Here is a 55,880-nt window from a genome sequence, read left to right as displayed (position 1 = left end):
GATTTCGAGGAGGGTCGGGAGGTCGATCACGCGGATCCTTCGCTCCCCGTCCTCCAGGACGACCGTCGCCTCCATCACCTCGCTCAAGCCCCGACCGTCGTGAAGCTCACCCAGCACGTCGAGGGGGCCGAGCCGGGTGGAGAGGAGCAGCTGACGCACGGTCTCGAAGAGGGCGCGGGTCGGGCGAAGCCGGCGCTCGGTGGCGTCGCGGATGGTCGCCTCGAGCTCCTCCGCGACCCTCGCCAGGCGCTCGGCGTTCTCCTTCGATCGCTCGACCAGGATGTCGAGATCCAGGGTGGAGGTCGGGGCGCCGTGGAGGATGGCCGCGGCTCCGCCGACCACCGCGAAGCGCACCTCGGCGTCGAGGAGAGCCTCGATCAGGGCGCCGAGGTCTGCCTCAGTCGGGTCGGACACGGCGGAACCTCGCGAGCGCCCGGCGGTATCTCGTGGCCGCGCGCAACCGCTCCAGGGGGGAGCGCGCGAGGGAGTCGCGCAGGAGCGTGCGATCGACCTCCGACGCTGCCTCCAGCAGCTCGGGATCCTCCCGGGCGAGCCGGGCGAGGAGCTGCTCGCGCAGATCGTGGGTGGTCTGGGTGCTCCGGGCCATCGCTTCCATGATCGTACCGTGGTCTCGTCAGCACAAGGCTGCTATCGGAGGCCTACGATGGAAGGCCTGGAGTGCCAGAGCTGCGGGGCTCGCCTGGAGCTGGAGGCCGATCAGCGCACCGGCCGGTGCCTCTACTGCGGCTCCCCGCAGGTGATCGAGCGGCCCCCCCAGGAGGGGAGGCCCAACCCCACCTTCGTGCTGCCCTTCGAGGTGCTGCCGGCGAAGGCGCTGGAGGAGGCGCGGGCCTTCGTGAAGGGATCCTTCTGGTCGCCCGGCGCCTTCCGGCGCGCGCCGGTGGAGGACGTGCGCGGGGTCTACCTGCCCGCCTACCTCTACACGGCCGCCTTCGACGCCGAGTACCGCGTCGACATCGGGGAGCGCTACACGGTGCAGACCCGCGGCCGCGACGGGAAGACGAAGACCGAGGTGAAGACCGAGTGGTGCTCCCTGCGAGGCCGCTACACCGCCTGGTCCACCGACGAGGTGGTGACCGCCTCCCGGGGCGTGCCCAACGAGCTGCTCGAGAGCGTCGAGCCCTTCCTCCTGGGCAAGCTCCAGCGCTACCGCCCCGACCTGGTCTCGGGCTGGGCCAGCGAGGAGCCCTCCCTGACGCCGGAGGCCTGCCGGGAGCTGGCGCGGCAGGAGGTGAGCGACCAGGCCGAGCGGCGCATCGCCGCCTTCCTCCCCGGCGACGAGCAGCGGGGCCTCGAGGCCTGCACCTCGGTGAGCGACGAGCACCTCGAGCCGCTGCTGGTGCCGGTCTGGACCCTGCCGGTGCGCTACCCCCGGGAGGCGCCGGAGGCGCAGCAGAAGCTGGTGCGCCTCCTGGTCAACGGGCAGACCGGCAAGGTGAGCGCGAAGCGGCCGATCTCCTGGCTGAAGGTGAGCCTCGCGGTGCTGCTGGGCCTGGCCGTCGTGGGCGGGATCGTGGCCGCGGTCGTGATCGGCTCGGGGGGGATGTAGATGGACACCCACCCCTGCCCCCGCTGCGAGAGCCCGCTCTACGACTCGGACCTGCGCTGCCCGGTCTGCGCGCTGCCCTGCCCGCCGCCCGCCGAGGCCCGGGAGGGCGTGAAGGCGACCATCGTGCGCTGCGGCAGCTGCCACGCGGCGGTGGCCTACGACGTCGAGGTGCAGGCCCCGCGCTGCGCCTTCTGCGGCTCGGTGACGGCCCTCGAGGAGCGCGAGGATCCCCCCGAGCAGCCCGACGGCTGGCTCCCCTTCCGGGTGGACGACGTGCGCGCACGGGCGGCGCTCACCCGCTGGCTCTCGAAGAACGGCTTCTTCCGTCCGAACGATCTCTCCCGCGTCGCCACCTTCGACTCCCTCAAGCCCCTGTGGTGGGTGGGCTGGGCCTTCGACGCCGAGGCCCTGGTGAGCTGGTCCGCCGACTCCGACGCCGGCCACGGCAGGGCCGACTGGGCCCCCCACGCCGGGCAGCGGTCCCTGCAGCTCGACGACATCGTCGTCAGCGCCTCGCGCGGCCTCGACGAGCGCGAGGTCGCCGCCCTGGCGCGGGCCTACGACCTCTCGAGCGCCGAGGCCGAGGCCCACCCGATGCCGGGGGTGGTGAAGGAGACCTTCGACCTCTCGCGCTCGGGCGCGCGGGCCGTCGTCGCCCGGGCCATCGACTCGGTGGCGGCCGATCACGCCTCCTCCTGGGTGCCGGGCAGCCGGCAGCGCAACCTGCACGTCGTCGCCAAGATCAGCCGACTGCTCACCCGCCGCTTCGCCTTCCCGGCCCACGTGCTGGCCTACCGCTACAAGGACGAGCTCTACCGGGTGATCGTCCACGGGCAGGACGACGCGGTGGTCATCGGCAAGAAGCCCGTCTCCTGGGTGAAGATCGTCCTGGTCGGCCTGGCCGTCCTCGGCGCCGCCTTCCTCGCCTTCCACCTGCTCTCCGGCTAGCCTGCCCGGGCCCGAACAACCCCCAGCGAAGGGACCCCCCATGCACCTCGCCTCCCGCCTCGCCGCCCTCGGCCTCGCCTCTGCGCTCCTCCTCGCCACCGGCTGTCCGAACAAGGACCAGGAGCGCTGCGAGAAGATGACCGACAAGGCCTTCGAGATCGCCCAGGAGATGACCAAGGCGCTCTCGAAGATGATGCCGGCCGAGAAGGTCGCCGAGATGAACGCGACGATGGAGGCGGAGATGAAGAAGAACCGCCCCCAGATGGTGCAGAACTGCCTGGAGACGGTGAAGGAGAACCCCGAGATCGTCGAGGTGATGGACTGCGCCATCGCGGCCCCCGACCTCCAGGCGGCCTCCAAGTGCGATCCCGAGGGCAAGCTGCGCAAGCTCGCCGCGCCGCCGCCGCCGGCCAAGTAGCCCCCGACGATGCGCTGGCGCCTCCTCCTCCTGCCGCTGCTGCTGGCGGCCGCCTGTGGCCCCTCGGAGCCCTCGGCGACCGACGGCGGGACCACCGACGCCGGGACCGACGGCGGGGCCGACGCGGGCAGCGAGGACGGTGGGAGTGACGGAGGCCTCGATGGGGGCGGCACCGACGGCGGCAGCCTGGTCGAGGACCGGCCCTACGGCCTGACCGTGCCGGACGCCTACGACGGCAGCGCGGCCCTGCCCCTGGTCTTCCTCCTCCACGGCTTCACCGCCGACGCGGTGACCCAGGATCTCTACTTCGGGATGTCGGCGCTGGCCCGCCAGCGGGGCTTCTTCGTGGCCCTGCCGGACGGCACCTTCAACGCGACCCTCCAGCGCTTCTGGAACGCCACCGACGCCTGCTGCGGCTTCGGCTCGGACGTCGACGACGTGGCCTACCTCGAGGCGGTCCTCGACGACATCGAGAGCCAGTACCTCATCGATCCGAAGCGGGTCTTCTTCGTCGGGCACTCCAACGGCGGCTTCATGTCGCACCGGATGGCCTGCGAGCGCCCGGGGCGCGTCGCAGCCATCGCCTCCCTGGCCGGCGCGGTCTGGAAGGACGAGAGCCTCTGCGATCCCGCCGAGCCGGTCTCGGTGCTGCAGATCCACGGCACCCTCGACGCGGTGATCCTCTACGGCGGCGGCTGGAACATGGGCTTCGAGTACCCGGGCGCGGTGGAGACCGTCGATACCTGGGCCACCCTCAACGGCTGCGACGCCACCACGACGGCGCTGACCCCCGACCTCGACCTCGTCAACGACCTGCTGGGCGCCGAGACCACCCGGATCGTCCACGAGGGCTGCCCGGCCACCGGCGCCGCCGAGCTCTGGCGGATCGAGGCGGGCAGCCACCTGCCCACCTTCCGCAGCGACTGGGCCGGCGTGATCTACGACTGGCTGATGGCGCACCCCAGGCCCTGATCCGTCACAGGTCCGGCGTAGGCTCGTCCCATGCTTCCTCTCGGGTCCCGGCTTCGTGGTGGTGTCCTGGGCCTGCTCCTCGCCGACGCGGTGGGCGTGCCCTACGAGTTCAACGCGCCGGAGCGGCTGCCGCCCCGCGACCGGATCGAGCTCGTCCCACCCGAGGGCTTCTCCTTCCGGCGGGCTCACGCCAGGGTGCCGCCGGGCACCTGGAGCGACGACGGCGCCCAGGCCCTCTGCCTCCTCGACTCGCTGCTCGCCTGCGGGCGCCTCGACCTCCCGGACCTCGGCGGCCGCATCGTCCGCTGGCTGGACGAGGGCTACCTGGCGGTCGACGCCGACATCTTCGACGTGGGGATCCAGACCCGGGAGGCCATCGACGCCCTGCGCGCCGGCCGGCCGGCCCACACCACCGGCCCCGCCGGTGAGCGCAAGAACGGCAACGGCAGCCTGATGCGGGCGCTGCCCCTGGCGCTCTGGCACCGGGGCTCCGACGCCGAGCTGGTGCACGACGCGATGGCCCAGGGCCTGCCCACCCACGGCCACCTGCGCTCGCAGCTCTGCTGCGCCCTCTACTGCGTGTGGGCCCGTCTCCTGCTCCTAACCGAGGAGCCCGACCTCGAGGACGCGTGGTCCCGGGCCGTCGCGATCGTCCGGGCCGAGACGCTGGAGGTGGAGGGCGCGCCCGCCGAGCTGATGGGGCCCCTCGGGGCCGACCGGCCGCCGGGCGGGCAGGGCAGCGGCTACGTCGTCGACGCCCTCCACTCCGCGCGCCTCGCCCTCGAGGAGGGCGGCGGCTACCGCGGCGTCGTGCAGGCGGCGATCGCCCTGGGGAACGACACCGACACCACCGCCTGCATCGCCGGCGGGATCGCCGGGATCGTCCACGGCTTCGAGGCCCTCCCCGGGGACTGGCTCGCGCAGCTGCGGGGCCGCGAGTTCTGCGATCCCCTGATCGAGAAGCTCGTGGCGGTGAGGGGCCGGGCCTAGGCCTCGGCGTCGGGGGGCTCGGAGTCGTCGGGGTCTCGCAACCCGTACTTGTCGAGCTTGTAGTAGAGGGCGCTGGTCTTCACGCCGAGGAGGCGGGCGGTCTCGGTCTTCACGCCGCCGGCCTTCTCGTAGGCCTGCAGGATCAGCTGCCGTTCCAGATCGTCGAGGATCTGGGGCAGGGGCACGCTCCGGGAGGGCAGGGCGAAGAGCTCGGTGCGGCTCTTCTGGGAGAGGTAGGCCGGGAGGTTGTCGGCCTCGATGGTGTCGCCCTCGGCGAAGACCAGGGCCTGCTCGACGGCGTTCTCGAGCTCGCGGACGTTGCCGGGCCAGGGGTAGCGGCGCAGGAGGCCTTCCGCCTCCGCGGTGAAGCCGCGCGCCTCGCGGCCCATCCGCTTGCCGATGGCCTCGCAGAAGGTGCGGGCCAGCAAGAGCACGTCGTCGCCGCGCTCGCGCAGGGCCGGCAGGGTCATCGGCACCACGTGGAGGCGGTAGAAGAGGTCCTCGCGAAAGGCGCCGCGCTCGACCTCGTCCTGGAGCTTCTTGTTGGTCGCCGAGACGACCCGGACGTCGACCTGGATGGTCTTCTCGCCGCCCACCCGCTCGAACTCGTGCTCCTGCAGCACGCGCAGGAGCTTGAGCTGGAGGGAGGGGGTGATGTCGCCGATCTCGTCGAGGAAAATCGTGCCGCCGTGCGCGAGCTCGAAGCGGCCGAGCTTGCGCTTCACGGCGCCGGTGAAGGAGCCCTTCTCGTGGCCGAAGAGCTCCGACTCGAGGAGGGTCTCGGTCAGCGCACCGCAGTTGACCTTGATGAAGGGTCCGTCGGCGCGGGTGGAGAGGGCGTGGATGGCCTTGGCCACCAGCTCCTTGCCGGTGCCCGACTCGCCGTGCACGTGCACCGAGGCGTCGGTCGGCGCGACCTTGCGGATTGCCTTGAAGACCTCCTCCATCACCGGGGACTCCCCGACGATGGCCTCGATGCTGGAGAGGTCCTCGCCGGCGTGCTGGCGCAGGGCGTGGTTCTCGTCCTGCAGCCGGCCGCACTCCTCGCGCATCGAGGCGACCTCGAGGGCCTTCTTCACCTTCTCGCGCAGCACCTCGGGGGTGAAGGGCTTGGTGAGGAAGTCGAAGGCGCCGAGCTTCATCGCCTCGACGGCGGTCTCGATGGTGCCGAAGGCGGTGACCACCATGACCATGCCGGCCGGATCGAGCTCCTTCACCCGGCGAAGGACCTCGACCCCGTCGACCGGCTCCATCTTCAGGTCGGTGACGACGAAGTCGGCGCGCTTCTTCTCGTAGGCGGCGATCCCCGCCTCCCCCCCGGGGGCGGTGACGATCTCGTGGCCGAGCTTGGCGAGCGTGAGGGCCATGCCCTCCCGCATCGTCTCGTTGTCGTCGATGATCAGGATGCGCGCCATGAGCGGACCGGTACCTACTCGGCGGCCTTCTCGGCCGCGGCCGCGCCGGCCTTCAGGGAGTCGAGGAGGGCCTCGAAGCCCGCGCGGGCGCCCTCGACGGTCTCCTGGGGACCGGTGAACTTGAAGAACCAGGGGGCGTCCGGGCCCATGGCCACGGCGCCCAGCAGCATCTGGTTGGCCTCGGGGGCGCCGCCCATCATGGTGTTGGCGTAGGTGCCGGTGACCTCGACGGTGGTGATCTCGATCTCGCCGGCCTTGCGGGAGCCGGTCTTCATCACCTCGGAGGAGGGCTTGCCGTCGGGCTGCTGGAACTGGTCGGCCCAGCGGCGGGCGTTGGAGAGGGGGTCACCGCCCTGGCCGGGGCCGAAGTAGAAGACCACGCACTCGGCCTTGCCGCCCTTGCCCTCGACCTCGAACTGGGCGCGGCGCATGGCGTTGGCGGGGGGCGTCTCCTTCCAGCCCTCGGGGAGGGTCCAGGTCAGGGCCATCGCGCCCTGCCCGGCGGCGGCGGAGGGGGCGGCGATGCCGCCGACCATCTGCGGGTTGCCGGCGGCCGCGCCGCCCATGGCGCCGCCCATCGGGGGGTGGCCGGCCGGCAGCGCTCCGGGGTCCATGCCGGCGTGGGGGTTGGCCGCGCCGGCCTCACCGGCGGGGGCGGTCGGGGCGGGCTCGAAGACCGACTTGGAGTTGTCGGTGCTGGGCTTGTCCGGGCAACCCGAGACCAGGAGGACGAGGGCGGCGGCGAGGAGGGAGATACGCATGATGTGGCTCCGGTGGCGGTTTGGGCCGGGCGCCTCTTGGCTGCCCTGGCCGGGAGGGGGTGTCCGTTTCGGCCGGGCAGTATGCGTGCGCGGCAGGAGTCGGACAAGGGCCGATGATCCACGTCCGGAAACGGGGCCGTGGCCCCGGGACCGGCCTTGGTGTAGGGATCGATCCCCAAAGGAGGTCCTAGACCATGGCGACCGAATCGATCCGAGTCTCCGCCTTCCTCCCGGCCGACCCCGACCGGGTCTTCGATGCCTTCCTCAACGCGAGGGAGCATCGGGACTTCACCGGTCACGCGGCCACGATCGTCCCCAACGTGGGCACGGCCTTCCAGCTCTGGGACGGCGCGATCTCCGGCCGCGTCGGCACCCTGGAGCCGGCCCGGCGGATCCTCCTCTCCTGGAGGCTCTCGACCTTCCCCCCCAAGACCCTCGAGTCGCGGGTGGAGATCGTCCTCGAGCCGGCCGGCCTGGGCACCCGGGTGGTGGTGCTCCACAGCAGCATCCCCGAGGGCTTCGGCCGCGCCCTGGAGCGCGGCTGGATGCGCAACTACCTCGAGCCCCTCTACCACTACCTGAAGGAGGGCCGGCGGGCCGCGATCGGCCAGGGTGGCTGGGACGTGCCCGATCCCGAGCTCACCCGCCAGTACCCGGTGCTGCGCCCGGACACCCCGCCGCCGCCTCCGCCGCCTCCGGTGGCCGAGACCCCGGCCCCGGCCGCGCCGACCCCGAAGAAGGAGGCGGCCAAGAAGGCGCCGGCGAAGAAGAAGCCGGCGAAGAAGGCGGCCAAGAAGGCGCCGGCGAAGAAGAAGCCGGTGAAGAAGGCGGCCAAGAAGGCGCCGGCGAAGAAGAAGCCGGTGAAGAAGGCGGCCAAGAAGGCGCCGGCGAAGAAGAAGCCGGCGAAGAAGGCGGCCAAGAAGGCGCCGGCGAAGAAGAAGCCGGTGAAGAAGGCGGCCAAGAAGGTCGCAAAGAAGGTCGCGAAGAAGAAGGCGGCCAAGAAGGTCGCGAAGAAGCGTCCCCGGAAGAAGTAGCTCCCACCGGCAAAGCGAAAGGCTCCCACCATGCGACGGCTCCTGCTCCTGGGCCTGGCCCTCCTCACCCTCGGCGGCTGCTTCCACTCCGCCATCGGCATGACCCCCTCGACCAAGCCGCTGGCGCCCGGCGGCTACGAGGAGCTCGGCCCGGCGAAGGGGGTCGACTGCCTCTGGCTGCTCTTCGGAGTGCTTCCGGTCTCCACCGGCAACACCCTCCAGGGGGCCACCAAGCAGGCCATCCGGGACCGCAAGGGCGCCGACGCCCTGATCCAGGTCACCGCCGACAGCTTCTTCCAGCACTACATCCTGGTGGCGCGCTCCTGCACCCAGGTCGAGGGCATCGCCGTCCGCTCGCAGTGAGCGCTCGTCGATAGCGTGCTATGACCGGCGGCCTCATGGCCGCAGGACTCGAAGCCGCGCTCGATCGCATCCTCGCCGCCGAGGCTCCCGCCGACGCCGACACCCTCCTCGAGCTCTTCGTCGAGGACGTCGAGGCGCGAGGCCTCACCCTCTACGAGGCGCAGGAGGAGGCCGTCCTCGAGCTCCTCGCCGGCAACCACGTGGTCCTCTCCACGCCCACCGGCTCGGGGAAGTCGCTGGTCGCCCGGGCGCTGCACCTCGACGCCCTCGCGAAGGGGGAGCGCAGCGTCTACACCTCGCCGATCAAGGCGCTGGTGAACGAGAAGTTCTTCGAGCTCTGCACGGTCTTCGGGCCCGCGCGGGTCGGGCTGATGACCGGCGACGCGAGTGTGAACCCCGGGGCCGAGGTGATCTGCTGCACCCAGGAGGTGCTGGCCCTCCTCGCGGTCCGGGGGGAGGCCCGCTTCGCCCAGGCGGTGATCGACGAGTTCCACTACTACGCCGATCCCGAGCGGGGCATGGCCTGGCACCTGCCCCTGATCACCCTGCCCGAGACGCGCTTCCTGTTGATGAGCGCCACCCTCGGCGACCTCTCGCCCACCCTCGAGGCCCTCGAGGCCTTCTCCGGGCGTCCGGTGGTGCAGGTGCACCGCGACGTGCGGCCGGTGCCCCTCTCCTGGCGCTACGCCGACGCGCCCCTGCACGAGACCATCGAGGGGCTGCTCGGAGCGGGCGAGGCGCCGATCTACCTGGTCAGCTTCACCCAGCGCGCCGCCCTCGACGAGGCCCAGGCCCTCACCAGCCTCAAGCTCATCGACAAGGAGAAGAAGCGCGAGATCGCCGAGGCCCTCGCCGGGGAGAAGTTCGACACCCCCTTCGGCAAGACCTTCGCCCGCCTGCTCAAGGCCGGCGTCGGCCTGCACCACGGCGGCCTCATCCCCCGCTACCGCCGCCTCACCGAGCGCCTGGCGCAAGCCGGGCTGCTGCGGGTCATCAGCGGCACCGACACCCTCGGGGTCGGGGTGAACATCCCGCTGCGCACGGTGCTGCTCACCGGCCTGTGCAAGTACGACGGCACGAAGATGCGCCTGCTCACCAGCCGGGAGCTGCACCAGATCGCCGGCCGGGCCGGACGCAAGGGCTTCGACGACCACGGCAACGTCGTGGTGCAGGCCCCCGCCCACGTGATCGAGAACAAGCGCGTCGACGAGAAGATCGCCCGCCGGCCGGACCTCGCCCGCAAGCTCTCGAAGAGCGCCGCGCCCAAGGGCTTCGTGCCCTGGGACGAGCCGGCGACGGTGAAGATCAAGAACCGCCCGCCCGAGCCCCTGGTCCCGGTCTTCGAGCTCGACTTCGGCCTGCTGCTCTCGGTCCTGCAGGTGGGCAGCGAGGACCGCGACGGCGGCTACCGCCGCCTGCTGGCCATCATCGAGCACGCCCACCTCACCGAGGGCCAGAAGGCCTTCCAGCGCCGCCGCCTGGCCTCCCGCCTGCGGGCCCTGCGCAAGGCCGAGGTGGTCCGGCTCGAGCGCCGGCAGCCGGGCGGTCACGCCCGCCTTCAGCTGGACGACACCCTGGACGAGAGCTTCAGTCTCGACGACGCCCTCGGCCTCTACCTGCTGGCCGCCGTCGAGAGCCTCCTCACGACGGGGGAGGGCGAGCACGACCCCGGCTCGATCGACGCCGCCCTCACCGCCCTCTCGGTCATCGAGGCCATCCTCGAGGATCCGCGGGCGATCCTCGCGCGGCAGCTCTCGACCCTGAAGGGCGAGCTGGTGGCGAAGCTGAAGTCCGAGGGCGTCCCCTACGACGAGCGGATGGAGCTGCTCGACGAGCTCGAGCCGCCCCGCCCCGATCTCGAGTTCCTCGAGGCCACCTTCGAGGCCTTCGCCCGGCACCGCCCCTGGGTGCGGGAGCGGGGGCTGGCGCCCAAGACCATCGCCCGGGAGATGATCGAGCGGGCGCACAGCTTCGAGACCTACGTCACCCACCACGGCCTGGAGCGGATGGAGGGGGTGCTCCTGCGCCACCTGAACGACGTCTACCGGGTGCTGCGTCGGGGCCTGCCCGAGGCGCTGATCACCGAGCCGCTGGCCGACATCAGCGCGACCCTCGAGGGCATCATCCGCGGGGTCGACTCCAGCCTCCTGGACGAGTGGGAGGCCATGCAGGGGGTCCTCGAGGTCGCCCCGGGCGAGCGCCTGGCGCTCATCGAGGCCCTCTCGAGGGAGGGCGCCGCCGCGGTCGTCCACGAGGTGCGCGCCTCCAGCCTCGCCGAGACCCTGGCGGCCGACGAGAAGCAGCTCACCGCGCGGGTGCGCGCCGAGGTCCACCAGCTCCTGGGCCTCCTGGCCCGCGGCCAGCTCGAGGCCGCGGCCGCCCGCCTGCCCGAGGGGGCCGAGCCCTGGACCCCCGAGCGCCTGCAGGCCGAGCTCGACGCCTTCGCCGAGGTCAACGGCGAGCTCGACGTCTCACCCCGGGGCCGGGCGCCCTGGTTCACCCACCTGAACCCCGACGGGGATCGGCAGTGGAAGGTGCAGCAGATCCTCTGCGGCCTGGCGGTGCAGGACGACGCGGCCGAGACCAGCGAGACCGACTGGGCCCTGCTCGGCCGGGTCGATCTGCGAACGCCCGCCGAGGGCCGCCCCCTCCTCGAGCTGCTCGCTTTCGAGCGCTGATCAGCGACCGAGGACCGTCACCCGCTCGCGGTGGGGGGCGCTCACCGGCCCAATCTACTGCAGATCAGCGCGGGGTCACCGGTCGCGCTTCCAGGAGGCCGCGACGGTGCGCAGCCCGGGCGCATCGAAGAGGCCGCCGGGGGTGACGATCTTCCCCTTCGGCCGCTCCTCGGCGCCGAGGCGCTCGCGGATGAGGCGGCCGACGATGGGGTGGGAGAGGTCCAGGTCGGCGTAGCGCTGGGGCTCCCCCAGCCGGACCTTCGCCTGGCGGGCGTAGAGCTTCCAGACCAGCTCCGAGCAGTAGAGGCGGCGATCGCTCCACTCGAAGCGGCCGTCGTAGTGGGTGCCCAGCAGCGCGCGCCCGGCGCGGATCAGCTCCCGCTCGAGGTCGGGGGTGAAGATCGTCTCGGCCTGCTCGTGTCTCCGCACGGCCCAGCGCCCGCCCCGGGCGGCGGCGAGCCAGGGCTCCAGGGGGGTGAGCTTCACCGGCTCGACGGCCTCGAGCACGATGGGCTCTCCGTCGATCAGCAGCACGATCCCGGTGTGCCCCCAGGGGGAGTGGGTGACCAGCTCGATCGCCTGCGCCTGGCGGGAGCGGGACTGGCGGAAGACGAGGTCGCCGGTCCGGGGGCTCCAGCCCGCCCGGGCCGCCGCGGCGTGGCCCGGCGGCACCGCGCCTGTGTCACCGCCTCCACGGATCGCGGAGGATCCCAGCCCCAGGGTGGCGCAGGAGCCCATCCCGAGGAGGAAGAGGAAGGCCAGGAAGGCCCTCCAGGAAGGAAGAATTCGGGTCATGGCTGCTCCTCTCCCGGGCCGGCTGGCACGACTGGCATCCGGCCCGTCCCGCAGGGGGTTGCGAGGGGGATGCCAGGGCGGTTGCGCCTCGCTCCCGCCGGGTCGAAGCTGCCGGCCATGGACCCGAACACCCCCGTCGTCTTCCTCCACGCCTTCCCCCTCCACGCCGGCATGTGGGCCGATCAGCGCGAGGCCCTCGGCGGCCGCGAGGTGCTGACCCCCGACTTCCCGGGCTTCGGCGGCCGCGCCCCCGGCGAGCCCACCCTCGAGGCCTTCGCCCGGGCGGTGCTCGCCGACCTCGACGCGGCCGGGATCGACCGGGCGATCTTCGTCGGCCTCTCGATGGGGGGCTACGTGGCCTTCCGCCTCCACGCGCTGGCGCCGGAGCGCTTCGCCGGGCTGGTGCTGGCCGACACCCGCAGCGGCGCCGACGACGAGGCGGGGCGACAGAAGCGCAGCGAACAGGCCGCCCGGGTGCGCGCGGAGGGCACCGGTTGGATGGCCGCGGCCCTGCTGCCGGCGCTCCTGGGAGAGACCACCCGCCGGGAGCGCCCGGACGCCGTGGCGAGGGCCGAGGCGCTCATCACCGGCGCCGACGCCGAGGGCGTGGCCCGGGCGCTGGAGGCGATGCGGGATCGCCCGGACTCGACTCCCCAGCTCGGCGAGATCACCTGCCCGACCCTGGTGCTGGTCGGCGCCGAGGACACCCTCACCCCGCCGGCGGCCGCGCGGGCGATGGTCGAGGCCCTCCCCGACGCTCGCCTGGTGGAGCTCCCCGGCGCGGGTCACCTCTCGAACCTCGAGCTCCCCGAGGCCTTCGACGCCGCCCTCCTCGACTTCCTGGCCTAGGCTTCTCTAGGGTTCGTAGCCCTGCTGGCCGACATGCCCTACGCCCCCGAGGGGTTCCTCCTGGACGAGATCCTCGAGGTCGACGAGGAGCAGAGCCTGGTGCGGGTGCGGATGCCGACCCACGACGATCTGCCGATCACCAACACCCAGCGGGCCGACCCCGTGCGCCACCCCCGGCATGTCAGCGGCGGCCTGATGGTGCACATGACCGGCATGGCGGCCTTCGTCCACGCCTACGAGCTGCTGGGCCTGCGGCACGCCGAGGGGTGGATCGGCTACGGGGTGCGTATCCACGACGCCCGCTTCTTCACCCTCTCGACGCCGGGCGAGCCGATCGAGATCGAGTGCAAGGCCGTCCGCAACCGGCGCCTGGGCGACAAGATCATGACCCGCTACGCCTTCCGCTTCGAGCAGGCCGGTGAGCTGGTCTACCAGAGCGAGCAGACGGCGATGTGGCTCAAGGGCGCCCACTGATCCTTGAAAAGGTGGGCGGCGGGGCATAGACCGCGCCCCATGCGTTTCAAGAGCCCCGTCCTCCTCGCCCTCGCCCTGACCACTCTCCTCGTCGCCGGCTGCCCCTCGGGCACCGACGACGATGCCGACGGCGGCGCCGACGGGGGCGGCGACGGGGGCTCGGGTCCCTTGTGCGAGGAGCTGGTCCGCCCGCCCTGCGAGGACACGATGTTCCTGGAGATGAACCTCCAGTCCACGATCGCCCCCGGGCAGATCGTGACCCTGGCCGACGGTGAGGGCGGCTTCGACTCCCACGTCGACGCCACCGCCGGCGGCTTCATGGCCAACCCCCCGGACGCCTACGTCTACGCGAAGTTCACTCCGAACGGCCTCCAGAAGGTCGAGCTCTCCGACGAGGACGCGACCCTCTCCCACGACTGGGACATCGCCTTCCACCGCTTCGTCATCCGGATCAACAGCGGGGCCTCCGGCGCCTCCTGCGTGACCGCCGCGGGCCTGCCGACCTCGGTCCTCTACGCGGACGTGACCGAGGTGCCCACCGGCCTGACCTTCGTCGAGGACGACTTCTACGACGAGAGCTGCAACTTCATCGACGACGGCTCGGGGCTGGGCACCTCGCCGCTGACGGCCCTCTCGGGCTTCTACGCCTACACCAGCTGCGTCTCGATGACCGGGCAGATCTTCATCGTGCAGCTGCGCGACGGCTCCCATGTGAAGCTCGAGGTCGAGAGCTACTACGAGCCCACCAAGCAGGAGCAGTGCGACACCCTGCAGACGGCGCCCACGCCGCCGACCGGCTCCGGCAACATCCGGATGCACTGGGCCTTCCTGCCGTGAGGCGCGGCCTCCCGCTCCTCGTCCTCGTCGGTCTGACGGCCTGCGGCCCCGAGGCCCAGGCCCCCCGCGCGCCGGTCTACGACACCGGGGTGGCCTACCTGCGCCCGAACGAGGGCACCGGCGGCCTCTGGCACTACGACCCCACCGACGTGATCGAGCAGCACGACTCGGCGGGCGGGCGCTTCCGGGTGCACTACACCCGGGCGGGCACCCACGCCGTGCCCTCCTTCGACAACGACGCCAGCGGGGTGCCCGACTACGTCGAGCTGGTCGCGGACAGCTACGAGGCGGTGGCGACGCGCTACCAGGACGAGCTGGGCTTCCGGGCGCCGATCTCCGACGAGACCCTCTCCGGGGACAACGGCGGCGACGGCCGCTTTGACGTCTACCTCCTCGACTTCGGCCTCTCCTCCGACGGGCACTTCGGCACGGATGCCTGCCTGGTCGACAACGACACGATCTGCCTGGGGCACATCCTCCAGGAGAACGACTTCCAGGGCTACGGCTACCCCTCGCTGACCTTCGCCGCCCGGCTGCTGGCCAGCCACGAGTACTTCCACGCGGTGCAGGCCGCCTACAGCATCGCCACCGACTCCATCGTCTCGGAGGGGACGGCGGTGTGGGGGAGCGAGATCTTCGATCCGGCCACCTCGGATCTGCGCTGGCAGATCTCGGGCTACCTCGAGAACGCCGACCGCAGCCTCGACGTGCCCCTGCCCGGGCCGGTGGATCGCTTCTCCTACGGCTCCTCCCTATGGTGGCAGTTCCTCCACGAGAAGTACGGCCCCGACTTCCTGCGCACCCTCTGGGAGCACCTGGAGCGGGGGCAGGGCCTCGCCGGCGGCCTCGACAGCCCCGAGCAGCCCCTCTGGATCGAGCAGGTCGATCAGCTCCTGCAGCGCGATCACCAGAGCAGCTTCGCCGAGGCCTTCGAGACCTTCTGCATCTGGAACCTCTACCTCTCGGCCGAGGCCGACCCGGCGCTCTCCTACGCGAAGGGCGCCGACTATCCGCGCACCAAGCGCGAGCCCCTGGCCTTCCCGGCCGAGGACCCCAGCCTCCGGCTCTTCCACGCCTCGGTGAAGACCTTCGAGCTGCAGGCCGCCGGCCGGCAGACCGTCGACTTCGCCCTGGTCGATCTCCCCGAAACGGCCGAGGACGAGACCGCGGGCCTGATCGTGATCGGCGCCAGCCGCGTCGCCGGCGAGTGGGTCTTCTTCGCCGACGGTGAGGACGGCGCCGCCGCCGACGGACGGATCACCCTCGACGCCACCGGCACCAGCGAGCTGCTGGCGATGGTGATCAACGTCGAGCGGACCGGGGCCAGCAAGCGGCCGGGCCTCTGCGCCGGCTCCCCGGAGGAGGTGCTCGCCTGCCTCGAGCGCCTCGATCCCCCCCCGGTCTGCGAGCCGCCCGAGGACTGCGGCGGCGGCGGCGGTGGTGATCCCGACCCGAAGGGCTGCGGCTGCACCGCGCTGCGGGGCCCCGGGGTCGATCCCTCCGGCCCCGCCCTCGGCCTGCTCCTGCTGGGCCTGGCGCTGGGGGCCCGGCGCCGGCGCCGGGTCGGGCTCTTGAAAATCTCCTGATTCCGGGGCATCCCTGGGCCGCGGATGCGCGAGTGGAGCTCAAAGGCACGGGGGGTGCGCGGGGCGATGGTGCTTCTGCCCTGCCTCGTGCTGGCGCTGGCGGCCCGGGCCGAGGAGGCCGCGATCGAGGAGCCCGTGATCGACGAGGCGGCGCTCGAGGAGGCCTTCGACTTCGAGAGCCTCGATGACCTGAACCTCATGGACGAGTTCGCCCTCCTCGAGCAGGAGGACGTCGTCGTCACCGCCTCCCGGCGCGCGCAGCGCCTCGACGACTCGCCCTCGGCGATCACGGTCTTCACCCGCAAGGATCTCCTGGCGATGCCCTTCGACAACATCGCCGACCTCCTGCGGATGGTGCCGGGGGTGGACGTCCTCCACCTGACCATCGCCTACCCCGCGGTGGGGGCGCGCTCGGGCACGACCCTCGCCGGCTCGAACGTGCTGGTGCTGATCGACGGCCGGGACGTCCTCAACCCCCTCTTCCAGCTGCCGGTCTGGATCGGCCTGCCGGTGGACATCGGCTCGATCGAGCGGATCGAGATCATCCGGGGCCCGGCCTCCACTCTCTACGGCGCCGGCGCGCTGCAGGGGGTGGTGAACATCGTCACCCGCCGGGCCGAGGAGAAGAAGCTGCAGGCGGAGGTGAGCCTCGGCGGCTACCGGCCCGAGACCCTGGTCGGTGATCTGCGGATCTTCGGCCGCTCCGGCGCCTTCAGCTGGTGGTCGGCCTGGGGCTACGACCAGCGGGCGCCCTTCTACGAGCCGGATCGGGTGGGGGCCTCCTCCTTCCGGAGCCGCAGCTGGGTCCGCTACGAGGGCGAGAAGGTCGAGGCCACCCTCGAGCTCGGCGGCGGCGTGAACGGCGGCGACATGGTCACCGTGGCCGGCATCGGCGAGGGGCGCTTCGATCAGCTCTATCTGCGCTCCGAGGCCATCGTCCACGAGACCCGGATCCGCTTCTTCGTCGACCGGGTGAACGCGCGCTTCGACCTCGACCTCAACCTGCGCTTCCCCTCCGATCCCGAGATCGTCATGGCGCAGCTGCCCCAGCCGATCCGGCACCCCACGACCGTCTACGAGCTCTCCGCCGAGCGGGCCTGGCGGATCGGCGAGCGCCTGCGGGTCCTCGGTGGCTTCCAGGGCAAGATGATCCACCACCGCGAGGGCACGATGGTGACCTGCGCGCCGAGCCTGCCCACCAACTTCGATCCCTCCACCTGCGAGGCCAACCCCCTGGTCGAGCTGCGCCCCGATCTCTACGGCCAGCTCGAGTGGCAGGTCATGGACGACCTGGATCTGAACCTCGGGGTGCGGGCGGGCCTCAACAACCTGGTGCGCGAGCCGGGCTTCGCCCCGCGCCTCTCGGCGGTCTACCGGGCGAGCGCCCACCACACCTTCCGGGCCTCGGCGGCGCGCGCCTACCGCAAGCCCTCCTTCTTCGAGCTGCAGGGCCACGTCCTCCTCGAGCCGGGCACCATGCAGGACGAGGACCTCCTGCGCCGCCTCCAGCACATCTTCGCCGTGAACCTCGGCAACGCCGATCTCCAGAACGCCAAGGTCGACATCGCCGAGCTCGGCTGGCGCGGCCGCTTCCTCGGGGACGCGCTGCGGGTCGAGGTCGAGCTCTACGCCTCCCGCTACCTCGACGACGTGGTCCTCGACGTCGAGTCGCTCCAGAAGATCGAGTACTTCGCCGGGCTGCCGATCATCGGCGACGAGGTGGCGGCCAACTACCTCAACGACCCCGATCCGACCGGCTCGATCGGCGCCGAGCTCACCGCGACCTGGCGCCCGGCCGAGGACCTGGAGCTCCTCGCCAGCTACCACCTCGACTACGTGAACCGGCGGGTGGTCGGGGCAGACGGCGCCCGGATCTGGCAGGTGGACGATCAGGAGCCGCAGCACCGCATCCTGGGCGGGGCCCGCTACCTGGGGCGGAACCTCAGGCTCTCCCTCGACGCCATGTGGGTGAGCGGCTTCTGGGAGATCGAGAACGCGCCCGAGTCCCTGGTGGCGCCGAGCATCCGGCGGGAGCTGGGGGCGAACACCCTCCTGGCGGGCCGCGTCGGCTGGGCCTTCGAGCTGGGCGGCACCCGCTGGGAGGCCGGCGTCTACGGGCAGCTCCCCGTCCTCGGCCTGGAGATGCGCGAGACCGCCGGCAGCTACCTCCCGGACGGCAGCAACAACTTCGGCCACCCCCTGAAGCCGCGGGCGCAGGGCTACCTCCGCGGCGCCTTCTAGTCCGCCTGCAGGGGCAGGCGGAAGGTGTAGGTCGGGGCGGCGCTCACCCCCTCCTCGGGCCAGTCGCCGGAGTCGCAGAGTACCAGGAGTGCCTCGCCGTCGAAGGCCAGCCCCTCGATCCGCAGCTTGCGGGCGGTGGGGTCACCCCCGAGGTGGAGGGGGAAGCCGGCGGGGGTGAGGAGGGTGGTCGCCTTCGCCTCGTCGGCCTCGGCGAGATCGTGGAGGTAGAGATCGAAGCGCCCCGGGTTGTCCCCGGCGGGGCCGGCCGCGAGGACGAGCCGGCGGCGATCGAGGAAGGACATCCCGCGGATGCCCCGCTGCTTCAGGTCCAGGGTGCGGGCGAGCTGGATCTGCAGGTGGCCGGATCTGCCGCGCGGCGGCTGGAGGGTCAGCAGGAGGGCGCGCTCCTTCGCCAGGGGGTGGCGCACGCCGACGAGGAAGGCGCCGGCGGCCTCGGAGAAGGTCAGGCCCTCGAGGTCGAGCTCCGGCTCCTCGCCGACCGCGGGCTCCAGGGCCTCGAGCAGGGCCTCGCGGGAGCGCCGCTCCGAGGTGCACTGCAGGCCCTCGAGGAGGAGGGCCTCGCCCTCCTTCGCGCGCGAGAGGCCGGCCCGCGGCGCCCAGCAGATCCGCTGGCGCCAGCTGCTGTCGTAGGCGTGGGAGGCGAGGAAGAGCAGGGTCTCGGGGCTGGCGGCGACGGCCTCGAGGTCGTCCCAGGTCTGGCGCGCGCCCAGGTCATCCAGGCGCACCGGGATCGGAGAGAGGCCCCCGTCGGGGGTGGTGGCGAGGAAGAAGATGCCGCGCTGGGGCTCGAGGGTCGACTCGTCGTCGACCACCAGGAAGCCCTCGTGCTCGGGGAGGTAGACCACTCCCGAGGGCTCGGCCGGCCCGGGATCGAGGAGGAGGGGGTGGTCCAGGTCACCCCTGAAGGGGGGCAGGATCGGGTGGGCCCCCGGGGTCGCCGCGGGCCCCCGGGGCGGGAGGTCGACCGCGGCCTCGGCCTCCGGCGGCGGTGGCGGGGGCGGCGCCGCCGCGCGCAGGTGCCGCTTCAGGAGGCGGCCCGCCAGGAGCGCCAGGGCCGCGACCAGCAGGAGAGGAGCGAGGCGGACGAGGAGTGAGCGGCGGCGGGGCACGGTCCCTCGACTTCTACTACAGCTCCACGACCTGCGCGCTGAAGGAGCCGACGACCGGGGCGCCTGCCGTGGTGCCTGCCTGCTCGAGGGTGAGCTGCCCGCCGAGCAACAGCCAGCCGCCCTCGAAGGTGTCGGTCCCCGGATCGTAGAAGCCGGTGATGCCCGCGAGGTCGACGAGGTTGAAGGGGAGGTCACCCACCACGAAGTCGGCCGGGTCGTGGACGATGGCCATCACGACCGCGTAGGTGCCGTCGGCCTGGGGCGCGAAGAGCTGGAGGACGACCTTGCCCTCCTCGTCGAGGCCGGCGGTGGCGTTGAGGGTGCTCGAGCTCACCGGCCGGCCGGTCACGTTGCCGCTCATGGTGCCGTTCCCGGCGGGGAAGGTGCCGAGGGTGCCCCAGGTGGCCTGGAAGGTGCCGGAGAGGTTGCCCAGGAGCGCCAGGCAGGGGGGATCCTGCAGCGGGGTCGGCCAGACCGGCGGCCCGTCGATCAGCTCGGCCTCCAGGAGGTCGCGGCGGGAGGTGGCGAAGTCGCGCACGCCCTGGATCTGGCCGGCGAGATCCGCGACGCCGTTGCCCGTCGTGGAGGGCGTGATCAGCGCCTCCATCCGATCGATCTCGCCCACGATCCGGGCGGGATCCCAGACCGAGGCGAGGAGCTCCTCGAGGCGAGTGACGTAGCGCTCGCGGGTGGGCGGCCGGTCGTAGAGGCGCCAGGGGAGGATCGAGCAGGCGAAGACCGAGGAGGGCCGTCCGGTGCGCTGGCGCCCCTCGAAGGTGCTGTCGACCCCCCAGGGGATGAAGCGGAAGCGATCGCTGACGGGGTCGTGGTAGGCGTAGAAGTTGTTCGGTCCGTTGGTGAAGCCGTCCCAGTGATCGGTGATGACCTCCATCGCCCAGAAGGTGAGGAAGGCGTCGAGGTCGATCACCTCATCGACGCGCCGATCGAAGTCGCCGTCGGGCAGCTGGAAGACGTCCACGATGCGGTCGAGGTCCGAGCAGTCGGGGGCCTCCTTGTCCACCTTGGGCTGGAGGCCCTGCACGATCCCCGGTCGGAAGTCGCCGCCCCCCTCGTAGAGGTTGCCCGAGTCGTCCTCGAAGAAGCGGCCGAGGAAGGGCTTCTTGATGCTCTCGACGTGGGAGTAGACGCCCAGGTCCTCACCGTTGACCGTCACGTGGGCGAAGGCGCAGCGCGAGGCGGGCAGCCCGGCGTCGGCAAAGAGGCCGTAGGTGAGGCACTGCCGCAGGAGCGCCTGATCCTGGTGGTTGTTGTTCAGGGTCAGGCGCTTCAGGCCATGGATCTCCTGGCCGGGGACGTACTCGTTGGTCTTCACCTTCAGCCCCGGCCGCAGGGTGGAGAGGGAGCCGAAGCCTCCCTTCTTGCGCACCGCCACGTCGGGGTAGCGCACGCCGTCGATGCTCACCTCGGCCGGGAAGTAGGTGTACTTGGGGTCGGTCGGCTGCTCGGCGCAGGTCACCTTGGGGTGGCCGATGTCGTCGGGCTCGTGACGCAGCAGCTCCCAGTCGCCCGGGTCGAGGGTGATCTCGATCTCGAGGAGCCGATCGGCCGGGAAGAGCAGGCCGGAGCTGTCGCCCTCCTCCCGGCCGCAGCCCACCGCCAGCAGGAGGAGGAGGAGCGCCAGCGGCCCCCGACCCTGGCTCCGGGGGATCACCAGATCGACTCGTAGACCAGCGCGTCGACGGTGCCGACGACGCCGTCGCCCGCCTCGGTGCCGGCCTCGTGGAGGTAGAGCACGCCGTCGCCCACCAGCCCGAGGATCGACACCTCGGGATCGGCCCCCGGCTGGAAGATCACCTTGAAGATGTGGCCCGAGCTCTCGAGCCAGTCGAGGGGCAGGGACATCCCCGGGGCGAGGTCCGCCGGGTTGGCGACGGTCAGGTTCAGCACCAGGGCGATGTTCGGATCGTGCCAGGTGACGACCTGGATCACGTTCTGCCGGCCCTGCTCGTCGTAGCCGCTCTTGGAGCCGACGCGGGTGATCGGCGGCAGGGTGGGGTCCACCGCCGGGTCCAGGGTGAGGGTGCCCGTGCCCGCCGCGAAGGGATCCTGCTCGGCGAGGTTGCCCCAGGTGGTGGCGAAGGTGGCCTGGACGGTGCCGATCTGGTCCACGCACCAGGGGTCGCGCAGGAGGTCGTCGGTGACCGGCGGCGGCCGGGCCAGGGCGTTCTGGAGGGCGTCCCGCCGGCTGCGGATGAAGTAGCGCACCCGATCGACCTCGCCCTCGAAGGCCTCGCGGTTCGCGTCGACCACGTAGGGCGAGAGCAGGGCGTGGTACTCGTTCGCCCGGGCCAGCAGCGCGTCCTCGTCCCAGAGCGCGTCGAGGAGCAAGGGCAGGCGCTCGAGGTAGAGGGGCCCCATCGTCGGGTGCCGGTAGAGGCGGTGAGCGAGGACGCCCTCCTCCCAGAGGATCTCCGGGGGCGGCCGCTCCTCCCAGGGGGCCGCGCGGTTGCCCACGTGGAAGATCGAGTCGATGCCCCAGGGGATGAAGTTCATCCGCCCGGTGTCGGGGTCGAAGTAGAGATAGAAGTTGTTCGTGTTCCGGGCGTAGCCGTCGGCGTGGGAGATGATCAGCTCGGTGATCCAGAAGTCGAGGAAGGCGTCGACGTCGAGGTGAGGCTCGAGGGCGGCGAGGAGCTGGTCGTCGGGGAGCTGCATCACGGGCACCAGCGCCTCGAGCTGGGAGCGGTCGTCGCTCAACTTGTTGCTCTTGCGCTGGAAGGTGCCGACCCAGTCGGGCCGGAAGTCCGAGAGGGCGCCCTCCCAGTGGCTGCTCTTCCCCCGGGTGACCCTCGTCGGCAGCCGGAGCGTCGAGCGCGTGACCCTGGATCTCGGCCTGACCGTCCAGACCGAGCGCTCGCGGATCGACATCCCCGAGCTCGTCATCGCCGAGCTCAAGCAGCCCCGCTTCGGACCCCGGACGCCGGGGATGAGGGCGATCCGCGCCTGCCGGATCCACCCCGGGGGCTTCTCCAAGTACTGCGCGGCCGTCTCCCTGAGCGGAGAGGAGCCGCGGGCCTACCGCACCCCGACCCGGGTGCGAGAGATCATGAGGTCCCATCATGCTCGATGAGTTGCTCGCCTGGTTCCTGGACGTCTACGGCGCCAACGAGTTCATGGACATCGAGGCCGTCGCGAAGCTGGTCGTCCGGCTGGGCACCGATCTCTTCTTCACGACGCTGATCGTCCGCTTCGTCTACGTCCGGCGCTACCGCTGGAACGACCAGGTCTTCACCTACTTCATCTTCAACCTCATCACCTTCTCGCTCTGCTTCCTGCTGCGGAAGGTGCCCATCGAGCTGGGCTTCGCCCTCGGCCTCTTCGCGGTCTTCGGGATCCTGCGCTACCGCACCGAGCCGATCCGGATCCGCGATCTGACCTACCTCTTCGTGGTCATCGGCCTCGCCATCCTCAACGCGCTGGCCAACAAGAAGATCAGCGTCGCCGAGCTGCTGGTGATGAACATCGCCATCGTCGGCCTCACCTACACCCTCGAGTACGTCCTGCGGCACAAGTACTTCGAGTCGAAGCTCATCACCTACGACGACCTCGAGCTGCTCAAGCCGGGGAGGGAGGCGGAGCTGCGGGCCGATCTGCGCGCCCGCACCGGGCTGGTCATCGCCCGGGCCGAGGTGATGAGCGTGAACCTCCTGCGGGACACCGCCGAGATCACCGTCTACTGCGTGGACGCCGAGTCCGGCGCCGCGACCCTCGAGCCCGCCGAGCGCGGGGAGGTGAACGCATGACCCGCCGACTCCTCCTGCCGCTCCTCGCGCTGGCGCTCCTCTCGCCCCTGCCGGCCCGGGCCGCCCCCGAGGCCCAGCTCTGGCTCGAGGGAGGGGTGCGCTACCGGCCCGTGAAGGAGCTCTGGCTCTCCTTCGATCAGCACCTGCGCTGGGACAACGACCTGACGCGCCTGCGCAAGATCATGCCCGAGCTGGGTCTGCGCTACGGCGTCCACAAGAACTTCCGTGCGGCGCTCGGCTACCGCCTCATCGCCGAGGGAAACAACCAGCGCCAGTTCACCACCGCCCACCGGGTGATGCTGGACCTCCTGCCCCGCTACCGCGTCGGGGAGGTCACCCTGGCCTACCGGGCCCGGCTGCAGCTCACCTCCGGCGCGTCGGGCAGCGGTGATCCGCTCGAGCCGGTGCTGCGCCAGCGGATCGGCCTCGCCTACGGCACCGAGCTCGGGGTCGAGCCCTTCGTCGAAGCCGAGCTCTACCTGCAGCTCGGGGGAGGCACCACCGGAGCCACCAAGTGGCGGCTGACCCTCGGCGCCGCCTACTCGATCGCGGATCACGACTGCGAGCTCTTCTACCGGGTTCAGCGCCCCATCGGCGATCCGAACCCCGACACCTGGCACATCCTGGGTCTGGGTTACCGCTTCTCGATCCGGTAGACCTCCAGTCGAGCGGCTCCCCGGGGAGCCGCCTGCCGGGAGGAGAGCTTGTTCGAGAAGATCAGCCGGTGGCTCACGCCGCCGCAGGCGCAGGATCGTGAGGCCGATCTTCGGGTGACGAAGAACCGCCGGCTGCTGGTCAGCTACCTCCTGGTCATCACCGGGGTGGTCTTCTTCTTCTCCTTCTTCGATCTCGCGACCGGGAAGCTCATCTCGGCCCGGATCAACCTGGCCGCGGCGGTCCCGCTCCTGCTCCTGACCCTCAGCTTCCGTTTCACCGATCGCTTCGTGCTCACCTCGGTCCTGGCGGTGGTCCTCTGTCAGCTGCTCCTGGGGGCCCAGCACCTCTACGCCCCGGACGGCCTCCTCTCGAACCTCTTCTGGCCCCCGCTCCTCACCATCCTGAGCGTCCACCTCCTCGGTCGCCGGGACGGGCTGCGGCTGGGCCTCGCCTCCTCGTTGCTGGTGTTGATCGCCGGCTTCCTGCGGCCGAGGCTCGGGCTCGAGGGGGATCCCTTCTCCGAGCAGGATATCTTCGAGTTCCACCTCGTCTCCCTTGCGCTCATGGTCGTCGTGGGCGGGCACATCGCCGGGCGCCTCGCCACCGAGGTGGACCAGATGGTGGGGCGGATCGAGGGGCAGAGGGAGCGCGTCTTCGATCTCTACGAGACGAACAGCGCCCTCCTCTCGATGATCGGCCACGACCTCAACAACCACCTGATGGTGGTGGACCTCCGCCTCTCCCTGGTCGAGAGAGAGATCTCGGGGGCGCCGCGGGAGAGCTGCCAGATCGCGCGGGAGCAGCTCGACCGGGTCATGAAGATCGTGGAGCAGACCAACGCCTTCAACGCCATGCGCACCGGCAAGCTCTCGATCCGCCCGGTCCCCGTCTGTCTCCCCCAGGCCCTGCTCCAGACCCTGGAGCTCTTCGAGCGGGACCTGGAGCGGCGGCACCTCTCGGTGGAGACCCGGGGCCTCGAGCCCGGGGAGAAGCTGGAGGTGATCGCCGAGCCCTTCTCCCTGGTGAGCAACGTCCTGGCGAACGTCGTCTCCAACGCGATCAAGTTCTCCCCCGACAACGCCTCCCTGGTGGTGGAGATGGAGCGCGGCGCACAGGAGGTCCTGCTGCGGGTCAGCGACCAGGGCGCCGGGATCCCGCCCGATCTCCTGCCCCACGTCTTCGACTTCGGGCGGCCCACCACCCGCCGGGGGGTCCGCCGGGAGAAGGGCACCGGCTTCGGGATGCCGATCCTGAAGATGTTCATGGAGCGCTACGGGGGCTCGGTGGAGGCCCACTCCGAGGCAGGCAAGCCGGGCACCACCCTGGTCCTGCGCTTCAAGCGGCCCACGGCCGAGGCGGCCTGAGCCGGGCGCGGCTGCCGCGCCTCAGCGCTCGGCCTCGGCCCGCAGCGCGGCGGCGGCGTCGCGGACGGCCTCGAGGGCCTCGAGCAGCGACGGGGAGGAGGCGCCGGCCGCGGGCTGCGTCGCGGGCAGCGCCGCGGGCTCGTCGTCGGGATCGCCCAGGCCGCTGCCGGCGGCGTTGCGGCGCAGGTGGGCGAGGACCAGGTCGCGCACCTCGTGGGCGTTCTCGATGCCGGCCATCTGGGCGGCGTGGGCGTGGGTGACCTGCTGACCCTGCTGCGCCGCCGCGCCGCCGCCGCCGGCGGTGTCGAGCTCGAGATTGGCGATGCCGAAGAGGCGCTGGAGGGGACCCTGGCTCACCCGGAGGTTCTGCACGTTGGCGTGGGTGAGGGTCATCTCCTTGATCGTCCAGGCGCCCTCCCGGATCCGGATCGAGCGATCGGTCACGAGGTAGTAGCGCATGTCGTAGTCGATGCGGATCAGGAAGTAGCCCAGGAAGAAGCCGCAGAGGGCGAGGAGGGTGAAGGCCGCCACCGAGCCGATCGTCACCGTCTCGCCCTGGGCGAGGGCCGCGGCCCAGGCGGCGAAGGCGGGCAGCACGATGAGGGAGCCGACGATCATCAGCCCGAGCATCCGGTAGGTGAGGTAGCGGGGGCTCGCCCGGAAGATGCGCAGGGTCTCGTGGTCGCCCGCCGGCGGCTCGGGCGGCTCGAGGGGCGCCTTCACCAGGCGCAGCAGGGGCTCCTTGATGAGGCCGTACATCAGCGCTCCCGCGCCGCGAGCGCCTCGCGGGTGGCCTCGAGCTCGTCCTTGATCTCGCCGAGCAGCGCGATCACCCGCGCCTCGCCGGCCGGGGCCTCGCCCGCGGCCTCGAGCGCCGTCGCCGCGCTCGCGCCCGGGATCGCCGCGTGCCCGCGCATCCGGCGGTAGAGGAAGTCGCGCACCGCCTCGTAGTCGGTCATCCCCTCGAGCTTCATCTCCGCGGTGGAGCTGCCCGAGGCGGTCTGGATGTCGACGGTGCCGATGCCCAGCCAGCGCTCGACGATGTTGCGGCGTACGTGGATGTCCTGGATGCGCCGGTAGGTCAGGTAGACCTCGCGCCGGAAGAAGAGACCCCAGGAGGCGCTCACCCCCTCGTCGTCGAGGGTGTAGCGCAGGGTGTAGTACTTGAAGACCAGGGGCAGGATGACGATGGGGAAGGCGAAGGCCGTCATCAGCGAGGCCAGCACGTAGTAGACGAGCAGGTTCCCGTCCGGCCGGGTGATGGACTTGATCGCCGCGTCGTCGGGCGCGCCGCTGCGGGTGGGTAGCCGGGGCTCCATCAGTGGGCCTCCTCCTCGCTGTGCTCCTCCACGGTGGCGAGCACGTCCTTCACGTCGACGAGGCGCAGGGAGTCGTCCCAGGGGACGGGGACCCCCTTGGTCTTGGGGAAGAGCACCTTCGCCCCGTGGGGGATGCCCGAGACGTTCTCCGAGGGCTCGTCGCCGGTGGCCCGGTCGCGAGCGACCTCGATGACCTCGGCGTAGAAGGCCTCCTCGTGCTTCGCCTTCGCGCCCTCCGGCAGGTAGAGGCCCGTCTCGGTGCGCTCCTCGTCGTGGAGGATCTTCACCAGGACCCGCATGCCCAGAGGGAGGATGAGGCGGTGGCTCTTCTTCGGGGGCGTCGGCGCTTCCATGGCCGGCGATATACCGAGGAAAGCCGTGCACGTACACGTACCCGTCCACGTGCACGGGGTCTCTCCTGTCGAACCAGAAGAAAAGCCCGGGACCCGCAGCGAAGCGGATCCCGGGCGAGAGGCTGACCGGCGGATGGGTGAGTGGGGAGGAAGGACCGACCGGGCAGCGGATCGGGGAGGCCTAGCGAGACAGCTCGGCCAGGAACTCGTCGGAGAGCAGGAGCTTCATCATCTTCTTGCCCTGCCGCTGACCGTGCCGGGCCTGCGGACCACCGGCGCCGGGGCCGAAGCCCGGGCCGCCGGGGCCGCGCCGGCCCTGCCGCATCTGCTGGCAGGCCTCGGGGTTCTTGGCGCAGGGGCCGGGGCCGCCGCCGAAGCCCTGCTCGCCTCCGGGACCGAAGCCGGGGCCGCGCGGGCCGTGGGCGCCGGGGCCGCCGGGGCCGCGGAGCTCGTGCAGCTTCGCCTGCTGCTCGGGGGTCAGCACGTTGCGGGCAGAGACCATCAGCTCCTTCATGGTGGCGCGCTGGGCCTGCCGCTGCGGGGCGCGCTCGGCCTTGTGGGCCTCGAGGGCCGCGCGGGTGTCGGCGCTCATCTCGCCGCCGTTGGCCCGCACCTCGGCGGTGGCCCGCTCGAGCAGCGCCCTGGCCTCGGCCCGGTGGCGCTTGGCGTCGGCGTCGTTGCGACCCTCCTCCCGGACCTCGCGGGCCTGCAGGACGATCTTCTTCAGGGCGGCCTTCTGCTCCTTCGAGAGGTCGAGCTTGGCGACCACCGTGGCGGCCATCAGCTGCTTGCGGGCCGAGGCGAGCTCGGGATCGATCGGTCCCTCGCCTCCGCCGGGGCCTCCGCCGCGGGGTCCGCGGGCGAGGACGGGGAGGGTGAAGCTGGCGGCGGCGATCAGGGCCAGCGCGAGGGATGCGCGAGAGAGATTCCGGCGGGAAGAGGGCTTCATGGGGTTCTCCTTGGGGAAAGGGGTTTCACGGAGAAAGGACGCCCGGGGGGTCCGGGGGTAAACGGAAAAGCACCTCGCAATGATTGCGGGACGCCGAACGCAAGAAATGCAGCCCGCGAAAAACCTGCGAAATGCCTTGATGACCCCGGTACCGCCATGTCTATTAAGGGGCGGGATGTACCTCTTCATGGGGACGTCACCGGACCTTGTTCGAAGAAGCTCCCCGCTCCCCCATCGACTGGAGGTCCCATGGAGATCCGCCTTCATGGTCGAGGCGGCCAGGGCGGCGTCACCGGCGCCAAGATCCTCGCTGCCATCTACTCGCGCCTGGGCAAGAAGGTCCAGGCCTTCGGCGACTACGCCGGTGAGCGCGCTGGCGCCCCGGTCCGCGCCTACACCCGGGTCGACGACAACGAGATCGTCTCCCGCAACAAGGTCTACAACCCGGACCACCTGCTGGTCCTGGATCCGACCCTGCTCGGCCCCGAGGTGCTGGCGGGCCTCAAGCCCGGCGGCATCCTGCTGATCAACACGCCGAAGTCCCCCGACGAGATCGCGGATCTCTTCCCCGGGACCCGGCTGGCCACGGTGGACGCCACCTCGATCGCCCGGGGTCACGGCATCGGCACCCGGACGGTGGTGATCGTGAACACCACCATCTCCGGCGCCTTCGCCCGCCTCATGGGCATCGACTGGGAGACCGTCGAGCAGGCCTACGAGGACCTCGGCCTCGACTCGAACCTGGCCGCCGCCCAGGAGGCCTTCGAGCTGGTGAAGGTCCGCGAGATCGACACGGCCGCGATGGAGGACGGCGCCCCTGCCATGCAGATGCCCGTCCCGCCCCGCGTCCTCGATCTCCTCGATCACGTCGAGGGGGCGCCCACCGGCCTGAAGACCGGGAGCTGGCGCACCCAGCTGCCCCGCTACGTCCGGGCCTTGGCCCCCTGCACGGCCTCCTGCCCGGCCGGCAACGACGTCGAGGCCTTCGTCCAGGCGCTGGCGCGCAAGGACGAGGTGGCCGCCGCCGAGGTGCTCGCCGACTCCACGCCGCTCGCGGCGGTCTGCGGCCGGGTCTGCCCCGGCTTCTGCAAGAGCAGCTGCAACCGGATCGACTACGACGGCGCCGTCGACACCCGCGCCCTCGAGCGCTGGATCGCCGACCACGCCCACATCGCCCGCACCGACCCCGACGCGGTGGTCGGCGAGCGCCGGCGCATCGGCATCGTGGGCGGCGGGCCGGCCGGCCTCTCGGCCGCCTACCAGCTGGCGCGGGACGAGCACCGGGTGGTGATCTTCGACGGTGAGGAGAAGCTCGGCGGCGTGTTGCGCACCGGCATCCCCACCTTCCGCCTGCCCCGCGACGTCCTCGACCGGGAGGTGAGCGCGGTCCTCGAGCTCGGCGTGGTCGCCGAGACCGGGGTCTTCCTCTCCCGGGGCCGGATCAAGGAGCTGGCCTCCGAGTTCGACGCCCTGATCATCGCCACGGGCCTGCAGAAGCTCCGCGGCCTCGACGTGCCGGGCGCCGACTTCCCGCAGGTGGAGCAGGGCATCCGCTACCTCCACCGGGTGAACCTCGAGAGCGAGCAGCGCCTCTCGGGCCACGTGGTGGTCCTCGGCGGTGGCAACACCGCCATGGACTGCGCCCGCTCGGCCCTGCGGCAGGGCGCCGAGAAGGTCACCGTGGCCTACCGGCGGACCGCCAAGGAGATGCCCGCCATCGCCGAGGAGGTCGAGGAGGCCCTGGAGGAGGGCGTCGTCTTCCACTTCCAGCTGGCCCCGACGGCCTTCTACGGAGAGGGCAAGCTCGAGGCCATCGAGCTGGCCGAGGTGGAGATGGGCGAGCCGGACGAGAGCGGCCGGCGCAGCCCCGTCGTCACCGATCGCAAGCAGAAGATCGCCTGCGATCACGTCCTGCTGGCCCTCGGCCAGTCCGCGGATCTCTCCCTCCTCCCCGAGGGCTGGGAGATGAAGGACGGCCGCGTCTTCGACGGCGAGAAGGCGCTCAACGTCTGGGTCGCCGGCGATCTCTCGACCTGGGAGGGCACCGTGGCCCACGCCATCGGTGACGGCCGCCTGGCGGCCACCCGCCTGCTGCGCGAGCTCGGCGAGGACGTCGAGCTCTTCGTGCGGCCCGCGGTCGAGCGCGCCGTCGGACCGAAGCAGGTGAACTTCGCCCACTTCGCGAAGCGCAAGGCCGAGGCGCACGAGCGCATGAGCGTGGAGGAGCGGCTGAAGGCGTTCATGGATGTCGACGCGGGGCTGCCCAGCGGCAGCCTCGAGGCCCAGCGCTGCCTCTCCTGCGGGGACTGCACCGAGTGCGACACCTGCATGGTGTTCTGCCCCGAGGGGATCATCCATCGAAACGGTGCCGGCTACATGGTCGACGCCGACTACTGCAAGGGCTGTGGCATCTGCGTGGCCGAGTGTCCGCGTGGCGCCATGGAGATGGTGAACGAATGAAGAAGCTCATCACGGCGAACCATGCGGCAGGCCTCGCGGCCACCCTGGCCGGCCGGGCCAACCGGAAGGGGCGCGGCTTCGGGGGCGGGGTCTACCCCATCACCCCCCAGACCGAGTCCATCGAGTTCCTCTCCCGGCAGGAGATCGAGAAGGGGAGCGTCGTGCGGGTCGAGTCCGAGCACTCCGCCATGGCGGTCTGCATCGGCATGGCCTCGAACGGCGCGCGCACCTTCACGGCCTCCTCCTCGAACGGGCTCGCGTACATGACCGAGAACGTCATCACGGCGGCGATGTACCGGCTGCCGATCGTGATGCTGGCGGTCAACCGCACCCTGGGCCCGCCCTGGAACATCTGGGTGGACCACAACGACACCCTGCTCCTGCGGGACTCCGGCTGGATCCAGCTCTACTGCGAGGACAACCAGGAGGCCTTCGACTCCCTGCTCTTCGCCTACCGGCTCTCCGAGGACCCGCGGGTGCTGCTGCCGACGATGGTCTGCATCGACGCCTTCGTCCTCTCCCACACGCTGATGGAGACGGACATCCCCGAGCAGGATCAGGTCGACGGCTTCCTGCCCCCGCTGCAGATGCAGCACCGGATCTCGGACAAGCCCCGGACCATGGGAGGCCTGGACTTCCCCCACGAGACCGAGGTGCACCGCGGCCAGATGCAGGACGCCATGAACCGGGTCTTCAAGGTCTACGAGGAGCACCAGAAGGCCTTCGAGAAGTCCTTCGGCCGCTCCATCGACGGACCGGTGGTCCCCTACCGGACCGAGGACGCCGAGGTGGTCATCGTCTCGATGGGCACCCTGGGCGCCACGGCCAAGCAGGCGGTGGACACCGCCCGCGAGAGGGGCATCAAGGCCGGCAGCCTGCGGGTGAAGATGTTCCGCCCCTTCCCCGAGCAGCAGCTCGTCGACGCCCTGAAGGGGGCGAAGAAGATCGCGGTCATCGATCGCGACCTCTCGCCCGGCATGGGCGGCATCCTCTGGAGCGAGCTGCGTGGCGCGGTGCGCACGGCCGACGTGGTGCAGAGCTACCTCATCGGCCTGGGGGGCGGCGACGTGCGGCCCCACCACCTGGTGGAGATCTTCGACGACCTGGCCGAGCGTGATCGGCCCGAGCCCTCGATCCTGAAGGAGGTGGCGTGATGCAAGAGCCTCTGCTCGACGGAATCACCCAGACGGGTGTCGATCGCCCCGAGCCCATCCTCCGGGCCGGCAACACCAACTGCGGCGGCTGCGGCATGTCCATCGGCCTCCAGATGCTCTCGCGGGCCGTGGCCGACCGGACCGTGCAGATGGTGATCCCGGCCTGCTGCGGGATCGTCACCGCGGGCCCCTTCCCCCACTCCGCCTACGGTGCCCCGGTGGTGGCCTCGACCTTCGCCTCGGCGGCGGCGGTGGCCACCGGGCTCGCCCACGTGGCGAAGATGAACGGGGAGGACACCCGGGTGCTCTGCTGGGCCGGTGACGGCGGCACCTACGACATCGGCATGGCCACCATCTCGGCCGCGGCCGAGCGCAACGAGGACATCCTCTACATCTGCTACGACAACGAGATCTACGGGAACACCGGCGGTCAGCGTTCGTCGGCGACCCCCATGGGCGCGGTGACCACCACCACCGCCTCGGGCAAGCTCGAGCAGAAGAAGGACATCGTCGGGATCATGGCCGCCCACGGCATCCCCTACGTGGCGACCATGAGCATGGCCCACCCCGAAGACCTCTTCCACAAGATGCGCCGGGCCCTCGACATGAAGGGCTTCCGCTTCCTCCACATGCTCTCTCCCTGCCCCACGGGCTGGAAGTCGGAGCCGGGGGAGGGGATCAACCTGGTGCGCCAGGCGGTCGAGTCGGGCCTCTACCCGGTGGTGGAGGTCTTCGACGGACACCGCTGGGTGGTCAACGTGGACTCGGCGCTCTCCCAGGGCGCCCTCGAGAGCTACTTCGCCGCCCAGGGCCGCTTCGGCAAGACGAAGATCGACCTGGCGGAGGTGAGCAAGGCCATCCACCGCAACTGGCGACTCCTCCAGATGCGCGCGGCCTTCGACACCCAGAAGATCTCCTGACGCGACTGAACATCTCGCGTGCGTATTCGAGCCCGGGGGCGACGCCTCCGGGCTCGATGCGTTAAGCTGCCCTCTTCAGGAGGGAGCTCGATGATGAAGAGCATCTATGCCATTGCCGTGTCCGTGACCTTCACCCTCACCGGCTGCTGGGCCTTCGGCGGCGGAGGCGGCAAGGGGGAGGAGGACGGTCCGGTCCCCGTGGAGCAGATGGGCCAGGAGGTCGCCTCGGTCTTCTGCGGCCTGATCGATCGCTGCATCGGCCCCGGCTTCTTCGGGGGGAACGACTGCCAGGGCGCCATGCAGGCGCAGTTCGAGGACACCACCGAGCCGCAGCTTCAGGCCGCCATCGACCGCGGCACCCTCGCCTACGACGGCGACAAGATGCGCGAGTGCATCGACGCCATGAGCGCCGCCGGCTGCGAGGCCATCGGCTCGGACGAGCCGCCCGCGGCCTGCGAGCAGGCCATGGCCGGCAACGTGGCGCCGGAGGGCACCTGCTACATCGACGAGGAGTGCGCCGGGGACGCCTTCTGCAGCCAGGACATGGCCTGCCCCGGGATGTGCGAGAGCTACCTGCCCGCGCAGGCCGACTGCACCATGGGCGGCCGCTGCACCGGCTCCACCACCTGCGTCGGCGGCGTCTGCACGCCGCTGGCCCAGGCCGGCCAGCCCTGCGGCGGTGAGGCCCACCCCTACTGCGCCAACGGCCTCGACTGCGAGGGCGAGAGCTGGCCGAACCCCGGCACCTGCGTCGCTCAGCCGACCCCGACCCTGGCGGGCGCGGATCAGGCCTGCGATCCGGAAGCCCGGCAGCTCTGCCAGGCCGGCCTCTCCTGCTCCCTCATCGGCCTCGAGGGGGGGGAGATCCCGATCTGGGAGTGCAAGCCCGGGGTGGCGAGCGGCGCGACCTGCAACTACGGGTTGCCCGACCCCTGCCCCTCGACCGAGTACTGCGCCGGCCAGATCGATCCCTCCAACCTCACGGGCACCTGCACCGCGCTGCCGGGCGAGAACGCGGCCTGCGCCGATACCTTCATGGGCGAGGGCTGCCAGCCGGGGCTGGAGTGCGTCGATGGGATCTGCTTCCGGTCCAAGAGGATCGGGGAGAGCTGCAGCGGGGAGTGGGAGTGCGTGAGTGGGTTCTGCGCCGAGACCTCGATGCAGTGTGCCGTGCCCGAGTGCGGCTGAGGGCGGGGCGGGCCAGAGGAGAGGCCGTGAACGTGTACGTGTACGTGCACGTGCACGGCGTCCTCCGTGGGAGCCGGCTGGCACCTATGTGCCTGTAATTCCTGCCGTACACGTCCACGTACACGTGCACGTGCACGGCCTCTCCCGGGTATTTCTCGATCCCCGTGACCTGTCGGGGCTTCCCGCGATAAGAAACCTCTTCTCCCTTCACACACCCGAGGTTTCAGCATGGCGAGCTCCACCCCCCTGGACATCCTTCTTCTCCCCGGCGACGGCATCGGCATCGAGGTGATGCGCGAGGGCCGGAAGGTCCTGGAGGCCGCGCTCGAGATCGCCGGCGTCGAGGCGAAGCTCGAGGAGATCGAGTGCGGGGGCGAGTACTACCTGAAGCACGGCGTCGACTGGCCGGAGGGAACCGGCGAGCGCTGCAAGCAGGCCGACGTCATCTTCCTGGGCGCGGTGGGCTGGCCCGACCCCGAGGGCGACGGCCCGGTGACCATGAAGAACGGCAAGATGGCCGGCTACTCGCCGGTCATCGGGAACCGGGTCGCGCTGCAGCTCTACGCCAACGTCCGGCCGGTGAAGCTCTACCCGGGCGTGAAGCACAAGATCCACGGCGAGCACACCCTGGTCTGGGATCCGGCCAAGGTCGACATCCTCTTCATCCGGGAGAACACCGAGGGCCTCTACACCGGCATCGGCGGCCGGGTGGCCACCGACGGGAAGCACGTGACCGCCACCGACACCCGGATCATCACCCGGACCAACTCCGAGCGCGTGATCCGCTACGCCTTCGAGGCCGCCCGGCGCCGGAAGAAGGGCCCGCCCGCCGGCGGCGGCCCCAAGGTCACCGCGCTGGTGAAGGACAACGTCCTCGAGGGCTGCCGCTTCTTCCGCGACGTCTTCTTCGAGATCGCCAAGGAGTACCCCGACGTCGAGGCCGAGACGGCCATCATCGACGCCTACACCCAGTGGCTGGTGCAGCGCCCCGAGTGGTACGACGTCGTCGTCACCACCAACATGTTCGGCGACATCATCACCGACCTGGCCTCGGTGCTGCAGGGCGGCATGGGCCTGGCGGTCGGCTGCAACGTGGGCGACGAGCACGCCATGTTCGAGCCCATCCACGGCTCGGCCCCCAAGCACGCGGGCAAGGACAAGGCCAACCCCCTGGCCACCATCCTCTCGGTGAAGGAGGGCCTCGACTGGCTCGGCAACAAGAAGGACCTCCCCGCCCTCGTCGAGGTCGCCGCCAAGATCGAGGCCGCCGTGGCCGCCCTCCTCGAGGAGGGCAAGACCCTCACCTACGACATGGTGGGTGAGGAGAAGGCCGCCAAGTGCTCCGAGGTCGGCGACGCCGTCGTCGCCCGCCTCAAGGCATGAAGGGCGCAGCACACCGCTTCGTGCTCGAATGACCCCCCGGCACGCCCGTCTCTCCCCTTCGAGAGAGACGGGGGCCGATCAGCAGCCGCCGCCCTTGCGGGTGGAGCGCTCGATGACCTTGCGCTCGACCGTCGGGGGCGGCCCGGCGTCGACGGCGCCGGAGAGCCAGGCGTGGAGGGCGTGGAGGCGGCGGTTCTCCTCCACCTGCGCCGGGGAGGGGTCGGCCGGCAACGCCGGGGCGGCCGCCTCGAGCCGGGCGAAGCCCTCGAAGCCGCCGGAGAGCGCGTGGAGGTGGCCGGCGAAGGCCGCGGTGCCCGGGGGGAGCTCCGCCAGCTCGCCCTCGCCGTAGAGCAGCAGCTCCCGGGTGGCGGGCAGGGAGGCGAAGAGGCCGCTGAGGTTGTCGTCCTTCGGGCGGCAGATCGCGCCGGGGATGCGCTTCTCGGTGCAGCGCTCCCAGGGTCGCAGGTCCACCACCCAGACCCGATCCCCGCCGGAGACCAGCTCGTTGCCGAGCTTCAGCAGGCTCCAGTCGGCGCCGCGGAAGGCAGCGGGCTCCTCGGCGGCGGGCGCGGGCTGGGCGAGGCCGATGAGGGCGATGCCCGCGAGGGTGGCCAGGGTGAGGGAGAGGTGACGCAGGCCGACGGTGCCGGCCTTCTGGGGCGGAGCCTTGTCCCGCTCGGCGAGGAAGGCCTCGAGCTTCTCGACCGCGAAGAAGGTCACCACCGCGATGGCCACGACGATCAGGGCGATCACCGTCCAGGGCAGGTCGAGCAGCTCGGGGAAGGTGCGCACCCCGAGATCGCCGCTGAAGTAGAAGCCCTCGACCGCCGGCCAGGCGACGGCGAAGAGGATGGAGCCGGCCATCACGCCGACGAAGGTGATGAGGCCATCGACATTCCCCGACGCCGTCGCCACCACCGCCGTCCCCGGGCAGTAGCCGGCCACCACGAAGCCGACGCCCAGGAGCAGGCCACCCACGATGAGGGGGCCGACGAGGGTGGAGGGGAAGGAGAGCGCGGAGAGGTCCATGATGCCGAAGGCCCCGAAGAGTCCCAGCCCGACGGTCGCGGTGGCGATCGCGGAGAACATCACCTTCAGCACGCGGTTGTCGCGGCCGTAGAACTGGGCGGCGAGGTTGGTGGCCCGGGAGAAGCCCGCGCGCTCGAGGACGAAGCCGAAGCCCACCCCGAGGACGGTGGCGAGCGCCATGGCCGTCATGTAGTCGAAGGATCCGAGCTGGTAGAAGGGCATCATCGCCACTGCCTCCTCACGAAGGGGGCCACCAGGTAGCCGCCCGCGAAGACCGCCATCATGTAGATCCACGAGCCCACCGAGAGCATCGCGCCTCCGGTGAGGGCCTGCCCCGAGGTGCAGCCCCGGGCCAGCCGCGCGGCGAAGCCCATGAGGATGCCGCCGAGGATCGCCAGGACGACCCGCTGGAGGTTCGTCGCCCGGGGCCCCTTGAGCAGGTGGGGCCGGCGCAGGCGGCCGGCGGAGAAGGCGCCGAGGAGCCCGCCGAGGAAGACCCCGATGACCTCGAAGATCATCCAGTCCTCCAGGGGGTTCCCCTCGGCCACGTAGGTCGCCATGTAGCCGTTGTGCTCGGTCGGGGCGGGCGCCACGGCGTGGGCGCCGGCGTAGGCCAGGCGGGTGGCCGCCGACGAGGAGCCCAGGCCGAAGCCCATGGTCAGGAAGGTGAGCAGCAGCACCAGGCCGAGGACGATCCCGGCGATGTAGGGATTCCAGAAGGGTCTCTCTTGGGTCATGTCGTTGCTCCGGGAGGGCGCCTCAGGGCGCGAGGAGAGCGAGGGAGTGCTCGAGGTGGATCGTGGCGTCCTGGCCGGCGGCCACGAGGATGGCGCGCAGGGCCAGCCCGCCGATGAGGATCAGCACCGGCGACCAGCTCGTGGTGGAGAGGCCGTAGCGCAGCTCGGTGAGCTCCAGCATCGCGGGGATGATGAGCCCGCCGACGACGACCAGGGACCAGAACCAGGGCGTCCACTCGCCGCCGAGGAAGAGGGCGGTCGCCGACTCGGTGGCCGCGAGGCTCATGCTCCCGCCGATGAGGTAGAGCGCCAGCAGGACGAGCTCCGCGGCGATCGCGAGGAGGTCGAGGCGCGCCAGCAGGTGGGCCGAGGCCTTCCGGCTCGGCCGCACGAGCATGAGCAGGGCGGCGCCGGTGGAGAGCCCCGAGACCAGGAAGAGCGGGCCGAGCAGCGCGCTGTTCCAGAGCGGCCGCGCCACCAGGGTGCCCAGGAGGACGCCGGTGTAGACGCCCAGGCCGATCCCCACCACCAGGTTCGCCCGGAGGATGAGGGGGCGGTGGGCCCGGGTCCAGCGGGAGAGCTCGATCAGGAAGCCCCGCAGCCCCGCGTGGCGCGCCAGCCGGTTGAGCTTGCGCCGCTCGGCGTGCTCGAGGGTGCCCAGGCCCAGCCCGATCAGGGCGGGGTAGACCAGCAGCAGCAGCCAGGAGCCCCAGGACATCGGCGAGGTCAGCCGCAGGGCGGTGTAGAAGCGGAAGACGTTGAGGCGGTTGGAGAGGTCGATGAAGAGGGAGAGCATCCCGAGGGAGAGCAGCGCGACGGCGGCCCAGGGCATGAAGCGCAGCCGCCCCTCGTCCTTGAGCTTCGGGTTCAGGTGACCGCGCAGCTCCAGGGCCGAGAGGAGGATCATCACGCCGGCGACCAGCCCGCCGAAGAAGAGGTAGACGGGGATCTCCCAGCCCCAGACGTGCAGGGTGGGATCGACCCCGGCGTTGGTCCGGGTGCTGAAGATCTCCAGGGCTCGAGGGTTCATGCGCTCCTCCGGGAGGACCGGTCGTCGGTCAGGAAGTAGAGGTTGGGGCGGGTGCCCACCTCGGCGTGCAGCACCTCGTGGTCGCGGACGCGCAGGAGGGTGGCGACCTCGCTCTCGGGCTCGTTCACGTCCCCGAAGTGGAGGCTGTGGGTCGGGCAGTTGGTGACGCAGGCCGGGTCGAGGCCCTTCTCCACGCGGTGCATGCAGAAGGTGCACTTGTCGACGTGCCCCTCGGGGTGCACGTAGCGGGCGCCGTAGGGACAGGAGGCCATGCAGACCCGGCAGCCGGTGCACAGGTCCTTGTCGATCATCACGGTGCCGCCCGGCCCGTAGTGGCTGGCCCCGGTGGGGCAGGCCTCGACGCAGGGCGCGTCGCTGCAGTGGTGGCAGCGCTCGGAGCGGATCGTCATCCGCAGGTCGGGGTAGGCCCCTTCCGTCTCCTCGACGATCCAGTTGCGGGAGGCGCCCTCGGGGGTGGCGTTCTCGGCCTTGCAGGCGATGGCGCAGGCCGAGCAGCCCACGCACTTCGCCATGTCCATCAGCATCACGTAGCGCTTCTTCATCGCTCTAGGCCCTCTGCAGCCGGACGACGTTGACGTTCATGCCCGTGCCCCCCATCGCCGGGTCGACGCGGGTGCGGGTGATGAGGGGGGAGTCAGCCGCGCCCTTGCCGCGCGCGAAGCGCAGCTTCGGGTTGGTGTGGCCGAAGCCGTGGACCATGTAGACGCAGTCGGGGCGGATCCGCTCGGTGGCCCGCAGGCGGATCGGGTCGGAGACCACGCCGTCCTGGTTGACCAGCGTCACCTTCTCGTTGCGCGAGAAGCCGAGCTCCTTCGCCCGGCCGGCGTTGATCCACAGGACGTTCTCCGCCATCACCTCGCCGAGGACGCGGTTGTTGGTGGTGCGCCCGAAGGTGTGGGTGGGCGCCCGGCCAAAGAGGAGGTGGAACTGCTCGCTCTCCAGCTTCACCGGGGCGACCATCTCGGGCATCGGAGGGAGGCCCGCGTCGGCGAGCTGCTGGGAGTAGAGCTCGATCTTCCCCGAGGGCGTGGGGAAGCTCGGGGCGATCCCCTCCTCGAAGGTGATCGGCGCCTCGTCGTCGACGAGCACGCCCTTGCGCTCGAGCTCGGCCAGGGACGAGCCCGAGGCCTGCAGGCGGGTCTCGAGGTAGTCCCGCGCGTCCTCCCAGGGGAAGTACTCCCCGAGGCCCAGCCGGGTGGCGAGCTCCCTGGCGATCCACCACCCCGGCCGGCTCTGGTGGAGGGGCGGCACCACCGGCTGGCGCAGGGCGGCGTAGCCGCGCTTCCAGCCCGGCGTGTGGATGTCGTCGTGGCGCTCGAGGTAGGTGGCCTCGGGGAGGATCACGTCGGCCCAGCCCGTGACCTCGGCCGGCAGCACGTCGATGACCACGCTGAAGTCGAGGTTCTGCATGGCCTCGATGGTGCGCGCGGGCTGAGGCAGCGCGTGCAGGAGGTTGGTGCCGTAGACCATCCAGGCCTTGATGGGCTCGCCCTTCCAGTCGGGGAGGCTGGCGTCGCGCAGGCCGTGGGCCAGGACCTCGTCCGCGAAGGGGTAGACCACGCCCTCGGGCATGTCCCGCGCGGCGCCCTCGGCGACGTGGGGCACCGGCCCGGGGTAGGGGGCGATCTTCTTCTTGGTCGGGACGAAGAGGCCGCCCTTGCGTCCCCAGCTGCCGAGCAGGGCGTTGAGGATGGCGATGGCCCGGCCGCGCTGGGTGTCGTTGCCGTCCCAGGTGGAGTGGCGGCCGGGGTGGACCAGCGCGGCGGGCCGGGCGCCGGCGAGGAGCCGGGCCGAGGCGCGGATCTGATCCGGGTCGACGCCGGTCTGGGTCCACGCCCACTCCGGGGTCTTGCCGGCCACGTGCTCGCGCAGCTGCGTAAGGCCGATGGCGTGCTCGGCGACGTAGCGGTGATCGAAGCGCTCCTCCTCGAGGATGACGTTGATCCAGGCCAGCAGGAGGGCGACGTCGGTGCCCGGCTTGATGGGCAGCCAGTGGCGGGCCTTGCCGGCGGCGGTGGAGAAGCGCGGATCGACGACGATGATCTCGGCCCGGCGATCGATGGCCGTGGCCAGCTCCTGCACCTGGGTGTTGTGCATGTTCTCGCCCAGGTGCGAGCCGATCAGGGCGATGACGCGGGCGTTCTCGAGGTCGACCCGCTCGGGGGAGCCCACGGCGGCGCCGAAGGTGAGCTGGAAGGCCGCGTCCCGGGGACCCCGGCACTGGGCGAAGCTCGGCGCGGTGATGTTGCCGGTGCCGTAGGCCTTCACCAGGGTCTTGAAGAAGGAGCCGCCGAAGCCGTGGCTGAAGAGGGCGAGGGCCTCGGGGCCGTGCTTCTGGCGGACGCGGTCGAGCTTCTCGGCGACCTCGTCGAGGGCCCGGCTCCAGCTCACCGGCTCGAAGACCTGCTCGCCGCGCTTCTTCACCCGCAGCAGCGGCTGGCGCAGCCGGTCGGGATCGTAGAGGAGGCCGGTGCCGCCGGCGCCCCGGGGGCAGAGGCGGCCCTGGGAGAGCGGGTGATCGGGGTTGCCCTCGATCTTGGTCACCCGGCCGTCCTTCACGTGGGCCAGCACGCCGCACTTCCAGAAGCACATCTCGCAGAAGGTGGGGACGATCCGGTCACCCTCGGTCTGCGGCGCGTCGGTGTTGGGGCGGGTCAGCCCCCAGAAGTCGCCCTTGGCTCCCGCGGCGTAGGTCGCGCCCGCGGCCAGGCCGGACACCTTGATGAACTGTCGTCGGTCGAGCTTCATGCCTTGCTTCGCCTCCTGGTGAGAGGAGGCAAGAGCAACGCCCGGACCAGATCCGGATCACGTGATTCCGGTGGGTTGGCTCAGTGCCTTCGACTCGGCGCGTCGAAACTGAAACGCCCCGTTGCACCGAAGCGTTTCATGAAACGGCAGTGTTCAGGGTTCCGCCGTCCCGGGTCCGGCGAAGATCCAGGGATCCCGGGGCCCCTCGCAGCGGCGGCTCGTGCGCAGCCGCTCGAGGGCGCCCGGGAGGTCCCGGTGGATGGGATCCTTCGCCGGGTGGCAGCCGAGGCAGAGCCCCACCCGCAGGCTGCGCTGCAGGGTCGGCGCGTCGAGGCTGTGGAGGTTGCTGCGGGTGCCCCGGCCGGGCTCGAGGTCCCCCAGCCGGGTCCAGTGATCGTCCGCGCCCTCCTCGGGCTCGAGGATCGGGCCCTCCGGTCCGAAGCGGATCGTCCCGCGGCCCAGCCCCAGGGTCAGGGGGTCGAGGTGGCAGGCCTCGCAGGTCCGGCTCTTGCCGGTGGTGTGGGGGTCGAGGGGCGCGAAGAGGCGGTGCCGCAGCGGCGCGGCTCCGGGCCCCGGCTCCACCTCCAGGATCATCCCGGGCACCACCGGCACGATGCGGCCGGCGCCCTCGCTCCCGGCCTGGCGGCGCAGCCCGAGGGTGGGGGGCCGGGCGAAGCCCCCCTCGCTGGTCTCGATCCAGGCGCCGGGGGTCTGCGCGGCGTGGGCGAAGTCCCACTGGGGCGTCGCGGGCTCCTTGCGGGTGTGGCAGGTCGGGCAGGTCGGCGCCCAGCGCGCGTGGCAGCTCGCGCAGGCGAGGCGCTCGTGCCCCGGCTGACGGTGATCGGGATCCGCCGGGGTGGGCTTCGAGAGATGCGGCGCGCCGCCGCCCTTGGGCTGCAGCCAGCGCTGGCCCTCCTCCAGGCGCAGGTTCCACAGGGGGCGGCCGCCCTCGCCCAGGCCGAGGCGGGTCCCGGGCGGCAGGGGAGGATCCTGCTTCGCGAGGATCCGCCGCAGGCGGGGATCGCCGACCGTGGCCGCCGCGACGCTGCGGGGCGGGGCATCCGCGGCGGGGTGGCAGTCGGCGCAGCGCACCTCGACCGCCTCCTCCTGGTGAGCGTGACGCTGGCCGTCGCCCATCAGCTCGGAGGGGAGGTGGCAGTCGACGCAGCCGAGCCCCGCGCGCTGGTGGACGTCCGCGGGCTGGCGGCAGGTGATCCTCCCGTCGGCGAGGGTCTCCCGCTCGCTCTCGCCGCAGGGCGGGGCCTGGCCGGGGAGGACCTCCGAGAGGCCGCGGTAGGAGAGGGAGATCCGGCCGCTGCGGGAGTGGCAGCCCAGGCACTGGGCGTCGTCGGGGGTGGGCAGCAGCGGGGAGTGGACGCCCTCCTCCTTCGCCTTGCGGCTGTGGCAGGCGGCGCAGCCCGAGCCGACGTCGGCGCCGAGGCCCACGGCGTCGTCGCGGTTCGCCCGGCGAGCGCCGAGGTGGCAGCCGCCGCAGAGGTGGCGCAGGTGGTCCTCGGCCGGGCTCGGCTCGGCCTCGGCCAGCACCTCGGCCATCGTCTGCTCACCCCCGGGCCGCGGGTGCTCTCCGAAGACGAGGCGGTCCACCGAGACCAGCCCGACCGCCGTGGCCATCAGCGAGCCCTGCACGTCGCGGGTGGTGTCCGGGTGGCAGCCGGCGCGGCCGCAGGTGAGGGCGGCGGTCTCGAGCGCCCCCGGCTCCTTCTCCAGGCCGCGGTGGGCCCGGCCCTTCTCGAGGGCGAGCGGGTCGCCGAGGTGGCAGCTCTCGCAGCCCTGGAGCAGCCCGCCGTGCGCGCCCCCCGGCCCCTCGCGCAGGGCGTGGCAGGCGAGGCAGGCCTCCTGGCTCCCCGCCGGGATCATCGCGGGATCCCCCGCCCCCTCCCGGCGCTCGACCTCCCGCAGGAGGACGACCAGGCCGGCCAGCAGCGAGAAGATCAGCACGGCCCGCAGGGCGCCGCCGAAGCGGAGGGGAGGCGCGTCGGCAGGGGCCGGGCCCGGCTCGCTCATCGCAGCACCAGCCAGAGGCTGCCCCCCAGGTGGAGCAGGGCGAGGAGGGCGAGGCCAGAGAGGAGCGCCCGCCGGCCGGGATCGGAGAGGCGGGGCAGGAGGAGGAGGGCCCCGCCCAGGAGCAGGGCGCCGAGGCCGGCGACCCAGAGGGGAGAGACGAGGAGGAGGGCCTGCAGGCCCAGGAGGTACCAGGGGCCGTGGACCACGCCGGCGCCGCTGCCCTCGAAGAGGGTGGCGGGCAGGAGGGCCGCCAGGCAGAAGGCGCCGCCCAGGACGAGCACCCACGAGCGCAGGTCCGGCCAGCGCATCAGCCCGTGGTGGAGGGTCAGGCCCAGGGCCAGGAGCGAGAAGGTGCCGGCGTGGTGGATCGCCACCGGGCCCAGCCCCGCGCCGGGCACGCCCAGCACCAGGGTCGCGAGGGCGGGGCCGAGAAGGGGGAGGGCCTCGAGGAGGCCGCGCCAGATCGCGAGGGCGCCGAGGGCCTCGGCGTCACCCCGCAGGACGAAGCCCGAGAGCCCGACGAGGATCAGGGCCAGGCCCGAGAGGAGGGCGGTCCACCAGCGGCCGCGGCTCGCGCGCTGATCGTCGCGGCGCCAGAGGGCGAGGAGGAGGTGGCCGAGGGTGAAGGCGACGAGCGCGGTGGCCGCCGCCCAGTGCATCCCCCGCAGCAGCCAGCCGAAGGGCCAGCCCGAGGCGAGGGCCTCGACGCTGGCCCGGGCGGCCTCCGGCCGGTAGAGGCCGACCAGGGGGAGGCCGGTGAGCAGCGAGAGGAAGAGGGCCGCCAGCGCCAGCCGCGCCAGCGGATCGGCCCGGCGGGGGGCGGCGGCGGCGGGGGTGCTCATCCCGCGGGCGCTCCCTCCACCCACCGGCCGTCCTTCCGCCGGAGGTGGCGGCGCGCGAGGGGCTCCCGGGCCGGGCCCGAGAGGGGCTGCCCGGCGGCGTCGAAGCGGCTGCGGTGACAGGGGCAGGCGAGGCCCTCACCCCCGGCGGCGGGGGCGAGGGTGCAGCCGAGGTGCGTGCAGGTGCGGGAGAGGGCCAGCAGCCCCTCGTCCTCCCGGCGCAGCCACCACCCCTCGATCAGCAGCGCGGCGCCGGGCTCGAGCGTCTCGAGGCGCGGATCGTCCAGGGCGAGGGGGGCCTCCCGGCGGCGGCCGGCGCGGTGGAGCGCGGCGAGGGAGAAGCCCGACCATCCTCCCACCAGCAGGAGGCCGAGGGCGCTCCAGACCCGGAGGAGGAAGGGGCGGCGCTTCACTGGATCCCCAGCTCGCGCATCCGCCGCCAGAGGGTGGTGCGGCTGATCCCCAGGCGCTCGGCGGCGCGGTTGCGGTTCCAGTGGGCCTCGGAGAGGGCGGCCTCGATCCGGGCCCGCTCCGGGTCGGTGGCCGCGACCGGTAGCTCGGCGGCCGCCTCGCCCTCGGGGCGCGGCGTCGAGCAGCGCTCCTGCCGGATCTCGGTGGGGAGGTGGTCGGGGCGCAGGGTCTGGCCCTGACTCATGGCCACCGCGAACTCGATGACGTTCTGCAGCTGACGCACGTTCCCCGGCCAGCGGTAGCGCCGGATGATGTCGAGGGCGTCGGGCGAGAGGAGCAGGGCGCGCCCCTCGCGGCCGCTGATCCGCATCAGCAGGTGCCGGGTCAGCGGCTCGATGTCCTCGGGGCGATCGCGCAGGGGAGGGATGCGCACCGGCACCACCGAGAGGCGGTAGTAGAGGTCCTCGCGGAAGTCGCCCCGGGCGATCGCGGCCTCGATGTCCACGTTGGTCGCGGCCATGATCCGGGCGTCGAGCTTCCGCACCCGGTCCTCCCCCACCGGCAGGAAGGTCTTGTCCTGCAGCACCCGCAGCAGCTTGGCCTGGAGGTGCAGGGGGAGCTCGCCGATCTCGTCGAGGAAGAGGGTGCCGCCGGAGGCCATCTCGAAGCGGCCCTTGCGGTCGCGCACCGCGCCGGTGAACGCGCCCCGCTTGTGGCCGAAGAGCTCGGACTCCAGCAGGGTCTCGGGGATGGCGGCGCAGTTGATGGCCACGAAGGGGCCGCCGCGGCGCGGAGAGCTCTCGTGGAAGGCCCGGGCGACGGCCTCCTTGCCCACGCCGCTCTCCCCGGTGACCAGGAGGTTCGCCTCGGAGCGGTGGAGCTGCTCGATGAGGTGCACCACCGAGAGCATGGCGGGCGACTCGGCGACCAGGCCCCGTCCCACGCTCACCGAGCTCAAGATCTCGGACTCGGCGGGGCGGATCACCAGCAGGTAGCGGGGGGGCGTGCCCGGCAGCAGGCTGCCGGAGACCGAGGCTAGGCGGCTCTGACCCTCGCCGCAGTGGAGGAAGGCCCGGCGCCCCTCCTGGGTCATGCCCTGCTCGAGGGCGGTGCGGATCTCCGAGCCGATGGCGGCGAAGCTCTCCCCGAGGAGGTTGGAGATCGGCCGGCCGACGATCTTCTCCGCCGCCCGGTCGCAGAGCATCTCGCTCAAGCTCTGGGTGGCGACCAGGACCTTGAAGTCCTCGTCGAGGAGGAGGACGGCCCGGCCGAGGGTGGCGAAGGCGAGCTCCACCGCCCGCCAGGCCGAGGTGTCGGTCATGAGGTCGTCCAGGGGGATGTTGCCGATCATCTCTCGCACGTGCTCGTCCATGGGTGCCAATCCGGGCGCGAAAGGATTCGTTTCACCGAAACGGAGGTCCGTTTCAGTCGATCCTAGGGACCACCAGCCAGGCCGTCCGAAGCGGCCCGGTCAGGGATGGGGTCAGACCCCGACACATGACACATACGAGCAAGTGTCATTTGTCGGGGTCTGACCCCATCGGGCCATCAGGCCGCGGCGGCGGGGAGGGGCCGGTGGAGGATGGCCGGCGGCGAGAGGCCGGCCTCGGCGAAGGCGAGGGTGACCTTCGAAGTGACGTCGGTCTCCAGGTCCTTCTCGTAGCCCAGATCGAGGACGTAGACCTTCGCCCGCAGGCGCAGCGCCACCACCTCGCCCAGGGTGACCTGGCTGACGACCAGCTTCCAGGGCTCCCTGAGGTAGGCGTAGCGCGAGGTGGTGATGGCGTCGGTGACGATCCGGCGGGCAGCCGCCAGATCCTGATCGACGCCGAGGTGGAAGTCGAGCTGCACCATCATCGAGATCGCCCCGGCGTTCCCGCAGGAGACCACGTCGGTGAGCAGCCTCCCGTTGGGGATGGTGACCAGGTTGTGATCCAGGGTCATCAGCTTCACCGAGCGCAGGCCCATGGCGACCACCTCGCCGTAGTGCTCCCCGAAGGTGATCCGGTCGCCGACCTGGAAGGGGCGATCGACCAGGAGGGTGATCCCTGCCAGCACCGAGGTGGCCACGTCCTTGAGGGCGAAGCCCCCGGCCACGGCGATGATGCCGGCCAGGGCGGTGAGCGCCTGCCGGGAGAGATCCACCGCCAGGAAGAGGGCCGCCATGGCTCCGAGGCCCCAGACCGCGTAGCGCAGCAGGGAGCCTGAGTGCTGCAGCACCAGGCGGTTGGAGGGCCAGCGCGCGCTCCAGGTGGCCATGCCCTTGCGGATGGCCTCGGCCAGGAGCCAGGTGAAGCCGAGGACCACGATGCCCGAGACGATCCCGCCAGGGCGAATCACTTCGAGGATCTTGTCGAACTCGACCATGGTCTTCTTGGCCTCTAGGCGGCCACCAGGTGGCGCTGGCGCAGGAAGCGCAGGACCGCGCGCTGCCAGTGGGTGGAGAGCTTCAGGTGGCGGTCACGCTCCTCGAGCACGCCGGACTCGCGCAGGTTCTCGAGCAGCGCCTCGGTCTCCCCCACCGAGTAGCCCAGGGCGCGGGCGGCGTCCGGGATGGAGATGCCGTCGTGGAGGGCGACGCAGGCCAGGGCGAAGCGGGAGCGCTCGTCGAGGCGATCCAGGGCGGCGCCGTCCGGCGCCCGGAAGAGGCGGGCGACCACCTCTCCGGTCTCGGGGTCCACCGAGAGGGAGCGCAGCCAGAAGTGGAGGGCCGCCGCCGGGTTGCCGTCGGCGTAGTCCCAGATCAGCCGGTGGTAGCGACGGGCGGTGTGGACCACCTCGGTGTCGAAGGCCGTGCCGTCGAGGTTGTCGACCACCGAGATCTGGTAGCGGGGCACGACCTTGGCCCGGCGCATCCGGCGGCTGATCAGCTCGTCGATCTGCTCCTCGCTCCAGGGGCCGAGCTGGCAGACCTGCTGGAAGAGGTGCACCTCGTTGTAGACGCGGGAGAGGAAGCGCCAGAGGCCCGCGGGGAAGACGCAGATCCACTGCACCCGCTCGGCGCTGCGGCCGATGATCTCGAGGAAGGTCTCGAAGGTCCGCAGCCCCCCCATGCAGCGCAGCGCGAGGAGCTTGGGGTTGCGCACCACGATCCGGGTCAGGGGCCGGGCCTCGAGGGCGGCGACCACCGCGTCGGGGGTCGCCTCGCACTCGAGGGAGAGCCCCGCGATGAGCTGCTCGCAGACCTCGGTGGCGGAGGTGGGGCGGCGGGGGAGGGTGAGCTCGGTGGTGGGGATGTCCTTGCAGGCCTCGCCCAGGGCGCGCAGCCAGCTGCGCCGGCCCGAGCCCGGCTCGCCCACCAGGGCCAGGCTGCCCCCGGTGCCGCGGTCGGCGCGCTGCTCGAAGAAGAGCCGGGCCTCGGTGAGGCCCGGGAAGTGGGGCAGGGCCTCGGCCGGGGCGATGGGGCCCTCCCCCAGGGCGTCTTGGATGGCGTCGGGCAGGCGGGCGAGGTCGTCGTCGCCCGAGACCGCGGTCTCGCCGCGGCGCTCGAGCTTGCGGCGCTCGAAGGCGGCGAAGAGGCGGCGTACCCGGGTGAAGCGCAGCGCCAGGTCGCGCAGACCGCGGACGAAGAGGACGACCACCAGGGCCAGCCCGAGGATCAGGGCGACGAGGGTCTCGAAGGTGGGGTGGGCCTCGGAGCGATGGGCGAGGCGGGCGAGCCGGCCCCCCTCGAAGTCCTCCCGCCAGGTCTCCAGGATCTCCACTCGCCAGTGTGCCACCAGGACCAGCAGGCTCGTGGCGAGGAAGATCGCGGCGATCGCGGCCGCGGCGTGGAAGAGGGGGCCGGCGCCGGCGAGGCGCTCGAGGGAGAGCAGGACCACCAGGAGGCCGACGACGGTCCGCCCGCCGAGGCGCAGCGAGCGCATGATTCGCAGGCGCACCGCGGGCCCCAGCACGTTGTCGCGGGCGGCCGCCCAGGTCGTCAGCAGGTGGAGGGCCCCGTCCCGGACGACCCGGTACCAGGCCCAGGTCAGGAGGAGCAGCCGTAGCAGGCGCACCTCCCCCAGGTTCAGCGGGGCGAGCGCCGCGTTCATCGCCTCGAGGAAGAGCACCCAGAAGAAGGCCGGGCCGATGGCCAGGAAGAAGCGCACCCAGCGCTCCACCGAGAGGCGCAGGGCGGGGCGCTCGATGCTCCGGCCGATGCGCTTGCGCAGGAAGCGCATCAGCGCGTCCTTGCGGCGGGCCACCAGGCCGAAGGCGACCAGGGTCACCACCGCCCAGGCGCAGGCGGTCCACAGCGCCCTCGAGAGCTCGGGCGCGGAGGCGCGGGCGGGGAGGGTGTGGAGCCCGCGCAGCTGGCGGCGGGTGTGCTCCTCGGCGATGCGCAGGCTCTGCCGGAGCCGGTCGAGGAGGCGCTCGCGCTCGGCGGCCCGGAAGTAGCCGCCGGCCGTCGGCGGGCCGGTGCGAGAGGACTCCAGGCGGTGGAGCCCGCGCAGCGCCCCGGCGCTCACCTTCGCCCGGGCCGCCCGCAGCTGGGCCTCGCGGGCCTTCAGCGCCCCGGCGCGCGCCGCGTAGGCCTCCATCCGCTCCAGGGCGGCCGGGTCCGGCGGCTCGCTCGCGATCGGCGCCGGCCGGGTGGCCGGGGGCACGAGGGAGGGGGCGCCGAGATCGACGAGGTCGGCCTGGAGGACGGCCTCGAGCTGGAGCGCGAAGGTGTCGACGCTCGCCTGCCAGCTCTCGTCGGCGCCCTCCTTCGCGCGCAGCTGCTGGACCTGCTGGCGCCAGCCGCGGATCTCGGCGCGCCGCAGCTGCTCGAGGCGGTCGAGCCCAGCCTCGGCCCGGTCGAGCTCGACCTGCGCCCAGACGGGCGAGAGGAGGAGGAGCGCGAGGGCGAGGACCCCGAGCCTCCGGATGAAGGAGAGACCTCTCATGTCTACCCGCGAGGGTAGGCTCGAACGGGGGATCGGGCGAGAAATGGTCCGGAGTGCAACAGGCCTGTCTCGCGGCCTCTTCCACCGGCCCCCCTTTGCCGACCCCGGAGGGATCGCGATACGAGTGTCGCGTGAGCGAATCGCGCTACGACCTCCTGATCAGCGGCGCCGGCCCGGCGGGCCTCTCGACGGCGATCTTCGCCGCCCGGGCCGGGCTCTCGGTCCTCGTCCTGGAGAAGGAGAAGACCACCGGGGTCTTTCCCCGGGGGGAGACCCTGCGGCCCGACCCGATCGTCGACGAGCTGCTCGGGCCCTCCTTCATGGACACGATCAGCCTCCACCGCACCGCGAAGCGGCGCTACTGGTCGCCGGGGGCGAGGGCGAGCTTCGAGGTCGAGCGCGAGGTCGAGTCCCACCTCTTCGAGTGGCGCTCCCTCACCGAGGGGCTGCGGGAGGCCGCGGAGGCGGCCGGGGCCGAGCTCCGCTTCGAGAGCCCGGTGGCCGCGCCGGTCCTGGAGGAAGGGCGCTGCGTGGGCCTGATCCTGGCCGACGGCGCTCGCGTCGAGGGCGAGACCATGGTCGCCGCGGACGGCCACCGCTCCCGGCTCGCCACCGGCGTCGATCGCGGGCGCCTCGACTGCCCCATCGCCAAGCGGATCTGCACCGGCCTCACCACCGACTACGAGGGGATGGAGTTCTTCTTCGTCTCCGCCGGCGCCATCGAGCCGGAGATGCCCGCGGCGCTGGCCTTCATCTTCCCCCGGGGCGGCGACGCCGCCGAGGTCGGGGTGATGCTGATCTCCGCCGCCCTCTCCCCGGCAGAGCGGGCCCGCCCGCCGGGCGGCAGCCGGATGCTCGCCTTCCTCGACGCCCTCTTCGAGCGGCTGCCGGTCTTCTCCGAGCGGGTGGCCTCGGCGAGCTGGTCCTTCCAGGGGGCGACCCTCATCCCCATGGGGGCCCTGCACGAGCGGGGGATGGAGATCCCCGGCCTGGCCCTGGTGGGGGACACCATCGGCATGGTCGAGGCCACCGGGGGCTGCGGCATCGTCCCCTCGATGAAGAACGCCCGCTTCCTGGTCGGCCACCTCGCGGACCGGCCGCCCGGCCGCTGGAGCCCGGAGGCGATGGAGCGCTACAACGCCGCCTTCGCGCAGAGCCGCATCCATCGCTCGCTGGAGAAGAAGCAGCGGGTGATGACCCCGCTGATGAGGCTGGGCTTTAGCCGCCCCCACGGCGAGGCCGGCTACGCGAAGGTCTGGGGCCCGCTGGGCTGGCTCTACGGCAAGGTCTAGGGGGCGCCCGCACCTCACGCTTTTGGCGCGTTTGCGTCAGTGTCGGACATGGGTATAAATACCCATTGAGGAGATGGTGATGGATGGGACCGGGTCGGCGACAAGCGACAAGCAAGTGCGCGCATCGCGGTGGTGGCGGACGATCATCCTTGCGTGACCTCGGTGCTGGAGCCCTTGCTCGCGAAGGCGCTGGACTTCGATGAGATCATCTGTGTCCAGAGCGCTGAGGACGCTGTGGAGGTGGCCACCGTGCACGAGGCCTCGCTCTTGCTGGTCGACCTGAAGATGCCCCGGCAGGGTGGCCTCTGGGCCATCCGGACGTTGCGCAGGACGCAGCCCGCGACGAAGTCCGTGGTGTACACCGGCCTCGATCATCCCGACCTGGTGACCTCCTCCCTTAAGGCCGGCGCCGCTGGTGTCGTACACAAGGCAATCCCGATGGAGGACCTGGTCGAGTCCCTGCGAGCGATCCTCGAAGGAACGATCACCGTCCGGCACCGTCCGGTTTCGAGGCGAGCGGCGGCTCGTCGAGACGGATGCGTTCGTCAGCCTCACCCCGAGGGAGGAGGAGGTCTTCGGCCGGCTGGCCAGGGGGTGGACGAACCAGCAGGTGGCTCGAGCGCTGGTGGTGAGCGAGAAGACCGTCGAGTCGCATCGAGCCACGCTGCGCCAGAAGCTCGGCTTCGCGGACCGGCGGGAGATGGTCGAGCTCGCGCGCCTCTGGGGCCTGCTCGCGATCGACGATCGGGAAGAACCCTGAAATGAGTGCACGAGAATCAGGGTTTCCCCGAGAGACTGCAGCGGGAGGGCTCTCTAGCCTCCAGGGCGTCGTATCGACCTCAACGCCATCTTGGAGGCTCTCATGAGAAAGACAATGGTTCTGTTCGCGGTTTCAGGACTTCTGGGGATCAACCCTGCGGCCATGGCCGCGGAGTTCGACGGGGAGACGGAGCTCGTCTTCGGCGAACCCGGGCAGGTCACCTTCGACGCCACCGAGCTCAAGACGGTCTTTCCGGCACCGGAGAAGCCGCTGGAGTTCGACACGTGGCACGACTTCTACGCCTTCTCCGAGGAGCACCTGAACGCTGCACCGCTGATGCGGGAAGGATCTCAGATCGGGATCGAGCTGGCCTTCGAGATGATCGGTCAGGGCTACATCCCCGACGAGAAGACGGAGACCCTCTTCGCGGTCGGCAACCCGGTCACGGCCTTCCTCTCCGGAAAGGCGGGCTACATCATCGTGGGTGGGCAGCAGTTCTGCCTCGCGGAAGACGACTGCGAGGCCGGCGCGGGTCTCGCAGCCATGATGGCGACACCCATGGCGCTCTTCGACGAGATCGACACGCAGGTGGCCTGTGATGGGGAGCAGGAGAACTGCGCGGAGTTCCAGTCCGTGAACCTCCATCGATCCTGGAGGCACATTGCCCGCGGCAGCACGACCCAGACCCGGGGCGGGTATCAGGCCAACAGCCGCTTCTGCTGGAGATTTGGGTTCATTCCCTGGGCCTGTTCGGAGCCCACGGGCGAGCACGAGCTCGAGTCTCGCGTGAGGCTCTGTGATGGCACGGGATTGGCCATCTTCGACAGGCCCCTGTGGGGACAGAATGAGCCGAGGGTGCAGTTTGGCTTCGCCGCGTACTTCTTCGGGTTCGAGCCGGCCGAGCGACTGGTCGGCACATGGTCGAGCCATGAGTCGAGGGGCACGACCTTCACGTTGGATGGGGTGACCAGCGCTGGAACGCAATGGTGCGCCCCGTTCTAGGGGCTTCGAGGGTCGATCGGGGGACGGGCGAACCAGGCCGCACCCCGGTCGGCTCTCTGCAGAGGAGGACGGAGAGAGATGGTCGGATCATACGGGTCGACTCTTCGGGTATTGGGCTTCGCAGCGGTGCTCATGGGCCTGTCGGGGGGATGCGGCACCGAGAGAGATCTCGACTACTGCGTCTACTATCAGTATCGCTACGTCGGGGATCTGGACATCAGTCAGGCCAGTCTGCTGGCCAGATATACAGCACCGGAGGATCGTCGCTTCGGCGCTGGGTGGACCGCCCCGGAGTTCGTCGACCAAGTACTGTCTGGCGCGGTTATCGAGTACTCCTGCCATTCGACCTATGAGCCCGTGGGTGATCGGCCGGGCTACACGGCCTTTGCGTGGCTGGACCTGGACAGGGACGAAGAGGCGGCCTGTCTCGAAGACTACTTCTCTCCCGAGTGCGAGCCCGATCCCGGGGATCCGCAGGGCGGCATGACCTTCACCCTGCTGGGGAGCGGCCAGGATACCCATCTGACGATCGTCATCGACGACCCTTGAGGTGCAGATGACTCGTGCGCGGTATTTCTTGATGCTCGTTCTGGTCGTGGCGTCGGGCTGCGGTCCGGGAGAGGACTGCGACACCTTCCGGCTCGAATACGAGGGGGTCCATGAGCTGGGGACCGCCCCACTGATCTTCTGGGTGCAGTACGAGAGCGGGGCGGAGCAGCAGGAGATCATCGAGCCCTCCCGGGTGAGCAGCGTGCTTCCCGGGACGGTGGCCGAGGTCTGCCGTGGTCCGGTGGAAGAGAGTGAGTTCGTCCCGGTGGCGCTGTCGATCGCCTGGCTCGATCTGGCGGGCGACGAGGTTGCGCTCTGCGAGGCCGATCCCTTCGGGTCAACCTGCGTGCCCGGCGACGAGGATCCCTTCGGGACGCTGCCCTTCACCGAGCGCAGCGGCTACGGCGAGGCCGAGCGGGTGATCGTCCTCGAGGACCGCTGACGCCGGGCTTCAGCCGTCCCGCCCGACGAGCTGCTCGAGCTGCCAGGCGGTGAGCTGGACCTCCTTCTCGGCGGCGGCCGCCCGGCGCTTCAGGCGCAGGACGAAGATGCAGGCGGCCACGACGATGCCGGCCTGGGTGACCACCAGGAAGGCCATGGTGGGCAGGGGCGGGAAGTCCATCATCCAGGGGAGGATATTGATGACGCCGTTCTGGATGGCGTAGCTCGCCGGCAGGATGCCCATCATCTGCAGGACCGCCGGCACCACCACCGCGGCGACCCCGGAGAGGGCGACCAGCCACTCCTTGTCGTTCACCGAGGTGAGGTAGGAGACGCTGTTGGAGACCGCCAGCATCGGCACCAGCACCAGGGGGCCGAACATCACGCTGGAGATCCCCACCGTGCTCGCGGTGAGCAGGAGGTGGCCGAGGGGCAGCTTCAGCCCCGGCGGCCGCCAGAGGAAGTAGGCGGTGTAGGCCGCGCAGGCGGCCATGGCGCCCGCGAGGGTGAAGAGCGCGGGGTAGGAGCGGATGCCCATCCACAGGGCGATGAGCACGAAGACGGAGATGCCGAAGTAGCCGGCCACCGCCGTGCGGGCGCCCATCATCATCGCCTCCCGGGCGCCGGCCTCCAGGGCCTTCTTCGCCTCCGGGGGCACCACCTTCGGGGGGGAGGTGAGCAGCTCGAAGAGCAGCTCGCGGGCCGCCTCGAGGTCCGGCGCCAGGGCGAGCGCCCGGCCGACCTGCTGGAGGGCCGCCCGCCGCGCCTCGAGATCGTCGGCGCCGCTCGCGGCGGCCGCGAGGGTCTCCCGGGCGTGCGCGAGGTGCTCCCGGGCGGCCTTCTGCCGCAGGGTCGCGTCCCGCTCGCCGTCGAGGAAGGCCTCGAGGGTGCGGGCGATCTCCCGGGCGCTCGCGGGTCGATCCGCCGGCTCCTTGCGGGTCAGCTGCCGGACCAGCTCGGCGAGCTCGGGGGCGACCTCCACCTCGTCGGGGAGGCTCGCCCCGTCGACCTTCATCGTCGAGTAGAGGAGGGTGGGCAGCTCGCCGCTGCCGTGGAGGGGCAGCCCGCAGAGCGCCTCGTAGAGGATGGCGCCGAAGGCGTAGAGGTCGGCGCGGGCGTCGACCTTCGAGGCGTCCGCGACCTGCTCGGGGGCCATGTAGCCCGGCGTGCCGAGCACCTCGCCGGCGCGGGTCTTGCCGTCCGCCTCCAGGGAGACCGGCTGCTCCTCCTCGCCGAGCTTGGGCAGGTCCTCGGAGCCGAGCACCCGGGCCAGGCCCCAGTCGAGGAGGAAGACCTCGCCGTACTCCCCGATCATGATGTTCTCGGGCTTGAGGTCCCGGTGCACCACGCCGCGGTGGTGGACGTAGTCGAGGGCCAGCGCCACCCGGGAGAGGATGTCGAGGACCTTGCGGGCGGAGAGGCGGGCGGCGCTGCCCTCATCCGTCCGGCTGGCGAGCACCTCCGCCAGGCTGCGGCCGCGGACCCGCTGCATCGTGAAGTAGGCCGCGCCCCGGTCGTCCCGGCCCAGGTCGTAGACCGGCACGATCGCCGGGTGCTCGAGCTGGCCCTGCACCCGGGCCTCGCGCAGGAAGCGCCAGATGGCGCCCCGGCTCTGGCCCGCCTCGCTGGTGGGCGCGTGGGCCGTCTTCAGGGCGACCGCGCGGCCGACGATGCGATCCTGGTGGAGGGTGACCACCCCCATGCCGCCGCTCCCGAGGACCCGCGTCTGCTGGTAGCGCTCGTCGAAGCTGCCGGCCTGCAGGAGCGAGTCCTCCGAGCCCGCGTCGACCTCGCCCTCGCCGGCCGGGGTCGCCCGCACCTTTGGGGTGGCGAAGGCTCCCTCCGCGAGGGTGGGCTGGGAGTCGAGGCGGGCGCGCTGGAGGGCCGCCTCGTCCGGCACCGCGACCATCGGCGAGGTGCGGATGTGGTCGTCCTCGGCGCCCAGCGGCACCTGCCGCCAGCCAGCGGGCGCCGGCCCCGGCGAGGTCGACTCGTCGTCGCCCCCGGTGTCGGCCCCCTCCTCGAGCCTGCGATCTCTCTCGTCGGCCAGGTCGCTTCCCTCCCCTCGGGGAACATGGAACGCCGAGCGGGCCCCTAAGATCAAGCGCCGCGGGTGGCCGCGGGGAGCGCCATCACGAAGCGGGCGCCGCCGCCCTCGGCCTCCTCCACCCGGACCTCGCCGCCGTGGACCTTGGCGGTCTTGGCGACCAGCGCCAGGCCCAGGCCGCTGCCCTTCTCCTTGGTGGTGAAGAAGGGCTCGAAGATCCGCTCGCGCTTCTCCTCGGGGACGCCCGCGCCGGCGTCCTCCACCGCCAGCAGCACCCGCGCACCCTCCCGGTGGGCGCGCAGGCGCACCACCCCGCCCTCGGGGCTGGCCTGGATCGCGTTGCGCAGGAGGTTCAGGACCGCGCGGCGCAGCAGGCTCGCGTCGACCCGCACCACCGCGTCCTCGGCGGCGTCGAGCTGGAGCACCACCTCCCGCTCCTGCGCGCTGGGCCCCTCGATCTGGGAGAGCTCGAAGAACATCTCGCCCAGGACCAGGTCGGCCAGCTCGGGCTCGCGCTCGCGGGCGTAGTCGAGGAACTCCTCGACCAGCTTCGCCAGGTGCCCCAGCTCCTTCCGGATGCGGGCGACGTGGGCCTTGCGGTGGTCTCCCGGCTCGAGCTCCTCGTCGAGCAGCCCCGAGAAGAGCTCGATGCCGCCCAGGGGGTTGCGCACCTCGTGGGCGATGCCGGCGAGCATCATCTGCAGCTCGCGCTCGCGCGCCTCGAGGCTCGCGCGCATCTGCTCCAGGCTGCGCCCCAGGCTGCCCAGCTCGTCCACCCGGCGGGGCGGATCGACCGGCGTGGCCAGGTCGCCCTCGCCGATGCGCTCGGCGGCGGCGGCCAGGTCCCGGATCGGCATCGCGATGAGCCGGGTGACCAGGACGGCCAGCAGCGCCATCACCGCCAGGCCCACCAGGCCGATGGCGCCGAAGGCGTTCCGCAGCCGGTCGAGGTCCGCGTAGAAGGCCGCCGTGCCGTCCACCAGCACCGCGCCGACGACCCGCTCCCCGTCGCGGACCGGGGCGTAGCCGCTCTTGTAGGGGAGCCCATCCGAGCCGGTGAAGAGCACCTTCGAGGCGGTGGCCTTGCCGCCGAGGGCGCGCTCGACCTCCAGCGAGTCCCGGGAGAGATCGGGGATCGGCGTGCCGATGGGGTAGCGGCCGTCGGTGTCGCAGAGGGCCAGCCCCTCGGGGTCGAAGAGGACCAGCCGGCGCACGCCGGTGGCGTCCCGCACGGCCTGGAGGGTGGTGGTCAGCCGCCGGTGGGTGCGGCTCTCCTCGTCGCCCGCCTCGAGGAAGGTCACGTCGGCGGGCCGCAGACCCGCGGCGGCGGACTGGGCCACCGAGGCGAGGCGCTTGCCCAGGGAGCGCTCGAGGGCCCGGGCCGAGAGCTGGTGGGCGAGGACCGCCATGCCCGCGAGCAGCAGGGCCGCGGGGAGGAGGGTCGTGAGCAGCAGTCTCGTGCGCAGAGAGAGGCGCATCGGGAGGAGGATACCCCGGAGTCCGTGT

The 55,880-nt window shown here is 71.6% G+C and carries 52 protein-coding genes (1 of these 52 cut by a window edge); 27 read left to right on the top strand and 25 right to left on the bottom strand.

Annotated elements, in window-relative coordinates; genetic code table 11:
- Positions 1-414, bottom strand: partial view of a hypothetical protein gene (locus P1V51_15535; protein MDF1564456.1) — the 5' portion only. Its footprint begins 78 nt before the window's first position; only the first 414 of its 492 coding nucleotides appear in the window; the start codon lies at positions 412-414; its stop codon lies off the left edge, out of view.
- On the bottom strand, positions 398-607 hold the full coding sequence (locus P1V51_15530) for a hypothetical protein (GenBank protein ID MDF1564455.1): 210 nt from the start codon (positions 605-607) through the stop codon (positions 398-400). Before P1V51_15530 ends, P1V51_15535 begins: the two co-directional genes overlap by 17 nt.
- Before the next feature lie 57 nt (positions 608-664).
- Between P1V51_15530 and P1V51_15525 the strand changes: the two genes are divergently transcribed.
- Genes P1V51_15525 through P1V51_15505 form a run of 5 tightly spaced genes read left to right on the top strand, consistent with a single transcriptional unit; the run spans position 665 to position 4,898 of the window.
- Positions 665-1,570 carry a hypothetical protein gene (locus tag P1V51_15525; GenBank protein ID MDF1564454.1) on the top strand — a complete coding sequence of 302 codons (906 nt, stop codon included), beginning with the start codon at positions 665-667 and terminating at the stop codon, positions 1,568-1,570.
- Positions 1,571-2,518, top strand: coding sequence for a zinc ribbon domain-containing protein (locus tag P1V51_15520; GenBank protein MDF1564453.1), 948 nt, complete (start codon positions 1,571-1,573; stop codon positions 2,516-2,518).
- Positions 2,519-2,558: 40 nt separating this feature from the next.
- On the top strand, positions 2,559-2,936 hold the full coding sequence (locus tag P1V51_15515; protein MDF1564452.1) for a hypothetical protein: 378 nt from the start codon (positions 2,559-2,561) through the stop codon (positions 2,934-2,936).
- 9 nt (positions 2,937-2,945) lie between these two features.
- Entirely contained in the window at positions 2,946-3,908 is a 963-nt protein-coding gene (locus P1V51_15510; protein ID MDF1564451.1) for an alpha/beta fold hydrolase, read from the top strand.
- A 30-nt stretch (positions 3,909-3,938) separates the two neighbouring features.
- Complete coding sequence (locus P1V51_15505) at positions 3,939-4,898, top strand: ADP-ribosylglycohydrolase family protein (protein ID MDF1564450.1); 960 nt, start codon at positions 3,939-3,941, stop codon at positions 4,896-4,898.
- Here P1V51_15505 and P1V51_15500 read toward each other — a convergent pair.
- Positions 4,895-6,313 (bottom strand): sigma-54 dependent transcriptional regulator, encoded by a 1,419-nt coding sequence (locus P1V51_15500; protein ID MDF1564449.1) that lies wholly within the window; start codon positions 6,311-6,313, stop codon positions 4,895-4,897. The genes P1V51_15505 and P1V51_15500 overlap by 4 nt on opposite strands.
- A gap of 14 nt (positions 6,314-6,327) precedes the next feature.
- Positions 6,328-7,074: a hypothetical protein gene (locus P1V51_15495; GenBank protein MDF1564448.1), complete on the bottom strand. Its 747-nt coding sequence runs from the start codon at positions 7,072-7,074 to the stop codon at positions 6,328-6,330.
- A gap of 194 nt (positions 7,075-7,268) precedes the next feature.
- Between P1V51_15495 and P1V51_15490 the strand changes: the two genes are divergently transcribed.
- Genes P1V51_15490 through P1V51_15480 form a run of 3 tightly spaced genes read left to right on the top strand, consistent with a single transcriptional unit; the run spans position 7,269 to position 11,149 of the window.
- A complete protein-coding gene (locus tag P1V51_15490; GenBank protein MDF1564447.1) occupies positions 7,269-8,108 on the top strand; it encodes an SRPBCC domain-containing protein in 840 nt (279 codons plus the stop codon).
- Positions 8,109-8,138: 30 nt separating this feature from the next.
- Entirely contained in the window at positions 8,139-8,471 is a 333-nt protein-coding gene (locus P1V51_15485; protein ID MDF1564446.1) for a hypothetical protein, read from the top strand.
- Positions 8,472-8,506: 35 nt separating this feature from the next.
- Positions 8,507-11,149: a DUF3516 domain-containing protein gene (locus tag P1V51_15480; protein ID MDF1564445.1), complete on the top strand. Its 2,643-nt coding sequence runs from the start codon at positions 8,507-8,509 to the stop codon at positions 11,147-11,149.
- 75 nt (positions 11,150-11,224) lie between these two features.
- Here P1V51_15480 and P1V51_15475 read toward each other — a convergent pair whose 3' ends face one another.
- Positions 11,225-11,944 (bottom strand): YiiX/YebB-like N1pC/P60 family cysteine hydrolase, encoded by a 720-nt coding sequence (locus tag P1V51_15475; protein MDF1564444.1) that lies wholly within the window; start codon positions 11,942-11,944, stop codon positions 11,225-11,227.
- Between the two features lie 117 nt (positions 11,945-12,061).
- Here P1V51_15475 and P1V51_15470 point away from each other — a divergent pair, with 117 nt between their 5' ends.
- Genes P1V51_15470 through P1V51_15450 form a run of 5 tightly spaced genes read left to right on the top strand, consistent with a single transcriptional unit; the run spans position 12,062 to position 17,931 of the window.
- Positions 12,062-12,793 (top strand): alpha/beta fold hydrolase, encoded by a 732-nt coding sequence (locus P1V51_15470; protein ID MDF1564443.1) that lies wholly within the window; start codon positions 12,062-12,064, stop codon positions 12,791-12,793.
- A 33-nt stretch (positions 12,794-12,826) separates the two neighbouring features.
- Positions 12,827-13,267, top strand: coding sequence for a hypothetical protein (locus tag P1V51_15465; GenBank protein MDF1564442.1), 441 nt, complete (start codon positions 12,827-12,829; stop codon positions 13,265-13,267).
- A 39-nt stretch (positions 13,268-13,306) separates the two neighbouring features.
- Positions 13,307-14,104, top strand: a complete 798-nt coding sequence (locus P1V51_15460) for an HmuY family protein (protein MDF1564441.1) — start codon at positions 13,307-13,309, stop codon at positions 14,102-14,104.
- Positions 14,101-15,690 carry a hypothetical protein gene (locus tag P1V51_15455; protein MDF1564440.1) on the top strand — a complete coding sequence of 530 codons (1,590 nt, stop codon included), beginning with the start codon at positions 14,101-14,103 and terminating at the stop codon, positions 15,688-15,690. The genes P1V51_15460 and P1V51_15455 overlap by 4 nt, the downstream gene beginning before the upstream one ends.
- Positions 15,691-15,744: 54 nt before the next feature.
- Positions 15,745-17,931, top strand: coding sequence for a TonB-dependent receptor (locus tag P1V51_15450; GenBank protein ID MDF1564439.1), 2,187 nt, complete (start codon positions 15,745-15,747; stop codon positions 17,929-17,931).
- On the opposite strand, the gene P1V51_15445 is transcribed toward P1V51_15450, so the two are convergent.
- Genes P1V51_15445 through P1V51_15435 form a run of 3 tightly spaced genes read right to left on the bottom strand, consistent with a single transcriptional unit; the run spans position 17,928 to position 21,779 of the window.
- On the bottom strand, positions 17,928-19,061 hold the full coding sequence (locus tag P1V51_15445) for a hypothetical protein (protein MDF1564438.1): 1,134 nt from the start codon (positions 19,059-19,061) through the stop codon (positions 17,928-17,930). The two genes, P1V51_15450 and P1V51_15445, sit on opposite strands and share 4 nt — an antisense overlap.
- A 16-nt stretch (positions 19,062-19,077) precedes the next feature.
- Complete coding sequence (locus P1V51_15440) at positions 19,078-20,733, bottom strand: CotH kinase family protein (protein ID MDF1564437.1); 1,656 nt, start codon at positions 20,731-20,733, stop codon at positions 19,078-19,080.
- Positions 20,730-21,779: a CotH kinase family protein gene (locus P1V51_15435; GenBank protein ID MDF1564436.1), complete on the bottom strand. Its 1,050-nt coding sequence runs from the start codon at positions 21,777-21,779 to the stop codon at positions 20,730-20,732. The genes P1V51_15440 and P1V51_15435 overlap by 4 nt, the downstream gene beginning before the upstream one ends.
- Position 21,780: 1 nt before the next feature.
- Between P1V51_15435 and P1V51_15430 the strand changes: the two genes are divergently transcribed.
- From P1V51_15430 to P1V51_15415, 4 genes are read left to right on the top strand one after another with little or no spacing between them, the layout of a single operon-like run.
- Positions 21,781-22,152: a hypothetical protein gene (locus P1V51_15430; GenBank protein MDF1564435.1), complete on the top strand. Its 372-nt coding sequence runs from the start codon at positions 21,781-21,783 to the stop codon at positions 22,150-22,152.
- Complete coding sequence (locus P1V51_15425; protein MDF1564434.1) at positions 22,142-22,825, top strand: DUF4956 domain-containing protein; 684 nt, start codon at positions 22,142-22,144, stop codon at positions 22,823-22,825. The genes P1V51_15430 and P1V51_15425 overlap by 11 nt, the downstream gene beginning before the upstream one ends.
- Positions 22,822-23,481, top strand: coding sequence for a DUF2490 domain-containing protein (locus tag P1V51_15420; protein MDF1564433.1), 660 nt, complete (start codon positions 22,822-22,824; stop codon positions 23,479-23,481). The genes P1V51_15425 and P1V51_15420 overlap by 4 nt, the downstream gene beginning before the upstream one ends.
- A 48-nt stretch (positions 23,482-23,529) precedes the next feature.
- Positions 23,530-24,846: a HAMP domain-containing sensor histidine kinase gene (locus P1V51_15415; protein MDF1564432.1), complete on the top strand. Its 1,317-nt coding sequence runs from the start codon at positions 23,530-23,532 to the stop codon at positions 24,844-24,846.
- A 21-nt stretch (positions 24,847-24,867) separates the two neighbouring features.
- On the opposite strand, the gene P1V51_15410 is transcribed toward P1V51_15415, so the two are convergent.
- From P1V51_15410 to P1V51_15395, 4 genes are all read right to left on the bottom strand, one after another.
- Positions 24,868-25,605, bottom strand: a complete 738-nt coding sequence (locus P1V51_15410; GenBank protein ID MDF1564431.1) for a PH domain-containing protein — start codon at positions 25,603-25,605, stop codon at positions 24,868-24,870.
- Positions 25,605-26,165 (bottom strand): PH domain-containing protein, encoded by a 561-nt coding sequence (locus tag P1V51_15405; GenBank protein MDF1564430.1) that lies wholly within the window; start codon positions 26,163-26,165, stop codon positions 25,605-25,607. Before P1V51_15405 ends, P1V51_15410 begins: the two co-directional genes overlap by 1 nt.
- Positions 26,165-26,518, bottom strand: coding sequence for a co-chaperone GroES family protein (locus P1V51_15400; GenBank protein MDF1564429.1), 354 nt, complete (start codon positions 26,516-26,518; stop codon positions 26,165-26,167). The genes P1V51_15405 and P1V51_15400 overlap by 1 nt, the downstream gene beginning before the upstream one ends.
- A 181-nt stretch (positions 26,519-26,699) precedes the next feature.
- Positions 26,700-27,467 carry a Spy/CpxP family protein refolding chaperone gene (locus tag P1V51_15395; protein ID MDF1564428.1) on the bottom strand — a complete coding sequence of 256 codons (768 nt, stop codon included), beginning with the start codon at positions 27,465-27,467 and terminating at the stop codon, positions 26,700-26,702.
- Positions 27,468-27,716: 249 nt separating this feature from the next.
- Here P1V51_15395 and P1V51_15390 point away from each other — a divergent pair, with 249 nt between their 5' ends.
- The 5 genes from P1V51_15390 (at position 27,717) to P1V51_15370 (ending at position 34,572) form a co-directional block, all read left to right on the top strand.
- The gene (locus P1V51_15390) at positions 27,717-29,927 is read left to right on the top strand and encodes a 2-oxoacid:acceptor oxidoreductase family protein (protein ID MDF1564427.1); all 2,211 of its coding nucleotides are present in this window, start codon (positions 27,717-27,719) and stop codon (positions 29,925-29,927) included.
- The gene (gene porA / locus P1V51_15385) at positions 29,924-31,081 is read left to right on the top strand and encodes a pyruvate ferredoxin oxidoreductase (protein MDF1564426.1); all 1,158 of its coding nucleotides are present in this window, start codon (positions 29,924-29,926) and stop codon (positions 31,079-31,081) included. The genes P1V51_15390 and porA overlap by 4 nt, the downstream gene beginning before the upstream one ends.
- On the top strand, positions 31,081-32,001 hold the full coding sequence (locus tag P1V51_15380; protein ID MDF1564425.1) for a thiamine pyrophosphate-dependent enzyme: 921 nt from the start codon (positions 31,081-31,083) through the stop codon (positions 31,999-32,001). The genes porA and P1V51_15380 overlap by 1 nt, the downstream gene beginning before the upstream one ends.
- Positions 32,002-32,091: 90 nt before the next feature.
- A complete protein-coding gene (locus tag P1V51_15375; GenBank protein MDF1564424.1) occupies positions 32,092-33,189 on the top strand; it encodes a Dickkopf N-terminal cysteine-rich domain-containing protein in 1,098 nt (365 codons plus the stop codon).
- A gap of 228 nt (positions 33,190-33,417) precedes the next feature.
- The gene (locus tag P1V51_15370; GenBank protein ID MDF1564423.1) at positions 33,418-34,572 is read left to right on the top strand and encodes an isocitrate/isopropylmalate dehydrogenase family protein; all 1,155 of its coding nucleotides are present in this window, start codon (positions 33,418-33,420) and stop codon (positions 34,570-34,572) included.
- A 78-nt stretch (positions 34,573-34,650) separates the two neighbouring features.
- Here P1V51_15370 and P1V51_15365 read toward each other — a convergent pair whose 3' ends face one another.
- From P1V51_15365 to P1V51_15315, 11 genes are all read right to left on the bottom strand, one after another.
- Positions 34,651-35,826 (bottom strand): YeeE/YedE thiosulfate transporter family protein, encoded by a 1,176-nt coding sequence (locus P1V51_15365; GenBank protein MDF1564422.1) that lies wholly within the window; start codon positions 35,824-35,826, stop codon positions 34,651-34,653.
- Entirely contained in the window at positions 35,823-36,338 is a 516-nt protein-coding gene (locus P1V51_15360; protein ID MDF1564421.1) for a YeeE/YedE thiosulfate transporter family protein, read from the bottom strand. Before P1V51_15360 ends, P1V51_15365 begins: the two co-directional genes overlap by 4 nt.
- Before the next feature lie 22 nt (positions 36,339-36,360).
- On the bottom strand, positions 36,361-37,368 hold the full coding sequence (gene nrfD / locus P1V51_15355) for a polysulfide reductase NrfD (GenBank protein MDF1564420.1): 1,008 nt from the start codon (positions 37,366-37,368) through the stop codon (positions 36,361-36,363).
- Positions 37,365-37,931, bottom strand: coding sequence for a 4Fe-4S dicluster domain-containing protein (locus tag P1V51_15350; protein ID MDF1564419.1), 567 nt, complete (start codon positions 37,929-37,931; stop codon positions 37,365-37,367). The genes nrfD and P1V51_15350 overlap by 4 nt, the downstream gene beginning before the upstream one ends.
- Positions 37,932-37,935: 4 nt before the next feature.
- Complete coding sequence (locus P1V51_15345) at positions 37,936-40,137, bottom strand: molybdopterin-dependent oxidoreductase (protein MDF1564418.1); 2,202 nt, start codon at positions 40,135-40,137, stop codon at positions 37,936-37,938.
- 153 nt (positions 40,138-40,290) lie between these two features.
- Positions 40,291-42,162, bottom strand: coding sequence for a hypothetical protein (locus P1V51_15340; protein ID MDF1564417.1), 1,872 nt, complete (start codon positions 42,160-42,162; stop codon positions 40,291-40,293).
- Complete coding sequence (locus P1V51_15335) at positions 42,159-43,004, bottom strand: hypothetical protein (protein ID MDF1564416.1); 846 nt, start codon at positions 43,002-43,004, stop codon at positions 42,159-42,161. Before P1V51_15335 ends, P1V51_15340 begins: the two co-directional genes overlap by 4 nt.
- Entirely contained in the window at positions 43,001-43,414 is a 414-nt protein-coding gene (locus tag P1V51_15330; protein MDF1564415.1) for a ubiquinol-cytochrome c reductase iron-sulfur subunit, read from the bottom strand. The genes P1V51_15335 and P1V51_15330 overlap by 4 nt, the downstream gene beginning before the upstream one ends.
- A complete protein-coding gene (locus P1V51_15325) occupies positions 43,411-44,784 on the bottom strand; it encodes a sigma 54-interacting transcriptional regulator (protein ID MDF1564414.1) in 1,374 nt (457 codons plus the stop codon). Before P1V51_15325 ends, P1V51_15330 begins: the two co-directional genes overlap by 4 nt.
- 176 nt (positions 44,785-44,960) lie before the next feature.
- Entirely contained in the window at positions 44,961-45,779 is an 819-nt protein-coding gene (locus tag P1V51_15320; protein ID MDF1564413.1) for a mechanosensitive ion channel, read from the bottom strand.
- Positions 45,780-45,793: 14 nt separating this feature from the next.
- Positions 45,794-48,283 carry a hypothetical protein gene (locus P1V51_15315; GenBank protein MDF1564412.1) on the bottom strand — a complete coding sequence of 830 codons (2,490 nt, stop codon included), beginning with the start codon at positions 48,281-48,283 and terminating at the stop codon, positions 45,794-45,796.
- Positions 48,284-48,414: 131 nt separating this feature from the next.
- Here P1V51_15315 and P1V51_15310 point away from each other — a divergent pair, with 131 nt between their 5' ends.
- The 5 genes from P1V51_15310 (at position 48,415) to P1V51_15290 (ending at position 52,328) form a co-directional block, all read left to right on the top strand.
- On the top strand, positions 48,415-49,575 hold the full coding sequence (locus P1V51_15310) for an NAD(P)/FAD-dependent oxidoreductase (protein MDF1564411.1): 1,161 nt from the start codon (positions 48,415-48,417) through the stop codon (positions 49,573-49,575).
- 415 nt (positions 49,576-49,990) lie between these two features.
- On the top strand, positions 49,991-50,335 hold the full coding sequence (locus tag P1V51_15305) for a helix-turn-helix transcriptional regulator (protein MDF1564410.1): 345 nt from the start codon (positions 49,991-49,993) through the stop codon (positions 50,333-50,335).
- Positions 50,336-50,437: 102 nt separating this feature from the next.
- Entirely contained in the window at positions 50,438-51,337 is a 900-nt protein-coding gene (locus tag P1V51_15300) for a hypothetical protein (protein MDF1564409.1), read from the top strand.
- A gap of 78 nt (positions 51,338-51,415) precedes the next feature.
- Positions 51,416-51,886, top strand: a complete 471-nt coding sequence (locus P1V51_15295; protein ID MDF1564408.1) for a hypothetical protein — start codon at positions 51,416-51,418, stop codon at positions 51,884-51,886.
- Between the two features lie 31 nt (positions 51,887-51,917).
- Positions 51,918-52,328 carry a hypothetical protein gene (locus P1V51_15290; protein ID MDF1564407.1) on the top strand — a complete coding sequence of 137 codons (411 nt, stop codon included), beginning with the start codon at positions 51,918-51,920 and terminating at the stop codon, positions 52,326-52,328.
- A gap of 9 nt (positions 52,329-52,337) precedes the next feature.
- On the opposite strand, the gene P1V51_15285 is transcribed toward P1V51_15290, so the two are convergent.
- Both P1V51_15285 and P1V51_15280 read right to left on the bottom strand, forming a co-directional pair.
- Positions 52,338-54,431 (bottom strand): serine/threonine-protein kinase, encoded by a 2,094-nt coding sequence (locus P1V51_15285; protein MDF1564406.1) that lies wholly within the window; start codon positions 54,429-54,431, stop codon positions 52,338-52,340.
- Entirely contained in the window at positions 54,428-55,852 is a 1,425-nt protein-coding gene (locus P1V51_15280) for a HAMP domain-containing sensor histidine kinase (protein MDF1564405.1), read from the bottom strand. Before P1V51_15280 ends, P1V51_15285 begins: the two co-directional genes overlap by 4 nt.
- Between the last annotated feature and the right edge of the window lie 28 nt (positions 55,853-55,880).

The organism is Deltaproteobacteria bacterium, assembly GCA_029210625.1.
Lineage (GTDB): Bacteria > Myxococcota > Myxococcia > SLRQ01 > SLRQ01 > JARGFU01.
This window is presented reverse-complemented; position numbering and strand designations above follow the sequence as displayed.

What these genes read in the sequence shown, in the direction of transcription:
- P1V51_15530 (MDF1564455.1), bottom strand. Translation starts at nt 607, where the DNA reads ATGGCCCGGAGCACCCAGACCACCCACGATCTGCGCGAGCAGCTCCTC.
- P1V51_15525 (MDF1564454.1), top strand. Translation starts at nt 665, where the DNA reads ATGGAAGGCCTGGAGTGCCAGAGCTGCGGGGCTCGCCTGGAGCTGGAG.
- P1V51_15520 (MDF1564453.1), top strand. Translation starts at nt 1,571, where the DNA reads ATGGACACCCACCCCTGCCCCCGCTGCGAGAGCCCGCTCTACGACTCG.
- P1V51_15515 (MDF1564452.1), top strand. Translation starts at nt 2,559, where the DNA reads ATGCACCTCGCCTCCCGCCTCGCCGCCCTCGGCCTCGCCTCTGCGCTC.
- P1V51_15510 (MDF1564451.1), top strand. Translation starts at nt 2,946, where the DNA reads ATGCGCTGGCGCCTCCTCCTCCTGCCGCTGCTGCTGGCGGCCGCCTGT.
- P1V51_15505 (MDF1564450.1), top strand. Translation starts at nt 3,939, where the DNA reads ATGCTTCCTCTCGGGTCCCGGCTTCGTGGTGGTGTCCTGGGCCTGCTC.
- P1V51_15500 (MDF1564449.1), bottom strand. Translation starts at nt 6,313, where the DNA reads ATGGCGCGCATCCTGATCATCGACGACAACGAGACGATGCGGGAGGGC.
- P1V51_15495 (MDF1564448.1), bottom strand. Translation starts at nt 7,074, where the DNA reads ATGCGTATCTCCCTCCTCGCCGCCGCCCTCGTCCTCCTGGTCTCGGGT.
- P1V51_15490 (MDF1564447.1), top strand. Translation starts at nt 7,269, where the DNA reads ATGGCGACCGAATCGATCCGAGTCTCCGCCTTCCTCCCGGCCGACCCC.
- P1V51_15485 (MDF1564446.1), top strand. Translation starts at nt 8,139, where the DNA reads ATGCGACGGCTCCTGCTCCTGGGCCTGGCCCTCCTCACCCTCGGCGGC.
- P1V51_15480 (MDF1564445.1), top strand. Translation starts at nt 8,507, where the DNA reads ATGGCCGCAGGACTCGAAGCCGCGCTCGATCGCATCCTCGCCGCCGAG.
- P1V51_15475 (MDF1564444.1), bottom strand. Translation starts at nt 11,944, where the DNA reads ATGACCCGAATTCTTCCTTCCTGGAGGGCCTTCCTGGCCTTCCTCTTC.
- P1V51_15470 (MDF1564443.1), top strand. Translation starts at nt 12,062, where the DNA reads ATGGACCCGAACACCCCCGTCGTCTTCCTCCACGCCTTCCCCCTCCAC.
- P1V51_15465 (MDF1564442.1), top strand. Translation starts at nt 12,827, where the DNA reads ATGCCCTACGCCCCCGAGGGGTTCCTCCTGGACGAGATCCTCGAGGTC.
- P1V51_15460 (MDF1564441.1), top strand. Translation starts at nt 13,307, where the DNA reads ATGCGTTTCAAGAGCCCCGTCCTCCTCGCCCTCGCCCTGACCACTCTC.
- P1V51_15425 (MDF1564434.1), top strand. Translation starts at nt 22,142, where the DNA reads ATGCTCGATGAGTTGCTCGCCTGGTTCCTGGACGTCTACGGCGCCAAC.
- P1V51_15420 (MDF1564433.1), top strand. Translation starts at nt 22,822, where the DNA reads ATGACCCGCCGACTCCTCCTGCCGCTCCTCGCGCTGGCGCTCCTCTCG.
- P1V51_15410 (MDF1564431.1), bottom strand. Translation starts at nt 25,605, where the DNA reads ATGTACGGCCTCATCAAGGAGCCCCTGCTGCGCCTGGTGAAGGCGCCC.
- P1V51_15405 (MDF1564430.1), bottom strand. Translation starts at nt 26,165, where the DNA reads ATGGAGCCCCGGCTACCCACCCGCAGCGGCGCGCCCGACGACGCGGCG.
- P1V51_15400 (MDF1564429.1), bottom strand. Translation starts at nt 26,518, where the DNA reads ATGGAAGCGCCGACGCCCCCGAAGAAGAGCCACCGCCTCATCCTCCCT.
- P1V51_15395 (MDF1564428.1), bottom strand. Translation starts at nt 27,467, where the DNA reads ATGAAGCCCTCTTCCCGCCGGAATCTCTCTCGCGCATCCCTCGCGCTG.
- P1V51_15390 (MDF1564427.1), top strand. Translation starts at nt 27,717, where the DNA reads ATGGAGATCCGCCTTCATGGTCGAGGCGGCCAGGGCGGCGTCACCGGC.
- porA (MDF1564426.1), top strand. Translation starts at nt 29,924, where the DNA reads ATGAAGAAGCTCATCACGGCGAACCATGCGGCAGGCCTCGCGGCCACC.
- P1V51_15380 (MDF1564425.1), top strand. Translation starts at nt 31,081, where the DNA reads ATGCAAGAGCCTCTGCTCGACGGAATCACCCAGACGGGTGTCGATCGC.
- P1V51_15375 (MDF1564424.1), top strand. Translation starts at nt 32,092, where the DNA reads ATGATGAAGAGCATCTATGCCATTGCCGTGTCCGTGACCTTCACCCTC.
- P1V51_15370 (MDF1564423.1), top strand. Translation starts at nt 33,418, where the DNA reads ATGGCGAGCTCCACCCCCCTGGACATCCTTCTTCTCCCCGGCGACGGC.
- P1V51_15365 (MDF1564422.1), bottom strand. Translation starts at nt 35,826, where the DNA reads ATGATGCCCTTCTACCAGCTCGGATCCTTCGACTACATGACGGCCATG.
- P1V51_15360 (MDF1564421.1), bottom strand. Translation starts at nt 36,338, where the DNA reads ATGACCCAAGAGAGACCCTTCTGGAATCCCTACATCGCCGGGATCGTC.
- nrfD (MDF1564420.1), bottom strand. Translation starts at nt 37,368, where the DNA reads ATGAACCCTCGAGCCCTGGAGATCTTCAGCACCCGGACCAACGCCGGG.
- P1V51_15350 (MDF1564419.1), bottom strand. Translation starts at nt 37,931, where the DNA reads ATGAAGAAGCGCTACGTGATGCTGATGGACATGGCGAAGTGCGTGGGC.
- P1V51_15345 (MDF1564418.1), bottom strand. Translation starts at nt 40,137, where the DNA reads ATGAAGCTCGACCGACGACAGTTCATCAAGGTGTCCGGCCTGGCCGCG.
- P1V51_15340 (MDF1564417.1), bottom strand. Translation starts at nt 42,162, where the DNA reads ATGAGCGAGCCGGGCCCGGCCCCTGCCGACGCGCCTCCCCTCCGCTTC.
- P1V51_15335 (MDF1564416.1), bottom strand. Translation starts at nt 43,004, where the DNA reads ATGAGCACCCCCGCCGCCGCCGCCCCCCGCCGGGCCGATCCGCTGGCG.
- P1V51_15325 (MDF1564414.1), bottom strand. Translation starts at nt 44,784, where the DNA reads ATGGACGAGCACGTGCGAGAGATGATCGGCAACATCCCCCTGGACGAC.
- P1V51_15320 (MDF1564413.1), bottom strand. Translation starts at nt 45,779, where the DNA reads ATGGTCGAGTTCGACAAGATCCTCGAAGTGATTCGCCCTGGCGGGATC.
- P1V51_15315 (MDF1564412.1), bottom strand. Translation starts at nt 48,283, where the DNA reads ATGAGAGGTCTCTCCTTCATCCGGAGGCTCGGGGTCCTCGCCCTCGCG.
- P1V51_15300 (MDF1564409.1), top strand. Translation starts at nt 50,438, where the DNA reads ATGAGAAAGACAATGGTTCTGTTCGCGGTTTCAGGACTTCTGGGGATC.
- P1V51_15295 (MDF1564408.1), top strand. Translation starts at nt 51,416, where the DNA reads ATGGTCGGATCATACGGGTCGACTCTTCGGGTATTGGGCTTCGCAGCG.
- P1V51_15290 (MDF1564407.1), top strand. Translation starts at nt 51,918, where the DNA reads ATGCTCGTTCTGGTCGTGGCGTCGGGCTGCGGTCCGGGAGAGGACTGC.
- P1V51_15280 (MDF1564405.1), bottom strand. Translation starts at nt 55,852, where the DNA reads ATGCGCCTCTCTCTGCGCACGAGACTGCTGCTCACGACCCTCCTCCCC.